The sequence below is a fragment of the Labrys okinawensis genome (genome assembly GCF_002982075.1).
GTDB classification, from domain to species: Bacteria; Pseudomonadota; Alphaproteobacteria; order Rhizobiales; family Labraceae; genus Labrys; species Labrys okinawensis_A.
On record NZ_PUEJ01000001.1, the window covers coordinates 392,095 to 449,042 of the forward strand.

Below are 56,948 nucleotides of genomic sequence, written 5' to 3' on the forward strand. Positions count from 1 at the left end.
CACCAGGGCGGCGACAACCTCGTTGCCCTGGCGCTGGCTGAGCCCCGTGTAGAGTTCCACCGTGCAGGCCTGCAGGAACAGCACGCCGACAAGGGCAAAGACGGTGCCGAGCCGGCGCAGCCAGGCCGGCAACCGATGCATCGATACTGGCCTCACGGAGCCCCCGCCGCGCACTATTGCTGTTTGATCAGCGTGTTGACCGAGCCAGTCGCGGCCGTCACGCTGTTGATGGCGACGGAGACATTGGCGGCCGCCCACATGAAGGAAATGGCGCGATCCAGCGTCAGATCCGTGTTCGGCTGTCCCGGTGCCCGTTCATTGCCAGCTGCGGCATTGCCGCTCCCCTCACTGGCTGGCGAGGCGAGACCTGCCTGCGGGCCGTTCTTGGCAAAGGCCGACTGGGCCTGCTGCACCACCCCTTCGAGCGAATGCAGCGCACCGCCGACGAGAGCGGTGGGATCATTGGGCAGCCCGGCCTTCCCGACGCTCTTTTCCATCTCCACGAGATAGTCGAAGAGCTGATGCTCGACATTCGCCTGGGGCTGGGGCGGCTGGAACTGGGTCGGTGCCGCCGAAACCGCGCCTATGGCAGCGTCTGCAAGCTGCATTGTTCATTCCTCATCGATCGCCGATTGGGTACCTGCCTCCCGGTTCCGGCTCAGCCTTCCTCGTTGCGGGCCTGCTGCATGCCTTCCAGGGCCCGGTCACCCTGTTGCTGGGCCATGCTCACCGCGAAATTGGCGAGGGTTTCTTCCATCTGCTTCTGCAGGGCCGCTTCCTGGCTTTCCTTGCTCGGATCGGGCTGACTGGTCGGGCTGATTCCGTTGCTCTCGATCTTCATTTGCTCTCTCCTGGATGCTTGGCGGTGGGCGGGGTCTCGACCTCGGCGCGCCGGCCTCGGAAAACACGAACCGGCACGACATTTTCAGCCGAACCGTCGACTTCACGCGCCCGTGCCGGGCCGGACGGCTCGGTCAACACGCCGAGCGCCTTGCGCACGGCGTCGATATAGGCGGGCGGGCCGGAAACCGAGACGACCCGCTCGTTCTGGGCGATCTTGATGGGGTAGCGTGTGTCGGCGACGCCGAGTTCGCGCAGCCGGCCGGGAATGCCGGGCAGGGTGGCCGCGTCGACCTTGAACATGTCGGTGCGCATTTCGGCTTCGGTGGCCACGGCCAGGCTGGCGCCATCATAATACCAGACCAGGCCATAGCGGTCGCAGACCCATTGCAGGAACTCGCGCGCCGTTCCCATCGGCATGCCGGCACTCAATCGGCCCTTCACCCCATCGCTGAGCTTGACCGGAACGTGGATGTTTCGGCCGAATTCGGTCAAGGCGTCGCGTACCGACTGGTCGATGGTGATGTATTTGTACGGGCCGGCGGGCCAGTCGGGCTCCGCTGCGCGCACGGGCAATGCCGCCATGCCCAGGCAAAATCCGATTGCGAAGCCGAGAATGGCGGGAGACCGTCGATGCGTCCCCATGGCCACCCTGCTGGTCTCAAATTCCATGCCCCTTACCTGTGCAACGACGCATTCGCTCTTCGAGCGTTGAGTCCCGGGCGGCGTGATTTGCCTGCCAAATCGTGCCGCACATTATCGTGATCGTCGCTGAAATGAAAGTCCAATTGGATTATAGAGCCATAAGCAAGTGCCAAATGCTTCAGATTCGCATTGGCATTGGAGGTATCTTGTTACGGTTTTCAAACGAGGCTGCGAACAGGGGGAGCACCGGGAATGGCGGTTGATGCAGGACGTCTTCATGCGTGTCGCTCGCTGCGGGGCAAGCGCGTGATCCTGCATTCCCTCCTGCGCAGAGCCGGGATGGCGGCCGGCATCGTCGGCATGGTCTCAGTGTCGATGACGGGTATCGCCGCGGCCCAGGCGGGCGGCTACGATCCACGAACCTGGACCTATGACGGCGAGCAGGACATCGTCATCGCGCCTTCGGACAATCCGCAGGGGGACGTCGTCGACGGGCCTGCCACGGGCCCGGCTCGCCTGCCCGCAACAAGGCGTGCGCCGCCGATCGCCCGCCAGATCGTGGCATTCGCCGAACCCCATCCCAAGGGATCGATCGTCGTCGATACCCGCGAGCGCCGGCTCTACTACGTGCTCGGCGAGGGCAGGGCGCTCAAATATGTCATCGGCGTCGGGCGCGAGGGCTTTGCCTGGTCGGGCCGGGATCGCATTCTCGACAAGAAGGAGTGGCCCGATTGGCGCCCGCCCGCTGAAATGCGGGAAAGAGAGGCCGCACAGGGGCATTATCTGCCGGTAAGGCTGGCTGGTGGCCCAAACAACCCCCTCGGCGCACGCGCGCTCTATATCGGGAACACGCTCTATCGCATCCACGGCACCAATGCGCCCTGGACCGTCGGCACGGCCAATTCTTCAGGCTGCATCCGCATGACGAACGAGGATGTGATCGATCTCTATCAGCGCGCTTCGATCGGAGCCGAGGTCGTCGTGCGATAGGGCTGCGCGTTCGGGTGTGGGGCGCCGCTTCGCTGTCATTCTCCGAGGCGGTCTGCCGTCACGATTCCGGCGTGAGTCAAGGCATCGCATGGCAATCTAGCGGAGGTATAAAAATACTGAAAAATTCCTGCAGAAATTGTCGGCGAAGGCCTGCCGCAACCGTTCCGGGTGGCCCGTCGGTGTCCGGCCGGAACGGTCCATGAGCCGCGGGGTATTCAATCAGAGGGCTGCCTTCTGCTGGGATGACTTGCCCTAACTCATTGTTTCGACACCAGGTTTGGCAGTTCTTCCGCGGATGTCGATCGGAAGAATCAGGTCTTTTTGCCTCCGGCCCAGAATGCGGCGACGACGCCAATGGCGATGAAGATCATCATGGCGAAGAACACCTGGGCGATCTGGAAATTCAGGGAATCCCTGGCCACGAAAAGGGCGGCGACGGGCGCCGCCACGAACAGCAACAGTCGGATAATCAGGCTCATCGGCACCCCCACCGCTCGCATCGAAGCTATGGGAGAGCAGATTGGCCCTGTCGCGGGCGTCCCGCATTGACCTGAATCAAGGCGAAACGGGCTTGCGCGGGAGGCGGGCGCTTCCGAGCTCAGATCATGCCGTCCCACCGGGCAGATAGATGCGATCCCCGGCAAAGATGATGTCGGGGATAGCGATGTGGCCCATGTTCAGCAGCACCGTTTCCCGCACATCGGCAGAATGGCTGCGTGCGATGCCGCCCATCGTGTCGCCATCGCGGGCGATGATCGGCTGGTAGCCCTGCCGTTCGAGTTCGGGATTGAGGCGTCCCTGGCCATCCTGCGCGCCGGTCGGATGCGCCTGCACGAAGCTGGCCTCGACCCAGCCTTGTTGCTCGCTCCCGTCCGCTCCACGGGCGCTGACGGGAACCCAGGTCTTGCCGGATTCGTCGGATTTGGAAACGCCCGTTTCCTTAATCAGGGAGCCGGGCTCGATCACCGTGACGACATTCGAATCGCCCGCCGGTTCTCGCCTCAGATTGAGGCCGTCATCAGCCGAGACGACGAACTGGGCCGGCGTCGCCTCGAGGTTGCCGGGTTCTTTGGGCCGGGGCTTGTTCGGGCTCGTCTTGGTGGTGGTCGGCGAGGGCGACGGGGTCGAGGAGCTCGTGGCCGAGGGGGAGGCCGTCGGTGTCGGCGCCGTCTTTGACGGCGTCGGGGTTGGCACTGTCGTCGTCGGCGTCGGTGTTGTCGGCGTTGGCGTGGGATTGTTGTTGCCCGGGGGCTGCATCCCGGGAGCATTGGCCTTGCTCTGCTGATCGAGCCAGTTCGCGACCACGATGCCGCTGAACAGGATCATGCCGCCGCCGAAGGTGACACCGAAGACGACACGATCGAAGCCCGACATTTTGGGCTCCCATTTCCCGCGTCCCAGTCCCGTCCGGGCGCCTCGCGCCCACAGATAGGCCGAGCCGAAGAGGAAGGCCGCATTGTCGACCGTATCGGCGCTACCCGGCACGAAGTCGAAGCCTTTCGACACGAAATCCGGCACGCCGGGCAGGCTCGAGAGGTTCGAGCCGTCCTTGGGAATGGAATCGCCCAGCGAGAGCCCGCTTCCGATCGCATAGGAAGGCAGGTTCCATTTGTCGGCCATCGGCATGGCCGGCCGGCCCGTACGGGCCTCGCGCACCGCCTTGGCGAAATAGAAGGCATTGCTTCCTTCGAACAGGGCTCCGCCGGCACCACCCAGAGTGACCGAGGTGGGGATGCCGGCCGCCTGGGTCGGCAGATAGCTCAGCGCATCGCCGATCTTCATGATGCGGCCCAGCGGCGTGTGGAGCGCCGTCCATTTGCCCGGCAGGGCTGCAGCAGCGCTCATGGTCAGACCGCGCCAGGCGAGACCGCCGGCTCGCATGTACACTTGGATATGCGGCGGCAGGGCCGGCCAGACGGCGGCGAAGGTGGCCGTGGCGGTCGTGGTCAGGGCGAGATCGTCGACGCCCATCGCGCGCATCTTCGCCAGCGCCCGCACCGGCGCCGAGGCGGGCGTGTAGCCGTTGAGGGCCGAGCGCTGGTCGGCCTTCAGCAGGGCGGTCTGGAATGGTTTGAGCACGTCGACCTGGGCCGGCGTGAGGGCCTGCAATTGATCGTCCTTCAGGCCAGCCAGCTGGCTCGGCCTGAGTTTCCTCACCTGCTCCGGTGTCAACTCACTCAGTTGCGAGGGGGTGAGCTCGGCCAGATCGAGATATTTGATGCGTTTGGGCGCGATGGCGCGCAGCTGGTCGGGCGTCAGATCCCGCAACTGGTCGGACGTGAGATCGATGATTCCGCCCGGCGAGAGGCGGGCCATGTCATCCGGAGACAGGTTGCGGACCTCGATGAGTTCATTGAGGAGCGTGCGCCCTTCCTCGCTCATCGCCTGCTTCTGGGCGTCGCCAACCGCCTCCATCTGTGCCAGCGTCAATTCGGGAATCTGCTGGCGCGTCAGGCTGGCTGCCATGTCAGCGACGGATGCATTGGGCAAAGCCCGCAGCTGTTCGCCGGAAAAGGCTCTGATCTGCGACTTGGTCAGTGCCGAAAGCTGATCGGGCTTCAGCCATCCGGCCTGGTTGGCGTCCAGACTGGCAATGTCGAGATATTTGACCCGGTTGGCCGGGATCGCGCCGATCTGGGGCTGCGTCAGTTGCCCCTGCAGGCCGGATCGCTTGAAGGCTTCCCATTGCTTCAAGGTCAGCCAGGAGACCTGGCTTGGCGTCATGGTCCCGATATTCAGGTCCGCAACGCGGTTCTCCGCGATCGAGCGCGTTTGCGCCCGCGACAGATGAGGCAGCAGCCCGGCCTGATTGAAGGCTTTCCATTGGCTGTTGGTCATCGCCGCGATCTGGGCCTGAGAGAGGCCGCCGATCTGTCTTTTCGTCAAACTGGCGCTATCGAGATATTGGACGCGATTGTCGGGTATCGCTCCGATCTGGCCTTGTGTCAGATGTTCCTGCAGGCCGGCCTGATGGAGCCCCTGCAATTGCTTGCCATTGAGGGCCGCAACCTGGGCCCTGGTTAGCGAGCGAACCTGGGATTTCGTCAGGGATCCGGCGTCGAGATTTCGCACCCGGTTTTCCGGAATAGCCTGCAATTGACTGCGTGTGAGCGAACCCTGCAGGCCGGCCTGTTTGAAGGCTTCCCATTGCTTGGGCGTGAACGCGGCGACCTGGTCCGGCTTCAGCCAGGGCACGTTCTTGGCGTTGAGTTGGGTGATGTCCAGCTGCTTGGGATCGGTGGCCTGCAGCTGCTTGCGCGTGGGAGGCGTGCCTTTCGGCGGGTGGGCCGACGGATTGGGACCCGTCTTCCTGCCCAGGGTGATGGGATCGATGGGCCCATCGCCGGGGCCATGCACGCTGCTCGGCGAGGCAGGGGCGGCCGTTTCCTTGCCGCCTGCGAACCAGAAGGCCTCTTGAGCGGCATGATTGGGCTGCTGGAGTGTGGCTCCTCCGGAAATATCGGTCAGCGGCAGGCCGGGCAGTTCGACCACCTCCTTGCCGCCCTCAGCGGGCCGGATGGCGCCGGCGAGCTCGACAGGCCCGTCATAGGCGCGCGTCCGCACGCCGAGCCTGTCGGCCACCTCGCCGGCGAGAGAACGCGTAAGGGGACCGCCTGTCTGATGGTCCAGGGAGCCGGCGCGGCAGGCGAGGATCGTGATGCCCTGGCCGTCGCGGTAGCCGGCATTGCGCAGGTCTGCGATCAGCTGGGTCGCGCCGGGCAGATTGGTCTCGTCGGCGATGACCAGGAAGGTGTCCTCACCGGCGGCCCCCCGATTGGACAGTTCGATCGAAAGATCCTTCGCCTCGACCGGCCGTCCGCCGACCGTCACCGTGCCATCAGGGAGGTAGTTCAGCGTGCGGCCGTTTTCCGAGCTGAACGCCCGCGAATTGACCGATGCAGGCACTGTCGTCGTGTGGGGTCCTCCGGCCGCCTCGTCGGCCGCGACGAGCGGCCTGGTGGCTCGCAATCCCCTGACGCCGAGGCCCGTGCCGGCCACGCCGACGCCGAGGCTGGTCAACGCGCTGGCAAATTCCAGGCCGCTCATCTGGTCGCCATAGGCAGCCAGGTCGTGGGCCGACACCGCCGTCAACGGCACGCCCGTGCCGATGGCCGCCCAGTCGAGGCCGCGCGCGGTTCGGTTGAGCCCACCCGAACTCCTCATATAGGCGTCCGCCGTCGTCGCGGCGGAGGTTCCTTGCCCGGTCATGCCGATACTGGCCCGGAACGCCTGCGTCACCGACAATTCCGTGGTTTTCGCCATGCCGATGGTGCGCAGCACGCTGGATCCCATCGGCAGGACGGTGGTGGCCACCGTGCCGATGTTCATCATCGATTCCATGTCGCCCAGTTCGCCGCCGTGGTTGAGATAGTCCACTTCCTTGATGACGGCGCGGGTGCCGAGATAGGCGCCCCCGGCATAGGCCACGCCCGCGGCAAGCGGCGAGAAGGGGTTGGGAATGACGGCAACGGCCGTGGCGAGGGCGGTGCCGATGCCCACGATCGGATCGACGATCCTGTCCAAGGTCGAGACATTGCGGGCCTGGACCACCTCGAGGTCGATCTTGCCGTCGGCGCCGGGCTTCATGTTGAGGCCGGTCGGCACGATCAGCTTGCCGCTTTCCTGGAACTGGCGGTTGTTGTCCTGGAAATCCTTGATGGACTCGAATTTCTGGCCGGTGGCATCGACATACCAGGTCTTGTCGCCATTCTGGACGGCGAAAAGCGAGACCTGCTGCGCACCGACCTTGTCGTCGACATAGAACAGGGGCACGACCTTGACCGAGGCGGTGTTGCCGCCGATGTCGCGGATCTCGTCGACCACCTTGTCGAGGGCCGTCCGGCCGTCTTCGCTGGAGGTGTCGAGGCCGAGGGTGCGAGCGACCAGCCCTTCCTGGGCCTGGCGACCCTCGAGCGGCTTGTATTGGTCGTTATAGCCGGAATGGTAGAGGTTCTGGAACGTGGCCTGGTAGACCGACATCGCCTGGTCGCGATGGTCGTCGAGATAGACGCTCTGGAGATGGGCGTAATAGGGCGCCGATCCCGCATCGTCCAACAGCTTGAGCGGCTGGGTCAGCAGGAAGGAATACCATTGCTCGGAGCGCTCGGCCGATTGGCGGGCATTCTCGACGCTGGCGCGCTGATCCTGCGCCGCGTCGAGCCGGATCTGGGCCGCAGCGACGTCGGGGTGCACCCACAGCCACTGGCCGTTGATCTCGATGCGAACCGGCTTGCCGGCTTTGACGATGGCGTCGATACCACCGCGCTGCACGTCGCCGGCCATGTCGGGGGCTACCCCTACCTTCTGGCCGTTGACCGTGACTTCCACGGGCTGGGTACCCTGCGGCAACAGGCCTGCCGGCGCTTCGACGCTGCCCGGACCATGCTGCTTGAGGGCTCCGTCGAGATCGGTCTTGAGCCCGGTGATCTGCTTGTCGAGACCGTCCCGCACCAGGCCGAGCTGGTCCTTCATCATGGCCTGGATCTGCTGGCCGGCGGAGACCTGCGCTGCCTTGGCCGCCGCGAGGCCACCCCGGCCGTCGGCATAGCACATAGCGGCATTGACGGGATTGTTGAGAAGCGCCTGCCACTGCTTGTTGAGCTCGCCGTTGCGCAGGTCCTCGCGGATGTTCTTGTCGCTGGTCGAGAAGGTGAGTTGAACCCGCTTGGTGTCGTGCTCGTATTTGGTCTCCAGGTAGAGCTGATGATCCTTGGGATCCTCGATGACGTTCTGTTCCTTGATCTTGCCCAGATAGTCGCCGCCAGCGGTGGAATATTCTTCGTCCCAATCGAACATGTCGGGATGGGCAGCCTGGTACTGGGCCAGAATCTTCTGCCTGAGATCGGTGGCCTGGACTTCCTGGGCCGATAGCGTGCTCGTGGCCGAATAGAAGTTGGAATAGGCCGTGGCTGCATCGACCTGCTTGCCAGCATTCTCGCTCAATGTCCTGGCATCGCTGAGATTTTTCTCAGCTGCCGTGCGCTCGGGCGTGCCGGGCTTGGTGGCGTTGACCTCCTGCTGCCGGACGCCGACCAGATAATCCGCCAGCGCCTTGTCTCCCTGGCTGGCGGAGAGCCCGGCCTGGTAGAACAAGGCGGTCACATTGTCGTGGGCCGCCTTGGACTGGGCGTCCTTCAGTTCGTAATTGGTATGGTCGTTGGTCGCTCTCACCGTCGCCTGCCCGGGCGGAGGCGGGGGAGGCGGCAATGTCGCCTGCTTGGTGATCGCCTGGTCGAGCAGGCCCTGGGCCTTCTCGTAGCTCTCTCGCGCCGTCGTCGCATTGGTGAGCTGGGTGTTGGCCTCGTCGAAGGCCTTCCGGGCGTCGGCGAGCGAGCCTTCCGGCGTCGGCGCGTTCCATTGCAGGCCGAAGGGAGCCAGCTTGTCGTCGAGCAGAGCCTTGGCGTCGGCCATCGCGCCCTTATAAGCGGGATCGAGCGCGTAGACGTTCAGTTGCGCCTGCGACTGGTTGACCTTGGCGCTGGCCTCTGCGCGCTGGCCGATAGCGACGTTTTCGGCGGCCATCGCCTTGGCGACCACCGGATCGACCCATTTGCCGTTCATCGGCACCCAAGCGCCACCCGACGGGGCCTTGCCGGGGGGCGGGGTGCCGTAGGGGTTTTCCGCCGTCGGATTGGTTCCCGGCTGGCCCTCGCCATATTTTCCGATGGCATCCTGGGTTTTCTGGTGCAGGTCGTCGACGGCCTTTTGCAGGCCCGGCAGCTCCTCGCCGGCGAAGATGCCGTCGAGCGTGGTCTTGACGATCTCCGCCTTCTTGGCTTCCTTCGGATCCGAACTCTTGGGATCGATGGAGACGAGAGTCTGGGCGAGCGCCGCCTCGGCGCTGTCGGGCTTGACCTTGACCTCGCGCCCGGTGCCGTCGTTGTGCAGCGTCATGCTGCCGTCCGGCTTGGTGGTCAGCGTATAGCCGTTGAAGGTTACGGAGACGGTGGTGTCCTTGCCCTGCTTCACGGTGCGCGTGGTGCGGCCGTTGCCCTCGACCACGCTCTTGGTCTCGGTGCCGTTGGCTTGCGTGCTGGTGGTGACCGCATTGCCCTTGTCGTCGGTCGTACGCACCGTGTGGGAGCCGTGCTGGTAGTCCTGGTAATAGCCGGTGACGGTCTTGCCGGTCCTCTGATCGACGATCTCGGTGGACTGCACGTCGCCATTGTCGCTGGTGGGCTGGCTCGTCTTGACCTCGAGGCCGGCGGCCGCTAGCTGGGCGGTCACCTGCTCCCTGGTCAGTCCGCGCTCGGCGGCGATCTGATCGATGCTCTTGCCGGCCGCGACATCCTTCTCGATGCCTTCCGCTCCCTTGCGGGTCGGATCCTGGCTGGCGGCGAGCGTGGTCGTCTGCCCCTTGGCATCGGTCACCACCGTGGTGGACTTGCCGTCCGCGCCGGTCGTCTTCACCGTCGTCACGCCATTGGAGAGTCGCGTCGTCTGGGTGATGGTTCCGGTTCCCAGATCGTCCTCGCGGCGGGTCGTCGTCGCCCCCGTCTTCGGGTCATAGGTCGTGGTGATCTTCTGGCCGGATTCGTCGCGCACCGGCGTGTCGGTTTCCTTGCCCTTGGCGTCCTTCACCTGGGTGTAATAGCTGCCGTGCTGGAAATCGTAATATTCGGTGACGGTCTGGCCGGTCCTGGGATCGCGGATCTGGGTCGTGCGAACGTCGCCATTGTCGCTCTTCGGGTCGGTCGTCTTGATGTCGAGACCGCCGGCCTTGAGCTCATTGAGCACCTGGTCGCGCGTCAGCCCGCGTTCGGTGGCAATCTGGTCGATGCTCTTGCCCGTCTGCACGTCCTTGACGATGGCGCCCGCATCGGCCCCCGGTTTCGGCGTATCGGCGGGAGCCGGGTTGTCGACCGGTATGACCGCGGGCGTGCCGCTCTGGGGCGTGAGGAACAGGGCCGGGGTTACCGTCGGCGTGCCGGACGTCTTGATCAGGGGCGTGTTGCTCGCCAGGGACAGCGGCGTGACGGCCGGGCTCGCTGCCGTCGCTGGCGGCTCGAGCTTCGTCAGTTCCGTGTTGGTCTGCTTGAGTTCCTTTTGCAGCTTGGAGGCCTCTTCGGCCTCCCCCATCTTCTGCGCGAGTCGGATCTGCTCGCGCAGCTTCTGCGCCTGGGCCCGAAGTTCTGCGATTCGATCGATGTCGTTCTTGGGGGTGATCTTCGGCGGAGGCGGTGGTGGCAGAAAGATGGGACGAACGACCATGCGTTGACTCTCCAAAACCAATCCGATTCCTGCGCACCTCCACCGGAACGCCGGAGCCGGGTCTCAAAGTGATGGCGACAGCCTCATCGTGAGGGCGTCCAGTAGACATCGTATTCGCTGAGGTGCTGCTCCACGGCGCGCATCGCTTCCTTGACGTCGACGCCGGACCGTTGAGCAATGAGGGCGATCAGGATCTCCGCCGCCGCGAGGGCCGGCGTCACGCTCCTGAAGAAGGAATGGGATTCGACCGTGACGATGACGCTGGCGCGTGCCAGGCGCGCCAGCGGCGACACCCGGCTGTCGGTGATCGCCACGATGGTCACGCCGCGCTTGGCGGCACGGCGTGCCACCTCGACCGTGGCGCGGGCATAGGGCGCCATGCCGACCACCAGCATGACGTCCCCGGGACCGGCATGGCGAAGGGCGTCGACCTCGCCCTTGGCGGCAGCGTCGAGCAGGGTGCCGCGATCGTCGAACAGAGAGAACAGACGGGAAAAGTGAGTGGCGACGACCTGTTCCGAACGCAGCCCCAGGCAATAGACGCGCCGCGCGCCGATCAGGATGTCGGCGACGGCGACATGCTGCATGGCGCTGGTATATTCGCCAAGGCGGGCGACCTGTGCGGCGAGCATGTCGGTGGTTGCGCTGACCGTCGAATAGCCTTGACCGTCCTCCGCAACGCTCGCTGTCTCTACCGCCTCGGCCGGCTTGGCAGCGGATTTGGCGCCCGGTTCGCGCAGGGCCTGCGCATAGAGGGCGCGCATGTCCTCATAGGCTTCCAGACCCAGCCAGCGCGCCAGGCGCATCATGGTGGAATGCGAGACGCCGGCCCGTTGCGCCTGCTCGCGCATCGATATCAGCGCGACTTCCTGGGGGTGGTCCAGCACGAACCGGGCCGCCAGCTTCAGTTGCGACGGCATGGTCTCGAACCGCTCCACCAGGAGCTGCGTCAACGGACCTTCTCTCATTGCGGCGACCCAAATCTGTTGATGACGAGAGTATGACATGGCCTTCGCCAATGCAACAATTGGAACTTATTAATAGCGCGCATTCCAAATGGACTTTCATTCCGAGATTCACTAGCATGCCAATGACGGCGATCCGAGCGATGCCCTTCGCGGTCTTGTGATCTCGCCGTTCGAAGCGCGATTCAAGGAGTGAACGATGTCCGTGTCTTCCCTAAATCCAAACGCATCCAGCAGCCCCAGCGGGGCTGTCGACGATGCGATCGCGAAAATGGAAAAGATGTTCTTGCTGAACCTGAAGCTTCAGGTGGCGACGACTGAAATCGGCGTGAAAAACAAGGCCGCCGACAACATCACCCGCGGCAGCAAGACCTGAGTGACGAGCGCCGCCGGCCGGGGCCGGCGGCGCTTGAACCGCATTGTCGGAGCCGCTTTCCGAAGGCGCAGATCGGAAGGAAGGCCCCGATTGGGGATTGGGGACTGGATCGATGCCCACCGGATTGATCGACAAGGCTCAAGGTGAGGCGCATGCCCTGCGTCGGCCCTCGCCACCGCCGGCCGCGGATGTGAACGAGACCCGGTTCGAGCCCGGATCGGCCGTGGATTTCCAGGTGACCGACGGCCTCCACAGGGGGGCCAGTCTCGCCCTGGACGAGGCCGACTATACGATTGGCTCGGGAACGGATGCCGACATCGTCCTGAGAGATGCGGGGATCGCGCCTGTTCATGCGCGCCTGCGCTGCCGCGGGCGCCGGGTGGAAATCGAGGCCGTCGGCGGGACGCTCACCCTTCCAAAGGCGGAAATTCTGCCCGAAGGCCATGGCCGCCGTTGCCGCCTGCCGCTCGAAGTTGGCATCGGCGAGGCGCGATTTCGCCTGGGTTCCCGCCGTCGATCGGCGGTGGCGACGCGTTTGGGCGGCGGGACGTGGCTCGGGCGGTTGCTGTTCGCCAGCGGCGCGATCATCTTCGCGGTGGTGGGAGCCTCGCTCGCCCTGAACGGCCTGCCGAGCGCCACGGCATTTTCCTCCCAGGCCCATCGGGCCGAAGAGCCGCAACCGCTTGCGGCCAATTCCGAGAAACCGGCCGCGCAGCCGGCGGCCGTGAGCCTGACCGGCACGACCGCCCTGGCGAGCCGGGCCCGCGACGAGCTGGCGGGCCGTTTGGCCGATGCCGGATTCTCCAACCTCACGATCACCGCCGAAAAAGACCGCCTTGTCGTTTCCGGCGCGCTGCCGGCGCAGCAGGGGGAGGCCTGGCGGGACGTCCAGGCCCGCTATGACCAGGCCTATGGCGACCGCATTCCGCTCGTCTCGCGGGTCGAGACGGGCAAGCCGGTGCAGTCGCCCCCGCTCACATTGCGGGCGATCTGGTTCGGGGATCGGCCCTATGTCATCGCCAGCGATGGTGCGCGCTACCATGAAGGGGCTTTCGTCACCGGCGGCTGGATCATCGAGAAGATCGGCGAGGACGGCCTGCGGCTGGCCAAGAACGGCTCCACGCTGACCTTGAAATACCGATGACCCGACGACTTGATGCCATTCGCCTCGATGCCCCCAATCTCGGTTCGTCCGGCCAGGAGACGAACGTCAAGGGGTTGCAGGGGCCTGCCGTCAACCGGCGGCGGCTGCATTCGATCGAGTCACGCTCCGAAGAAACCGGCAAGGCGGGCAGGAGCGAGCGTTCGGAAACGGCGGCGCGATCGGCAGGCAAAGCGGCGGGGCCATCGGCTAAGCGCTCCCTCGACGACGAACTCCAGGACTTCATCATGCCCAAGGGAGCCGGCTCGGCCATCCTGCGCCGCTCGGTGCCCATTCTGCGCTACTGCATTTCCGACCTGGTGCCCCAACTGGAGGGGGGAGACCAGCTGCGCAGCCTCGCCCAATCGCTGATGGAAGAGGAAATCGAACGTCATCGCGACCTGATGGCACGGCTGCAGAAGGAAACCGACAGCTGACCGACCGGCAGGACACCGTGAAACTGCTGCACCTGCTGGGCTATCTCTATGGCCGCCACGGCCAGGTCAAGCGCGGCACGGCCTATCTCCTGATCGCGGCCCAGCTCGAGCCGGCGAATGCGGAAGTCCTGCAGACCCTAGCTCATCTGCTCGTGCTGGGCGGCGAGGCAGGCAAGGCGCTCACCACGATCGAAAGGCTGGAGGAACTGGAAAGCGCGGCTCACCCCGCCCTCGCCCTGCTCAAGGGCAGGGCCCTGCTGGCGGCGGGGCGCCCGGTGGAAGCGCGGCGGTCCTTTCAGGATTTTCTTGCGCAACGAGAGCTGAATGACCATGCCTGACCGCATTCTGACGTTCCTTGCCAAGGCCGCCAAACGCGCCGATCTCGTCATCGCGATCATGATGCTGGTCGCGGTGATCATGATGCTCATCCCGCTGCCGACCGAACTGGTCGACGTGCTGATCACCATCAATATCGCGATCAGCGTGCTGGTGCTGCTCGCCGCGCTCTACGTCACCCATCCGCTGGATTTCTCGTCGCTGCCGTCCGTCATTCTGGTGGCGACGCTGTTTCGCCTCGCCATCACCATCACCACGACCCGCCTCATCCTGCTGCAGGCCGATGCCGGCCAGATCATCACCGCATTCGGCACCTTCGTGGTCGGCGGCAGCATCGCCGTGGGACTGGTGGTGTTCCTGATCATCACCATCGCGCAGTTCCTGGTCATCGCCAAGGGTGCGGAGCGGGTCGCGGAAGTCGCCGCGCGCTTCACCCTGGATGCCCTGCCCGGCAAGCAGATGAGCATCGACGCCGAGTTGCGCAACGGCGACATCGACAAGACGGAGGCGCGCCGGCTCCGCCAGCGCCTCGAACGCGAGAGCCAGCTCTTCGGCGCCATGGACGGCGCCATGAAATTCGTCAAGGGCGACGTCATCGCCGGCATCGTCATCATCCTGGTCAACCTGATCGGCGGTATTGCGGTCGGGACCCTGCAGCACGGCATGTCGATGGGCGTGGCGGCCTCCACCTATGCCCTGCTGACCGTGGGCGACGGTCTGGTCGCGCAGATCCCGGCCCTTCTGGTGGCGGTGGCCTCGGGCACCATGATCACGCGCGTCGCCGGAGCGGACGGGGAAGGCGATCTCGGCGGCCAGATCGCCGGGCAATTGCTGCGCGATTCGCGCACGCTTGGCCTGGCGGCGGTCATCCTGGCCGGTCTCAGCCTCGTGCCCGGCTTCCCCACCATCATCTTCCTGATCCTCGCCGCCATATTGGGCGCCGGTGCCTATGCCCTGCATCGTAACGCCAAGGGGACGAAGGACGAGGAGCGGGCCGCTTCCGCGATCGCCTCCGATGTCGCGCGGTCCGGCATGGCTTCCGGCTCCCTTGCGGCCGCGGAAGGGCAGGAGACCCTGCCTTCGACCCGGATTCTGGTCCGCTACGGCAAGGGCACGCTGCTTGAGAGGGCTGCGCTGGATGAATATGTGGGCGGCATTCGCCAGCGCCTCTATGACGATCTGGGCGTCGAACTGCCCCGCATCGGCGTCTATGAAGACCCGGCCTTGCCGGGGCAGCATATCCGCATCGACGTGGAGGAGGCGCCGGTCCTCGAGGCGGATCTGCCCGAAGGGCGCATCAAGGTCGAGGGGGAAGCCGCCAACCTCGCCTTGCTGGGCCTTGACTATGAGGAGCGTCCTGCCGGGCCGCGGGAGAATGCGGTGTGGGTCGATGCCGGTGCGGCGCCGGCGCTGGCCGGGGCCGGGCTGGCTTCCTTCGGCCCGGGCGAAGTCGTCGGCAGATGGGCCGAGGAGATGTTGAAGCGCTATGCCGGGCATTTCGTCGGCATCCAGGAAACCCGGGCCCTGCTGTCGGAAGCCGAGGACGATTACGGCGAACTGGTCAGGGAAGCGCGCGAAGCCGTGCCGTTGCAGAAAATTGCCGAAGTGTTGCGCCGCCTGGTGGCGGAAAACGTGCCGATCCGCAATCTGCGCATCATTCTGGAAGCCTTGGTGGAAGCGGGTGGCCACGAGCAGGACCCGGCCCTGCTTGCCGAGCATGTGCGCGTCGCCCTGAAAAGGCAGATCAGCTTCCGCGCCGCCGACCGCAACCGCGTCATCGCCGCCTATGTGATGCAGCCCTCGGCGGAGGAACTGCTGCGCGCCGGCCAGCAATTGGCGGCGACCGGCGGCTTTGCCGGCCTGCCGGAGGAGCAGGCCCAATCCATCGTCGCGCAGATCGGGCGGGCTCTTCGGGAAACCGCGCCGGATGCTGCGCCGGTCATCCTGGCGGCGGGAGACGTCCGGCGCCACATGCGCGCCTTCCTGGCTCAGCACGGCATCGAACTCGCGGTTCTGTCCTATCAGGAGCTTGCGCCCGAATTCAACGTGCAGCCGCTCGCGACCATCACAAGCCTGCAGGGCCAGGGCGCTGCCCGGCCCTCGCTCGCCACCACCCGCCCGGCCAAACAACATGAGGGGGCCGCCTGACACGGGGCAGGCACGGGCGCCATCGACAGACGACAGACGACAGGAGAGGAACGGAATGACAAGTCACGGCAGGGCCGGCCTTTGCATGATCTCACATGCATCAGGCTTCGCCCCGGAAATCGGTTGGTCTTACCTGTATCGGCAACTGGCCGTGCTTGCCGCTTTCGCGCTTCTCCTGCTGGGCCTGGTGCAAGGCGCCCATGCCCAGACCATGACCAGCCTGCCGAGCAAGCCCAGCGTCGACCTCGCCGTGGGGCAGGGACGCCTGTTTCGCTTCAAGCAGCCGGTCGAATCCGTGCTCGTCGCCGATACCACTATCGCGGACCTGCAGATCGTCTCGCCGCAACTGGTCTATGTTTTCGGGCTGAAGCCGGGCCTGACCAACCTGATCGCGGTGACGGCCGACCAGAAGGTCGAGGCGACCACGGAATTCCGGGTCAGCACCGATCCCAGGCCCGCCCAGCGGGCCCAGAAGGTGATGCAGCCGCGCGGGGCGACCAATCTCACCATTTTCGGGGACCGCATCGTCGCCAGCGGCAATGCCGGCAGCGTCGACGAGGCGCTCGATACCGACGATGTCGCGCGCACCTATTCGCAGCCGGACCGGCCGCCGATCAACGACACCACCATCTCCGGCTCGCAGCAGATCAACATACGCGTGCGCTTTGCCGAGGTCTCGCGCTCCGAACTGCTGTCCTTCGGCGTCGATTGGGGCGTCTTCGCCACCTCGGGGAACTTCTCCTTCGGCCTGTTGAAGACCGGCGGCGTGAGCGAGGGTGGCGGCAATCTCGGCCTTGGCCTGCGATCCAATGCCGTCAATGTCAGCGCCCTCATCGAGGCCCTGCAGCGCAACGGCATCGTCAAGATCCTGGCCGAGCCGAACCTGACCGCGGTCACGGGCCAGACGGCGAGCTTCCTCGCCGGCGGCGAAATTCCCGTGCCGATCCCGCAAAGCCGCGATACCGTGACAGTCGAATACAAGTCCTTCGGCGTCTCGCTCAACTTCACCCCGACGCTGCTCCCCAACAACCACATCGCCATCCACGTCAAGCCGGAGGTCAGTTCGATCTCCGATTCCGGCGGCGTCAGCCTCAACGGCTTCAACCTGCCGAGCTTCGTGGTGCGGCGGGCAGATACCACGGTGGAGGTGGCAAGCGGGCAGACCTTCGCGATTGCGGGGTTGTTCCAGCAGAGATTTGCCAAGAGCCTGCAGAAATTCCCCTTCCTGGGCGACGTGCCGGTGCTCGGCACGCTCTTCCAATCCGAGCGTTTCCAGCGCGAGGAAACCGAGCTGGTGATCCTGGTCACGCCCTATCTCGTCCAGCCGGTGCGAAGCCATGACCTTGCCACGCCGATCGACCGGCCGGCCCGAAACAAGAAGGCCCGCAAGCCGGCGAACACCGCCGGCATGGGCCTCATCGTGAAATAGGAAGGACGGCAGCATGCACGCGAATTTCCTGCGGGCCGGCCTTTGTCGGGGCATGGCTTTGGTCGGCCTGATCGCATTGGCCGGCTGCTCGGCGGGGCCCACGGCCGATTATTCGCCCGGCTACAGCTATGTGGCGACCAATGCGGGCCATGGTTCGGCCAAGGGTGCGACAGGCTCGGTGCTGGTGCCCGATGCCTGCCTCGGCCCGCCGGCCGATGTCCAGCGACCGGCCTGGGGCACGGTGGAAGCGGCCATGCCTGATCTCGGGGCCCACCTGCCGCCGGGCTGCGCCAATGCCTACAATTTGCAGCGCATGACCGAAAGGCAGAGTGACCTCGTCGAAGGCCGGCGCATGGGTCCGGCCGCCGGCGTCACGACCGCGCGTGCGGCGCGAAAATATCTGCTGGGGGAGAAAGAGGGGGATGCATCCTCATCGGAAAATCTCGGCGGTGCCGGCGGCAGTGCGACGCAGCAGTCCTCCGACTAGGATCGGATCCCGGTCCAGGGAAGCATCAGGCCATGGCTTAGCTGGCGCTGGCCGCGCTATTCATCAGGCCGAGCGCCTCGGCGCGCTCCTTGGGGCTGGCCTTGGCGCGGATCGAGCGGGTGCGGGCCAGCAGCGCGTCGACCTCGCCGCTGGAAAGACCGACGGGCGGGGCGGCGCGGACCTGATTGTCCTGGCCCAGCAGGCCGTAGCAGACCACGAGGTTGCGCTTGTGATGCAATTGCGCGTCCGGAGCGGCCGCGACCTGCTGGATGAACGGCATCGCCTTCGATGCGTCGCCGGCGAGGGACGCGGCGAGCGCTATGTTGGCCTTGATGTCGAGGTCCGAGGGCGACAGGGCAAGGGCGCGCGAAAAGGAGGCCTCGGCCGCGCCGGTCTGGCCGGCGACGGTCTGCGCCACGCCGAGCCGGTTATAGGCGCTGGACGTGTTGACGATCTGCGCGCCTTCGCCGAGGGCGCGGAGCCCGGCCTCGTTGTCGCCGGTCGCCATCATGGCCGAGCCCAGACCGACGAGGGCCTTGCCGTCCTTCGGCGATTTCGCCAGCGCGGTGCGGTAGGCGCTTATCGCATTGGGGTAGGAGCCGGCCCGAACATAGGCATCGCCGACCTCGACATTGGCCGTCGCGGAGGCGTCGGGCGCGGCGGCTGCCCGTTCATAGAGGGCGAGTGCGGTTCCTTTGTCGCCATGCGACTCGACATCGGCGGCCAGCCGCATCAGGCGCGAGGATTGGGTGTTCGAAGCACTGCCCAGACCGACAGCGGGCGTGTTGGCATTATGCGCCGTGGTGCAGGCCGAAAGCACCATCATCGCAAAGACGGGACAAAACGCCGTGCGCAGCCGCATGCCGATCCTCCTGAAAGCCGCGGGATCATATCGCAAGCCTCCTGGCGCGGAAACCATATACGCAGGTCATCCACGAGGAACCTTGGAGCCGCGCAAAGCCGCGCAGGAAATAGCGTGCTCGCGCATGGTATAGGGCGCTGACATGTCGCAGGAAAGCGAAGAGAAAAAGCTTCCCGCTTCGGAAAAGAAACTGCGCGATGCACGACGCAAGGGGCAGGTTTCCAACAGCCGGGACCTGGTTTCGGGCTTTTCGATCTTCGCGGCGCTGGCATTCCTCTATATCGCCGGCTCCGGCATCATGGATCGCATCAAGCAATTCGCCGAGCTTGTGGCGAGCGCCCAATCGGCGCCCTTCGCCCCGGCCGCCAGCGCCCTGATTCACCAGGCGATGCTCACGCTTCTCACCATCGTGGCGCCGCTGGCGGGGGTCGTGGTCGCCGTGACGATCCTGGTCAGTACCATCGCAACGCGTGGCCCGGTCTTTTCCTTCGAGCCGCTGAAGCCGCAATTCGAGCATGTCAATCCGGCCAAGGGCCTGAAGCGCATCGCCTCCATGCGCAATGTCGTCGAATTCGCCAAGAGCCTGATGAAGACGCTGCTGCTGGCGGCCGTGTTCGTCGCGATCATGGCGGCGTGGCTGCAGCCGCTCTTCGAGGTTCCCGGCTGCGGCCAGTCCTGCCTCGAGCCGACACTGCTCGCCATCCTCACGCCCCTGGGGGCAGCGGCCGCGCTTGCCTTCATCGTCGTCGGCCTCATCGACGTGCCGATCCAGCGCGGCCTCTTTCTGCGCGACATGCGAATGACGAAAACGGAATATAAACGCGAGCACAAGGATTTGGAGGGCGATCCTCAGATTCGTCAGGAACTTCAGCGCCAGCGCCGCGACGTAGCCGGTAGGTCCTACAGGCTCGGCCTCGCCAATGCGGTGTTGGTCGTCGCCGGCCGGGACCATCTGGTGGGCCTGCGCTATGTGCGCGGCGAAACACCCGTACCGGTCGTCGTCGGCAAGGGCGAAGGGGCGGCCGCGGCGGGCCTACGCGCGCAAGCCCGCGACCTTGATCTGACGATCGTCGAGGATGCGGCCCTGGCCGAGGCCCTGTTCGCGCGCACGGCCCCCGGCGCCTATGTCGAGCCGGACTATTTCCCGGCCATCGTCGCCCATCTGGTCAAGAACGGGCTGGTCTAGCAGTAGCAATCTCCATTTGAACGGAATTCGGAATGTCGCCCTTCGGTCGACGAACTCGGACAATGTCGACCGGGGGGCGACTCCGTGTTTCGAGCGCCTCGTTGGGAACGTGCATCTGTCGGACTACGGCGGCGCGCCGGTTGTGGCTTCGGCTTCGACGGGTTTCTTCAGAACCGGTCAGGCCACGGGAATGGCGATGCCGAGTGCCGCAAGCGCGACATCGATCTGCGCGACCGAAACCGGCCCGGCTTCGCCCTTGCGAACCTTGGAGGCGGTATTGTCGATATGGACGGTGACCTCGCCCGAACCGTAATCGTCGGGAGCCGTGAAATCCTCCTTGGCATTGAAGCGCGAGGGATCCGTATAGGCTGAGTCGGACGACGACGTCTGCGGCAGCTTGGAGGCATCGCCCTTAAGGCCGGCGAGCGTATGGTGCAGGTTGCTCACCAGCGTGTCGCGCGCCGCCTCGGGCATGGCGTTGATCCAGTCGATGAAGGCCTGCCGGCTGGCGGTATCGTTCATCTTGAAGCCCTTGAGCTCGCCATATTGGATGAGGAGGGGCACGGGGCTGTAGCCTTCGCGGCTCTGGTTCCTCAGGGCGGTGGCGGCCTCTTCCGACAGGCCGGCATGCTCGAGGAAGGCGGTCGCGTCGGCGGTTTCGAATTCGTGGTTGTCGCGGTTGCCTGCCACGACGAACTGGGCGATTACGGCGCCGATGACGACCGCGAGCCCGATCGGGCCGAAGGCGGTGCCGGTGCCGAGCGCCGCCATCACCGTGCCGCCGCCGGCGACGAGGGAGAGGCTGCCCATCGTCGGGTCGCCCGCCTTGAAATAATCGACGGCGTTCCAGACATCGAAGACCGCGCCGACGGCACCGAGCACCTTCACGGCCGGCTTGCTGCTGGATCCGAAGACCTCAACCGATTTGTTGCCGCCCGAGAGAAGGCCAAAGCCGTGCGAGATTTCGATCACGCGCTGGCTGACGCCGGCGGCGTCGATCACCATTTTGAGCCCGCCCTTCCAGGTGGGGTTGTTGGCAAAATTGACGCCGGAATTGGCCAGGCCCGCCAGGGTGGCGGCGGCGCCGATGATGCGCAGGATCTTGCCTGGCGTCGTGTCGTTCCTGAAGGCCTTGATGCCATCCCTGTCGGTGATGTCGTCCAGCCCCGCATTGAGCTGGCGCATCTTGCGCTCCACCTCGGCGGGGGCGTCCCCGGCTTTTGGCAGTGAATCCTCGACCAGCTTGATGGCCTTGTCGAGATCTCCCTGCTTGATGCCGAGCATCCTGGCCATGCTGCCGTCCTTGAAGGAGACGAGCGCATCGTCGACCTTCTTGAACGTTGCCGGATTGCCTGGGTCGAAATCGGCGAAGCTGGGGATCACGGTGCGCCGGATCAGCTGGGTTGCAGCTTCCTCGACGATCTTGCGGCCGCGGTCGGTCAGGCGCAGCGTGCCTGCGAGCTTATCGAACTTGGGCAGGCCGAGCAGGGCCGGCTCCTGCGTCAGCGTCATGTTGAGCGCCATCGCGGTCTTGTCGTCGGCGAGCAGCTTGGCGACCGTGTCGTTGGCATGCTTCTGATACGAGGCGAGTTCGGGCGGCAGATGGCCCAGCTGGTCGATCTGGACCAGGAGCTTCTTGCCGTCCTCGCGGACCTGGGCGGCGAGATCCTGCTCCTTCTGCTGCCATTGCGTGCCCTTGCCCGTCTTGTAGTCGGCGATGGCCTGGGTGAGCTGCTCGGGCGTCATCAGCGGACCCTTGCTGGCGATCAGATATTGCAGCTCCTTGGTGTGTTCCAGATAGGCGTCGACATCCTTGTTCACGGTGCCGGCCGCGAATTGCTGCACATTGGGCGTGATGGTCTCATCGACGGGATAGCCGAGGGCGAGGGGGTAATCCAGGCGCGAGCCGCTGGCGATGGCCTGGGGGATGGAATTGATGTTGTAGCTTCCGATCTCGGCGAAGCGTTCGACGACTGCCGAAGCGCCCGGAGCATCGCCGATCTTGTCGATGATCGCCATCAGGTTCGACAGGCCTTCCATGCCGATGAGATCGGTGCCGATCTCGCGCTGGCGCGTGGCATTGGCGGCCTCGATGGTGGGCAGGGCAGCCTGCATCAGCCTGACCGCCAGGTCGGGGTCGGCCTTGTCCACCAGGCCGCGCAGATTGTACATCACCGTCGCGGCATCGCCCTGGTCGCTGGTCGCCGTCTTGGGGTCATAGTTCTTCAACGGCTGCGTTGCCTGGTCGGCGGCTGCCTGGATGAGGGGCAGCACATCCTGTGAATTCGCGATGGCCTGCCTCACCTCGGGTGTTGCCTTGGCGTAAGCATCGGCCAGTTTCTTGAAGGCGTCGCCTGGGCTGCCCGCGGTATTGGCTTCATCGATGATCTTGCGGGCGGCTGCTTCCACCTGCGGCCCGGCATGGCCGGACGGGCGCAGGGCAATGCCCAGCTCCTTGCCGGCGGCCTCGATCGCCCTCAGCGCAGGACCGCCATCCGTCCAGTCGCGGTCGAAGAGGCGCTGCAGGGCGGCCGGCCGCTCTGCCTCGGGCAAGCCGGCCAGATAGGCCTTGGTATCGACCGTGAGTTGTTTCTGCTCGGCCGCGAAATCATAGGTGGGGTCGTCGGAATCCGCGCCCTTGTTGCCGCGTTCGTAGAGGCCTTTTGCAAAGGCCTCCTCCGGATCACTCTCGAGGCCGCGTTCGCGGATTGCCGCTTCGGCACTGGCCTTGGCCGGCCCGCCGTCCGACCAGTCATAGCCGGCGATCCGCAACGCGGCTGCCTGGCGCTGGGACGGCGGCAGGGCATCGAGATAGGCCCCGATATCGGCCTTGATCGCCGCGCGGCCGGCATCCAGCTCCTGCAGGGAGATGTCGTCCTGGTAAGCGAGTTTGTTGCCCTGGCCATAGAGATCGTCGAGGAAGGCCTTCTCTCCGCTCGGTGCGCCGTCGGCGCCGGCCGGGGACCTGGCGACCAGCTCGGGCGCGCTCTCCGGGACGATGATCACATCATTGGGGTGAATCGCCTCGCCATTGGCGTCGAAATGGCCCTTGTTGGCCGCGAGGAGGTCCGCGAACTTCACATTGCTCTCGGCGGCGATCTTCCACAGGCTGTCGCCCTTTTCGACGACGACCGTCTTCTCCGTCTTCGGGTCGAGCTGCTTGGGCCCGCCGGCATCGGCCCGTTCGCGCACGGCCTTGTCGATCTGCGATTCGAAGAATTTCTGCTGCTGCGGGGGCAGCGCGAAGCTCACATTCCGCATCGGGTCGAAGCGAAACCGTGCGTTCGGATCTATGCGATAAGACATGCTGCATCACCCCGCCAAGATCAGTCGTGCCATGGCAGCAGCGCGTCCGCCGCGAGCGGGCGCGCGGCCAGTTTGTGGATGGCAATATGGCCGGGGGTGGATGATGGTTTGATGACACGCCGGACCTATTTGGCGAGGAGCCGGCAGGTCCTGCGAGGCATGTGCATCCGACACGCCGTTGCGCGCAAAAGGTCCGAAGAGGTCGAGCGCCGCCTGTGGCAGGCACTTCACTGGGCGCGAATTCGATCCAGATTCTTCTTGTCGTATCTGTATGTCGCGGCAAGGGAGGCGCAGTTTCGCGGCGTACCCTTCTGGTCGGAGGAGCGAAGCGGTGCCCCCATCTCCAGGCATTTGTCCAGGCGTCGCTTGGTGTCCGCCGCCTTGAGTTCGGCGGATTTGACATCGTCTGCCTTCATGTCAGCGGCATTGGACCTGAAGGTGAAGCAGCTCTTCGAAGGGCTGGTATTGCCGGCGTAGTTGCAGTTTCCGAAGGTGAAATAGATGCGGCCGCCGACATCCACGACCTCGTAGCCCCCGACATTGCGCTGATAGGTCACCTTCTGGAATCGCCGCAGTTTGATGCAATCGGAAGGAAGCGGGCGCCCTGCCTTGATCTTGTCGAGGGAGACGAAAAGCGTGCAGGCAGGCTGTTCGGGATACCGCGTATATTTCTCGCCGAGCATCTGAGCTGATGCCGATGTTGCTGCCGCAAGCGACAGCGACAAGATCATGACGAGAGACGAACTATGCATGACTCGCTCCTACTCCTCCATGGTTGCACAAATGTGATCACCCCGGTGTGGAGTAAGTGAGGCCTGAGGCCGCCCGCGAGGCCTCGTACCCTGATTTTAACGGCCGAGAAGTCGCATTTCAGCCTTGGATCCGGTTCAGCACGGCGTCGCAATGGTCGACGAAGGCATCGGCATGCTCCTTGCCGAAGCAGAGGGGAGGCCGGATCTTCAGCGTGTTGCCATAGGCGCCGGCGGCGCCGATCAGGACACCGCGCTCGCGCAGGCCGTTGATCATGGCGCTCGCCGTTTCCGGCGCCGGCGTCTTGCTTTCGCGGTCCGTCACGAATTCCAGGCCGATGAACAACCCCGCGCCGCGTACTTCGCCGATGGCAAGATGTCGGTTGGCGATTTCCCGCAGGCCGTCGCGCAGATAGCGGCCGACATCGCGGGCATTCTCGATGAGGCCTTCGTCCCTGATAACATCGAGCACGGCGAGGCCCGCGGCAGCAGCCACGGGGTTACCGCCGAACGTGTTGAAATATTTGTCGCTGGCGTTGAAGGCGGTGAGCAGATCCGGCCTCAGTGCCATGCCGCCCATCGGGAAGCCGTTGCCCATCGGCTTGCCCATGGTGACGATGTCGGGAACGATGTCATGGCGCTGGAAGCCCCAGAGAGCGTCGCCGGTGCGCCCGAAACCCGGCTGGACCTCATCGGCGATGAAGAGGCCGCCCTGGGCGTGTACGACGGCGACGACCGGTGCCAGCAGGCCCGGCGGATCGGCATGGACGCCATCGCTCGAAAAGATGGTGTCGGCGACCATGCCGGCAAAGCGGATGCCCTTGTCCGCCATGTCCGCGATCGCCTCGCTCACGGCGGCTGCCATCGCCTTGCCGGGATGTTCGTCCGGCTTGCGATAGGAATCCGGTGCCGGCACGGTACGCACATGGGGCGCCAGCGGGCGGCCGGTGCGCGAGGACGGCGAGATGTCGGTCACGGCTGCCGTGTTGCCGTGATAGGCCATCTCGCTCACGATAAAGCCGCTGCCGCCGGTGGCCGCCCGGGCGACCCGCAGGGCAAGGTCGTTGGCCTCGCTGCCGGTGCAGGTGAGGACCACATTGCCGATCGGCTCCGGCAAGCTCGCCAGCAGGCGCTCGGCATAGCTGTCGACGACCGCGTTGAGATAGCGCGTGTGGATGTTCAGCGTGCCGACCTGGCGCCTGATCGCCTCCACCACGCGCGGATGGCAATGCCCGACGGAGGGGACGTTGTTGTAGACGTCGAGATAGCGCCTGCCGTCCGCTCCCTGGATCCACACGCCCTCGGCGCTCACCGCCTCGATTGGCTCGCGATAGAACAGCACGGCGCCGCGCCCGAAAGTCCCGAGGCGCCTTGCCACGGCACGGCGCGTCTGCTCGTCACCCGGCTCGGCCGCCTGCGGATCATAGGCGTTGAGGGCGAGGATTTCCTTCTCGATCTGCATGGCAGGGTCCAGGCGGGTTCCGGTGCGGCTGACGGGCATCTTCAAGGGGAGACGAGCACCTTTGCAACTACCATCAAATTGTGTGTGAGGTTCCACAATCTTCAAACACGCTCAGCACAGATTTTGCAGAATATCGGCATCTCCTTTCGGAATGCTGCGAGGATTGTACGAAAAGCGACATCGTTTTTATCCATTTGGTCAAGAAACGGAACAGTTCAAGGCGCGGCGGTACCATGTGGATGTGAGGAAGGTTCCGCATTTTTTGTGGACATTCCACATCGATCGCGACAAGATTGGAGGAGAGGGCCTCCAAGTCCCATTTCCAGCAGCGACGCCAACCGGTGGGGTAATCGATGGCAAGCGATGCGCCGTCCGCGGAGAAGGAAGACAGATATCCCCGTCCGGCTCAGCCAAGCCAGGAACGGGACCGACTGTCGAAGGAAGTGCGCCAGCAGCGCATCATCGCGCAGCTTTCCGCCGCGCCGACCTTGCGGGCCTCGGAACTCGCCGCCGCGCTCGGTGTCTCCGGCGAGACCATCCGGCGCGACCTGCTCGAACTGCATGAGCAGGGCCTGATCAACCGCACCTATGGCGGGGCTTCCCGTCCCTTCGCGCACGAACCCTCGCGCAGCGATCGACGCCATGTGATGATCGCCGAGCGCGAAGCCATCGCCGCTGCCGTGTCCGCCATGATCCTGCCCAAGGAAGTGCTGATGCTGGGCGGCGGCACCACCACCTATCACGTCGCCCGTTTCCTAGCCGCGCGCAACCGCGACATCACCGTCATCACCCATGACTTCGCCGCCGCGATGGCGCTCGGCACCAATCCGACCATCCGCGTGCTGTTCTGCGCCGGCCGCCTCCACGCCAGCGAGGGCTATCTCCTGGGCTCGCAGACCATCGCCAGCATCAATGGTTACGAGGCCAATCGCGCCATTGTCGGGGCGACGGGCCTGGGGGCTCGCGGCATCTACGATGCCGACGAGGAGGCGGGCGCCGTCTATGCCGCCATGGTCCAGCGCGCGGCCGAGGCGATCGTGGTGGCCGATCACGCCAAGTTCGATCAGCTCGCCGTTGCCATCTGCTCGCGCTGGGATGCGATCGACCGCCTCGTCACCGATCGGCAGCCGCAAGGCTCGCTTGCCGGTGGTCTCAAGGAGGCCGGCACCGAGATCATCGTGGCCGGTCCGCGCAACGAGAATGCCGGGGAGGGGACACGCTGACCCTCACCAAGGTGGCCGCAGAGCCACCGACAGGGCGGGGCCGCACCCGATGCGGACCGAACGACAACAAGACCGAACACCATCCATACAGACCGAACGGGGCCACCTCATGCATCATCCTGCCACTCGCGCCCGCTCTGCGGCATCACGGCCGATCCATATCGGCCGGCTAACCCTGGAAATCACGCAGGCCGAGGGGGAGCGGATCTGCAATTGCGAGCCGGTCAAGGGCGTGGGAGAAGCCTGCTACATGCTCTTGGTGCCCCTGAGCGGGACGCTGCACTACGCGCAGGCCGGCCGCACCGGCAGTGTGGGGGCGGGGGAATATGTGCTGCTCAGCCAGATGGAGTTCCACGAGTTTTCCGCCCCGGCGAACGCCTCGCTCATGGTGCTGCGCATTCCCACGTTGGAATTGCGGGGCCGGCTGACATCCGTCGACGATCACATCGGCCGCCGCTTCGGCGCCAATGTGCAGATGACCCGCCTCATGGTGGAGCTGCTGCGCAGTGTCGCGGAGGTCTTCGCCGATTGTCCGCCGCCCAATCCGGAAGCGCTCGCCACCGAGATCTTCAGTTTCGTGGCGCTCGCCATCGGTGCGGAGGATCGCGGTTCGACCGTCGATGTGCGCAATGCGCGCTATCACCTGCGGCGGCGCATCTTCGAGTTCATCGAGAAGAATCTGGGTGACCAGGAGCTGACGCCGCGCAAGATCGCCGCCAGCAGCAGGATCTCGCTGAGCTATCTCTACAGCCTGTTCAACGACGACGACACCACGGTCAGCCAGTTCATGCAGCTCAGGCGCCTGCAACGGGCCTATGAATTGCTTGTGGCCGATCCGGGAGGACGCCTGACGGTCTCGGAGATCGCCTATCAGGTCGGCTTCAAGAACGTCTCGCATTTCTCCCGCAGCTTCAGCCGCCAGTTCAACATGGCGCCGCGGGATGCGCGCCGCGCCGCCCAGGAGACACCGGAGCCGAAGGCGCCGCTGCCTGCCGTGGAGACGCAGGAACGCCTGCCGCGCCACCGTTTCACAGGCCACACCCTGCAGGCTTCGCCCTGATCGTGATTTCCGGGTGCGCGGACCAGACGTCTGCATACCCGGGGGCAAACTCAAATCTGCCGCAACCAGCTTTCCCAGCGCGGGTCGTACATCACCTGGCGCGCGCGCATGTATTTCCACACGCCATATTTCTGGTAGTCGAAGTCCCAGCTGTTGAGCTTGCGGTTGACCACCGCCCAGCTTGCCCATTTGACGTCGGCGAGGGCCCGGTTGAGCATGACCCGTGCCACCATATCCGGCCGCACGGCGCCGCAATATTGCTCGATCAGCTCCAGGGTCTTCTGCTCGTCATAGAACATTTCGGCGAACAGCACGCCGAGCTCATAGGCCCGTTCATTGTTGGAGGCGAACTCGTAGTCGATCAGTTTCATCGGCCGCGAGTTGGGCGCTCCGTCGGCGCTGATCAGGAAGTTGCCGGGCATGGGATCGTTGAAGCAGGGCACGAGATCGAGCCCGGAGGCCAGGAAGGCGGCCTTGGCCTGGCGGTAGCGATGCTCGATCCAGGGCATGGCCGGCGGGAAATGGGCGCCGAGTTCGCGGCCCTGCTCGATATGCTCCTCGATCATGTCGAAGATGGTCTTGGTCAGCGACAGGGCAGGGCTGGCATGCAGGCGGCGATAGATGCCGAGCACGTCGGCCTGGATGGCCGGGTCGGAGAAGTCGGCATTGGTGCAGGCCCGGTAGCCGTCGAGGAATTCGCTGATCTCCAGGCCATCCGCCGCATCGAAGAACACCACTTCCGGCGCCACGTCGATGGCATGCGCGTTGCGCGCGGCTTGGTTGGCGGCGACGCGGTCGATGAACATTTCCGAACCCGCCCCGGGCACCTTGATGAAATAGCGCCTGGCGTCGCCTTCGATTTCCGCGACCCAGTTCTGGTTCATCAGCCCGCCAACCAGGGCGGTATAGTGCACGCTGCGGCCCTGCCAGAACGGTACCCTGGCAATGGCCGCCTCCAGGCGGTGTTCGGCTTCGCTGGCGGCCTCGCCGAGGCGTTTCTTGACGGACATCAGACCCTCCGCAGCGCTTCGCCGAAACGGGGCGAATGCACCGCCATGCGGCAGCGCACCAGGCGCCAGCTGGCGAATTTATGGAATTCCAGGGTGTTGCGCGGCGAGCGGGCGGCCACGAGGGTGCCGATCAGACCCCAGCGCAGATCATCCGCCACGCCATAGAGCCAGGCGCGGTTATAGGCGGCCTCGTCGAAGCCGCCCTGGGTGCGGGCGAAGGCGTCGCGCGCCTCCGGCTCCTGGTCGAAGGCTTCGGCGAGGAAGCTGCCCATATCTTCGAGCGGGTCGGCGTTGCCGGCCCTGTCCCAATCGACCAGGCGAATCTCGCCGGTCTCGCTGATCATGATGTTCGAGACATTGCCGTCGCCATGGCTGGGCACCGGCGCCCTTCGGCCTGATGCCATCACCTGCCCGGCATAACGCAGTTCCGCCAGCAGCCAGTCCGCATCGGCAGGCAATTGGCCTTTGGCCGCGCGGGCATCGCGATGAAAGCGCTCGATCTCGTCGAACACGCTGCTGGTGCGGCTGAGCGCGGCGCTTTCCTGGAAGCGCCCTCGCGCTGCCAGGACGCGATCGACGATGTCCTGGTCGAGCAGGCGTTCCAGGGTGGCGGTACGCCAGCCGGCGTCGAGATCCTCCATCACGAGGACGCCCGTATTCTCCTCCGCCAGGAAGACACGCGGACCGATGCCGAGCTCGGAAGCCCGCCGCGCCGCCTGGAAGGCGCAGGCGATATCGATGTAGAAGGCGGCGTCGGGATGCATGAGCTTGACGAACAGGCTCTCGCCGCTCGCCTTGTCGCGCACCCGCCAGGGCGAACCGTCGACGCCCCGCCAGCTCGGTGAGGCAAGCACCGGTATGGCAGGCTCCGTCGTGATCGTGCGCGCCGCCCAGCCGGGCAGCTGTCGGACATGGGCCTCCGCCCGTGCCCGCTCCTCCTCGAACATGCTCATTCCGTCGTCGGCCCCCGAAGCCTCTGTGATATCGAAAGGAATCGCAAAGGCATGTCGAAACAAGGAACTAGGGCAGGAGCGTTTCGCTCGACGCATTTTGCCCTAGCGATGGTGGTTTTGGAGGCGATGGCGCAGGCCATTGCCCCGATCCTATCTTCGCCGCGAAAGGCCGTGGTGAGGATGCCTGATGCTCCATGATTTCTTGTCCGGCAGACCGTGCCCCTACCCGAGCTTGAGCAAAATCCGTTAGGTCGAGCGATATCACCGGCGCTCGAAATCGTGCCGGAACAGGGAGCCTTCCATGTCCATCAGCAGCCTTGTCGCCATGAGTGTCGGTGAGATCGTCGACGCCTACGCGGCAGGGGAGCTTTCCCCGGTCGAGGTCACGCGCACGGTGATCGAGCATTCCGAGGCGACCAATGCCGCCGTGAACGCGCTCTTCTGTCTCAGGCCGGAGGAGGCGCTCGCCACGGCCCGGGCCTCCGAGGCCCGCTATCGGGCCGGCACGCCGGCCGGTGTGCTCGACGGCATCCCGGTCACGGTCAAGGACAGCGTCGCCATGGTGGGCTGGCCCTATAGACACGGCATCGCCGCCAATCGGGACCTGCCGGCTTCCACCTACAACGCACCGCCGGCCCTCGCCCTCATGGAAACCGGCGCCCCGATCTTCGCCAAGACGACCATGCCCGATTGCGGGCTGATGGCCTCCGGCATCAGCTCGCTACACGGCATCACCCGCAATCCCTGGGGCCTGTCCTGGAATACCGGGGGCTCTTCGTCCGGCGCCGGCGCCTCGGTCGCGGCCGGCATGGGTTTCCTGGCCGTGGGAACTGACATCGCCGGCTCGGTGCGCCTGCCCGCCGCTCATTGCGGGCTCGCCTCCCTCAAGCCGAGCCACGGCCGCGTGCCGCACCTGCCGCCCGATACCATGCGCATGGCCGGCCCGATGGGTCGGCGGGTCGAGGACATCGCCCGCATGCTGAGCGTGCTCACGCGTTCCGACGAGCGCGACACCTGGAGCTTCCCGGGCGACGGCCTGCAATATCACCGGCATCTCGAACGTGACCTCAGGGGACTGCGCATCGGCGTTCTCACCGATATGGGGTTCGGGCCGAAGCCGGAACCCGCGGTGCATGCGGCCGTAGAGGCCGCAGGCCGGCTGCTGGAAGGCGCAGGAGCGATCGTCGAGCCGTTCGTCTCGCCGCTCGACCAGGATGCCTATGCGCCGATCGATCTCTACCTGCAGGTCCGCGGCTTCGTCGAATGCAGCGACCTGCCGCCGCATGACGGCAACGGCATCAACGCCTATGTGCGGGATTGGGCGCAGCAGGGAGCTTCGCATTCCGGGGAGGATCTCTTTCGCAGCCTCGGTGCCATCACGAGGATGAAGGCGGCGTTGCTTTCCGCCTTCGAGGGCTGGGATTATGTGATCGCCCCGACCCTGCCCGTGGTGAATTTCCCTGCCGAGGAGCCGGGTGTTTCGCGGGAGGTGCCGCTGGCGCACACCGTCTTCACGGCCCTGTTCAACCAGACCGGCCAGCCGGCCTCCACCGTCTGTACCGCCTTCGACGAGCGGCATCTGCCGATCGGCATCCAGGTCATCGGCCATCGCTGCGACGATCTCGGCGTCTTGCAGGTGACCAAGGCACTGGAGGACCTCAGGCCGATCACCATGGACTGGCCGCTCCAGCCCCGAGCATGAGGCGCCCATGACCTCCACACTGAACCGCCTGCTGGAAACCTTCGCACGGATCGGCGCCACGCCCGACGGGGGTGTCTGCCGCCTGACCGGAACGCCTGAAGACGGTGGGGCGCGGGCACGGCTTGCCGCCGAGATCGTCAGCCGCCAACTCGGCCTGCTTGTCGACCCCATCGGCAACATGTTCGGCGTTGCCGCCCTGGCGCCGTCGTCGCAGGAGGCGGTGATTGTCGGCTCCCATCTCGACAGCCAGCCGACCGGTGGGCGCTATGACGGCGTTTATGGCGTGCTGGCGGGCCTGCTGGCGGTCGAGGCTGTCGCCGCCCGTGCGGCGGCCGAGCCGGGCAAGGCCAAACGCAATCTGGTTGCCGCCAACTGGACCAATGAGGAAGGCGCCCGCTTCCAACCGAGCCTGACCGGCAGTTCCGTCTTTGCCGGCACACTGGCGCTCGACGCAGCCCTCGGCCTTGCCGATGGTGCCGGCGTCACGCTTGGGGAGGCGCTGGCCGCCATCGGCTATCGCGGCACAGCGGATCTCTCCCTGGCGCCGCGGCGCTATGTCGAGCTTCATGTCGAGCAGGGACCGCTCCTGGAAGAGAAAGGCGTCGAAATCGGCATCGTCATCGGTTGCTGGGCGGCCCGCAAACTGTCGCTGGTCTTTCATGGCGAGCCCTCCCATACAGGGCCGACGCGGATGGCGCGCCGCCGTGATGCCCTGCGGGCAGCCGCCAGGGCGATCGAACTGCATCATTGCCTGGTCGAACTCGGCGGCAGCGGCGCCCATGCTTCGGCGGCGCGCATCACCGTCGATCCCAATTCACCCAATGTAACGCCGTGCCGGGTTCAGGTCTGGTTCGAGTTTCGCCATGAGGATGCTGCTGTGGCCGTCGCTTTGGGCGATCGCTTCCTGGCCGAGGCCAGGGCCGCGGTGGCATCCCTGGGCGTTGATATCGAGATCGCGGTCGACGAGCGTCGCGGCACGGCAACGCTCGATCCGCATGGCGCGGCGCTGACCGCTGCGGTCGCACGGGAGCTGGGCTTCTCCGCGATGGAAATGAAGACGATCGCCGGCCATGATGCGCTCGCGCTCAACAAGCGCATGCCGGCATCGCTGATTTTCGTGCCGAGCCACAACGGCCTCAGCCACAACCCCGCCGAATTCACCGACGAAGCCGCGCTGGACAAGGGGCTGGCAGTGCTCACGGACGTGCTCTGGCGCATGGTGACGGAGGAGTAGGGGGGAATTGTCTCGCAGAATGGGGCGCGGATAGCCTTCTCCCCTTGTGGGAGAAGGTGCCCCGAAGGGGCGGATGAGGGGAGAAACGCGACCTTGCAAGTGTCGCGCCGACACCCCTCATCCGACCTCGCTCCGCTCGGCCACCTTCTCCCGCAAGGGGAGAAGGCTATCCGCGCTTTATTCTAAACCGTTCGACCCACTCAAGCCGCCGCCGACTTCTCACCCGCCTCGATGTCGAGCAGGTGGCAGGCAGCCAAGCTGCCCGGGCGGTATTCCCTTAATGCCGGCGTCTCCGTGCGGCAGCGCGCGAATGCCTTGGGGCAGCGGGAGGCGAAGCTGCAGCCGGGCGGGATATCGATGGGGCTCGGCGGTTCGCCTTCGAGCAGATAATCCTGAGGGTCGAACGGCTTTTCCTCCAAGGTCGGCGCGGCCGAAAGCAGGGCCTTGGTGTAGGGATGCTGCGGCTCGAAGAAGAGATCGTGGTTGTCGGCGATCTCGACCATCTCGCCCAGATACATCACCGCGATGCGGGTGCACACCTTCCGGACCATGGCGAGGTCGTGGGAGATGAACACATAGGTGAGATCGTTCTTCTCCTGCAGGCTCGAGAACAGCTCGATGAGCTTGGCCTGTTCGCGCTGGTCGAGGGCGGACAGGGTCTCGTCGAGGATGAGCAGCTTGGGCGAGAGCACCAAAGCGCGGGCGATCGAGATGCGCTGGCGCTCGCCGGTGGAGAGGGCGTTCGGCAATTCATCATAGAGCCGCGGCGACAGGCCGACCTCCTGCATGGCGGCGATGACGCGCTCGTGCAGGGCCTTGCCGGAATGGCTGCCGCGGATCAGCAGGCTTTCCTCGATCATCCGTCCCACCGTCGTGCGCGGCGGCAGGGCGTTGTAGGGATCCTGCAGCAGGAGCTGGAACTCGCCGCGCTTGGCGAGCAATTGCTGGGCGGAGAGCGTGCGCAGCGAGACGCCGCCGAGGATGATGTCGCCCTTGTCGGGCGCCTCCAGCCAGGCGAGCAGGCGGGTCAGGGTCGACTTGCCGCAGCCGGATTCGCCGACGATGCCGAAATTCTCACGCGGCAGGATGTCGAAGCTGACGCCGCGCACCGCCTGGATGTGGCGGTAGGTGTTGAAGGTGCCACGCTTGCGGGCGAGATAGGTACGATGGGCCTCGGCCACCCGCATCAGCGGCGCGTCACTGTCGTTCCGGCGCGAGACCGGCTGGTCACGCGTCGACCAGATGCGCGGCACGCTGGCAATGGCACGGCGGGTGTAGTCGTCACCGGGCGCCCGCATCAGCTCGGAGAAAGGCTGTTCCTCCACCAGGCGGCCTCGATGCAGCACGGCCGTGCGGCCGCCGAACTGGCCGAGCGTCGCCAGCGAAGACGACAGATAGATCGTCGCCATCTTGTGGCGCTGGCAGAGGTCGTGCAGCAGCGCCACAATCTGGGCCGCGATGGTGACGTCGAGCGGCTGGGTGATGTTATCCGCGATCAGCACGGCCGGTTCCGCGCAGATGGCGTCGACGATCATGGCGCGCTGCATCATGCCGCCGGAGAATTTGGAGGGATATTCGAAGTACCGCTCCCGGGGGGAGGGGATGCGGACTTCGCTGAGCAGTTGCACGACGCGCTCCTGGCATTCCTTCCTGCTCCAGGCCGGGCGCACGCTGCGCAATTTCTCGCAGATCTGCACGCCGACGGGCTGGGTCGGGTCGAGCGAGCTCTGTGGCTTGGATCCGATATAGGCGATGTCGCGGCCGACGATGAAGCTGTTGCCGGCGGAATCCGTCGTGACGTCCTTGCCCGCGAACAGCACCGAGCCGCGACGATAGGCGAGACTCTCCGGCAGCCAGTTGGCGAGGGCGCGGGTCAGCACCGTCTTGCCGGCGCCGCTCTCGCCATAGATGCCGAGGATCTCGGCGCTATGGAGCGTGAGCGTGATGTCTTCGAGCACCGGCGCCTCGTCGCGGGGCGAACCGACGGTGAGATGGCGAGTTTCCAGGATCGGCGAATTGTCCATCTCAGGCGCCTCCATAGATCTTGTTGCGCGCCTTTTCGAGGGCGGATCCCATCAGGTTGATCGAAGTCAGCGCCAGGGCCAGGAACACGCCGGGGCTGGTGGCGATCCACCAGGCATTGATGAGATATTTGCGGCTGTCGGAAATGATCGAGCCGAAGCTCGGCGTCGGCGGCTGGATGCCGAGGCCGAGGAAGCCGAGGATCGCCTCGAAGATCATCATGCGGGCGACGTCCAGCACGGCGACGAAGGCGATGGGCGGCAGGATGTTGGGGGCGGCATAGAGCAGCAGGATGCGCCAGTCGCCGGCCCCGAGCACGCGCAGGCCGCGCACATACTCCTTGCCGCGCTCGGTGACGGCGGCGCTGCGCGCGACGCGGGCATAGAGCGGCCAGCCGGAGAGGGCCAGCACGATGATGATGGTGTGCACTTCCGGCTTGGTCACGCCCAGGATGGTGATGGCCAGGATGATCATCGGGATCGAGAGCTGCGCATCGGTGATGCGCATGATGACGGTGTCCCACCAGCCGCCCTTGAAACCGGCGAGCAGGCCGAGCCCGCAGCCGATCAGGAAGACCAGCGCCACCGTGACCACGCCGATCAGCAGCGAATAGCGCAGGCCGATCAGGCAGCGCAGCAGCATGTCGCGGCCGAGCTGGTCGGTGCCGAGCGGATGCAGCCAGGTCCATTTCTCGCCGAGGAACAGAGGCGGAATGAACTTGTCCTTCACCACCATCTTGGTGGCGGAGATCGAGGAGAGTTCCGGATAGATCGCCGAGACGAGAAGCATCGCCAGGAAAACGAACAGGCCGACGCGAAAGCTCGGCATGGCCCAGGCGCTGGCCAGGATGCGGCGGCTGATCGACTGGGCCCGTTCGAGGGTGGGCGCGGCGTCGCTGGTCATGGTGCTCATGCTCAGATCTCCACGCGGGGGTCGATGAGATAGGCCACGAGATCGACCAGGATGTTGATGAAGACGAAGACGGCGCTGGTGGTGATGGCGATGCCCTGGATCACCGGAAAGTCGCGGCCGAGCACGGACACCACGGTGAGATTGCCCAGGCCCGGATAGTCGAAGATGTATTCGATCACCAGCACGCCGCCGATCAGGGTGGAAAGCTGAATGCCGAGCAGGTTGACCAGCGGCACGGAAGCGTTGCGCAAAGCGTGGGAATAGACGATGCGCCGGCGCGAGAGGCCGCGCACCCGGGCTTCGTCGATGAAGGGCGCCTGCATCACCTCCCCCAGCGAGGTGGTCAGCGTGCGGATGATGAAGGGCGAGATCTCGACCGCCAGCACGAAGGCCGGCAGGAGCACATAGCTGAAGCCCTTGTAGCCCAGTGCCGGCAGCCAATCGAGCTTCACCGACAGGAACAGGATCAGCACGATGGCGAGCCAGAAATTCGGGATGGAGACGAAGAGTGACTGCACCCCGAAGGCCAGCGCATTCGGCCAGCCATGCTGGTTGAGCCCGCCGGCAAGCCCGATCGGAAAGGAGATCAGCAGCGCGAAGACCAGGGCGACGCCCGCGAGCTGCAGGGTCAGCGGCAGGCGCTCGAGGATGAGGTCTGCCACCGGTGCCATCTCGGCCTTGGTCGGATCGACATATTGCCCGCCCGCCGCGACGCCGCCGCTGCGCGGCCTGATATAGGACTGGCCGAGATCGCCCTTGGCCAGGCCCATCATGTAGCGGCCATACTGCACGATGATCGGGTCGCGCAGGCCCATCTTGGTGGCGACTTCCTCGACGACATTGTCCGGCGCCATGCCGCCGACGATCAGGCGGACGGGGTCGCCCGGGACCACGCGCAGCAGCGTGAAGATGATCAGCGATGTCAGGGCCACGATGAGCAGGCCCTGGGCGATCCGCTTGATCAGGAATTCGACAATCAGCATCGGCAAACGGTCTCAAGCAATCGCGTGACGGATAGTGGCCCGCCGGGATCCCCATGACTCTCCCCTGGAGGGAGAGGACAAAAAAGAGGAGCCGGCCGGGGGGACCGGCTCCAGTCCCTTGCGGCTCAGGCCAGGTTTGCCTTGCTCATGTCCTGCATGCCGTTCGGGTAGATGTAGAGACCGTCGAGCTTCTTGGAGTAGGCGTGGATGAACACCGAGGTGAACAAAGCCAGCGCCGGCGCCTTGCGCGCGATGATCGGCAAGGTTTCCGTCTGCAGGATTTTCTTGCGCTCCTCGATCGAAGCGGCATTGCGCTCCTTGTCCAGCGCCGCGTCGATTTCCTTGTCGACGATGCCGGTGATGCGCTTGGAGGAGGAGTGGAAGTGAGTGCGGATCACCAGGTCCGGTTCGGGCGAACCCGTGCACCAGCCGCAGTCGATCATATGGCCTTCGCCACCGCCCGGCTTGTCGTAGAGCAGGTTGCCCCAGGCCGCGACTTCCAGGGTCTGCAGGTTCACCTTGAAGCCCTGTTCCTCCAGCATGCCGGTGATCAGCTCGGCATATTCCTTGGTCTTGGGATAGAAGCCCACCGAGGAATAATAGGTCAGTTCCGGCAGGCCCTCGCCCTTGGGGAAGCCCGCCTCGGCCAGCAGGGCCTGGGCCTTGTCCGGATCATATTCGGGATAGTCGGCGACTTCGGTATAGCCGAACTTCACCGGCGAGATATGGGCCTTGGAGAAGGTGCCGGAGACGCCGAGGACCTCCAGCACCTGCTTGCGATCGATCGAATGGCAGGCGGCGAGGCGGATGCGCGGATCGTCGAAGGGCTTCTTGGAGCAGCGGAAGAACAGATATTTGTTCTCGACCGATACCGCCTTGTGGATGGCGAAGCGGTCGTCCTTGGCGATGGTGTCGACCTGCTCCTGCTCCAGCCGCTCGATGATGTCGGCCTGGCCGTTGAGCAGGGACAGCGTGCGCGTCGTGGTGTCGCCGACGAAATGATATTCGACGCCCGGGATCTTGGGCGCGCCGAATATGAAGTCGGTGTTGGCGGCCAGGATGGTGGTGTCGCCCTTCTGGTCGACATATTTGAAGGGGCCGGTGCCGTTCATGCGGGCCGAGAGCTGCGCCTTGTTGGCGACGTCCTTGGCCGCCATGATCGGCAGGAAGGACGAGAGATAGTAGTAGAGCGCCGCCGGGTAGCCATAGTCCTTGGTGTTGATGTGGCAGGTGTGCTCGTCGACGATATCGACCTTGACCGGGCCTGGATACCATTGCGCCGGCCTGTCGGGCTGGGAGCCATATTCGTAGGTGGCCTTGACGTCGGCCGAGGTGAAGGGCGTGCCGTCGTGGAACTTCACGCCTTTGCGCAGCTTCACCTCCAGCGTGTAGGTGTCGATCGGCTTGAGAGACTCGGCCAGCTCGAACACCAGCTCTTCTGGATTGTCCGGCTTCATCGGCGCGCGCGTGAGATAGCCGAAGACGAAACCCTCGACGATGAGCTGGCCGAGATTGGTATGGGTGGTCGGATCCCAATTGCCGGTCAGCGCTTCGGCGCCGAGGAAGCGCAGCGGCCGGCCTTCGGCGGCGAAGGCCGAGTTGACCAGGAAGTCGGGGTTGACGCGGCCGAAGCCGAAGGCGCCGGCTCCAGCCAGCGCGCCCAGCATAAGGTCTCTGCGGTTGATCATCTCTCGTTCCTCTGAATGGGGGCGCAGAAGTTTTTCGGGCTCGCCTTCCGATCCGACGCAGTGCCGAGCCGTCCCGCCTTGTCGTTGGCGGGTGATGAAACTCTAGACCAGATGGCGCCGGAGCCTGATGCCTGCCGCTCCACGATTCCATTGCTGACCCTTCTCGCGCCATGCCCAATGAAAAGGCATGGAAACTGGGGTCTGTATCGACGCGGCTGCCGGCACAGGAATGGAGGAGTTCGGGCAATAGCCGCCACGTGCCGGGCCGGCCTATGATCGGGGCCGAATCGTGTCAGGGAACCTCGGCGATGCCGTCATTCGAATCCATCAATCTGAAGGGGATCGTCTCGGATCTAGACGGGGTGGCCTATCGTGGCAGCAGCCCGATTCCCGATGCCGTCGAGGCCTTCCGGCGCTGGCATGCGGACGGGATTCCCTATGCCTTCGTCACCAACAACGCCACCAAATCCGCGGCCGATTTTGCCACCAGGCTCACGCGGATGGGAATTGTCGCCGAACCGGAACAGGTCTTCTGCGCGGTCTCGGCCACGGCGAGCCTGATGCGCAGGCGCTGGCCTGCGGGAGCGCGGGTCTTCGCCATCGGCGAACGGCCCCTGTTCGAGGTGCTGGAGGCTGCCGGCTTCACCCCGGCGGGGGACGATGCCGAGGTCGTGGTGCTCGGCTTCGACTATCAACTGAACTACACGAAACTGAGCACGGCGGTGTGTGCCGCACTCGGCGGAGCGGCGGTGGTGGTGACCAATCCCGACCTGCTGGTGCCTATCGAGAACGGCTATGAGCCCTGCGTCGGCGTGCTGATGGCGGCCGTCCAGGCGGCGGTGCCATCCTGCCGGCCGATCGTGGTGGGTAAGCCCGAGCCGCTGATGATCGAGGAGGCTCTCGGCTTTCTCGGCACGCCTCGGGACGGGACGATCATGATCGGCGACCAGATCGCCACCGATATCCTGGCCGGCCAGCGGGCGGGCCTGCGCTCCGTGCTGGTGACGACGGGCGTGGCGGTGGCCGCCCGGACGGATGTGACGCCGGATCTCGAAGTGGCGAGCCTGCTGGAACTGATTGCGGATTGAACCTCGTCATCGGCAGACGACGCTATCGGCTTTGCTGGAAAACGGTTCAGGTGGCCAGGGCGCGCCATGTCGGGCACCCTGGCCCTATGAAACCGAAGACTATTGATTGATCTCGGGCTCGACAAGCCGCGCCAGATTGCGCAGCGAGTCCTGCCAGCCGAGATAGCAGGCCTCCGGCGGGATGAGGTCGGGGATGCCGGCCTGCTCGATGTTCAGTTCGGTGCCGCAGGATACTTTCTTCAGCGCCACCGTCACCACGATCTCCCCCGCGAGATTGGGATCGTCGAACTTGTCCGTGTAGCGCAGCCGCTCACCCGGCACGAGTTCGAGATATTCGCCGCCGAACGAATGGCTATGGCCGGTGGTGAAGTTGCGGAACGACATCTTGAACGTGCCGCCGACCGCCGGCTCGAACTGATGCACGGTGCAGGTGAAGCCGTTCGGCGGCAGCCATTTGGCGAGGGCGTCCGCTTCGAGGAAGGCCCGGTAGACCTTCTCGGGACTGGTCGCCAGGACGCGGTGCAGGCGGATGGTGCTGGGCATGGTCATGGTCCTCTTGGCTTGGAAGAACGCTCGTGGCTTGGAAAAAGCGCTCGGCTTGGAGAGAAGGAAGTCCTGGTGGAAAGCATCTTGCCATGCCCCAAGGACGAACGCTCTTCCGCCGGTCCGACAGAGCGGTGCAGATTTTTTCCGGGCACCGGCTTCTGCCCGCTGAAGCGTCCCGAATATCCGTTCCAAGATGGTCCGGCGGGTGCGGCGCGTCGGGTCCGTCCGGGAGACAAGGCCTGGGCCGGCCGCACCGGCTCAGCAGCAAGCCTCCAAGGCGAATTTCAACCGGAGGTTTGACGGTACCGGTACATTGCCTCTCAAAGCCGGTTTCCGCTATATTGTTCACTCAACCCGACAGTGATGGCCACAGATGGTTCCCGCGGCCACGATGGGCCGGGTGCGACACCATCGTGGATCGAGGCTGGGGAACGACATGGCGAGCTTCGTTCAGTTCCTGCAGCAGTCGGGCGTATACACTGCGCAAAACTTCATGATTGTTCCGTATGGTGGCTTCAACCTGGTCTGCCTGCGGGATGCCAAGGGCGTGCACCTGGCCTATGATCACGCCCGGCTGCAGATCGACGATATCAAGCTCGAGCAGGTCGAAGGCGTTGCTCAGGACTATATCGATGCGCGCTATGGGCCGCAGAAAAGCCAGGAGCGCGACGATCAGTTGCTGCGCCTGCGCACCGCGCTCTATGGCGCCATACGGCCGCAGGCGGGGGCACGCGCCCTCAAGATCCAGGCCAGAGGGACCGGCATTCCCACGCTCACGGGCACGCGCGGCAGCACGGTCATCAAGCTCGATGTCGCCATCATGCCGCGCAAGAGCTACTCGATCGCCTTCAAGTTCCTCAGGCATTTCGACCAGGCGGGCAAGGTTGTCAACGCAACGAAATTCAAGCCGGAGGACGCGTCCTGGTTCCTAACCCGGCTGAACTGGATCTTCGGGGCCCAGACCAACATCTTCTTCACGCCGGCCGGAGCCGACTGGATCATGGTGGAAAAGGCCCTGGGCCCGAAGATCATGCGGGACGTCTTCCGCCAGGACATCGTGCCGCTCAAGCAGCGCGGCGCCGATCTCACCTGCTTTCTGGTGGGCGACTACGATGCCACGGCGAGCGAAGCGGCCGGGCAGTTTCTGCCCGACGAGCAGGTCTGCGTGGTCGTCGACCAGGGCAATCCAGGGGTGTTCGACCTCGGCGAGGCGTTCATCGGTGTGATGGCGCATGAGGTCGGCCACTTCCTGCACCACAAACGCAATTTGGGGGGGAGCGGCCACCATGACCGCGGCGGCATCCTGCTTTCCAGCGGCCTGGAAAGCCTGTGGCTGGACAGGCAGCTCGTCAGCGATCTCAACGCCTGGACATAGCGCCCGGTTTCGGGCGTCCCCGCTTTTCTTCAGCGCTTCTTGCGAGGCCGCAATGCCGCGACCTCAGCGATAAGGCAGCAATCCGCCGGAAATCCGCACCGGGCCTTACGCCGGCAGGACGACCACCTTCGTTCCGACAGGCGTCTGGCCATAGAGGTGGAGCATGTCCTGGGTGAGAAGGCCGGTACAGCCGCTCGTAACGCCGGAGCCGATCGACTGTGGAATGATGGTGCTGTAGATCGTGTAGAGCGTGTATTTGCCGTTCTGATAGAGATAGAGCGTGCGGGCACCGAGCGGATTGTTCAGGCCGGGCGGCATACCACCCGCATATTTGGCGGCCTCCGGCTGGCGCGCGATCATCTCCCTGGGCGGCGTCCACACCGGCCACTCGGCTTTGCGCCCGACATAGGCTTCCCCATGCCACAGGAAGCCCTGACGGCCGACATTGGCGCCATAACGGGTGGCGATCCCGTCGCCCTCGATGCGGTAGACATAATATTTGCTCGGATCAACGATGATCGTGCCGGCCGCTTCCTTGCTGGGGTACTGCACTTTCCGGCGATAATATTTCGGGTCGATCTTGCTGACATCGACCGCTGGGATCGGGAATTTCTCCTCGGGCACCGCCGCATAGAGCCTCGCGGCCTCGGCGCGGCTCATACCGCCGGAGGTTGCGCAGCCGGCCAGCCCCAAGGCGCCGAGACCGACGGCGGCAGAGCCGACCAGAAACGAGCGGCGGCTGACGGGCCCCGATCCAAGCCCAAGCCGGGCGACCTCGTCCATCTCGCCGGCATCGGCAATTCCACCGTCCATGATCATGATTTGCGCGTTCCCATGTCCCGTTGCCCGACCGGAGAAGCCAGCGGCATCGGCCGCCGAGTGTCTCGCTGGGCTGAAATTGCCCTTAGACGGGCCGATTGGCAAGCTCCGGCCTCTGCCGAGCCCCCCACCATGCACCAAAATCGGCGGCCTCAGGCGGCGTCCCGGGACCGAGCGGGCATTCATGCCTGGCCTATGGTGACGGCAGCCCGCGGCTTTTCCAGTCGCTGCGCGGGACCGGACTGCCGACCTGGAAGGCGAAGGCGGTGACCTTGGTGGCCTGGGCATCGACTTCGCAACGATAACTCAGATCGTACCATTGCGAATTGGAGGAGAACGCCGCCTTGGCATCTTCGAGCACGCTGCCTTGCTCGAGTCGCTCGCGAGGCAGCATGTCCGGGATATAGGGAGGTGAGGCGTGCAGCAATTGCTCATGCAGCTCCGTGATGCAAAGCTGGCCGGCCCGCTCGCCGCGGGACATGTTGCCCATCGCAATCATTGCGTTGATGTCGTTGGACGTCTCCTGCGAAAACAATGTCTTGGCTTCGTGAAGCTTAGAACCTGGTTGAACTTGAGTCTGGAATTGAGATTGAGTTTGGGCAGGTGCAGCTGCCGTCTTTGTTGAGGCATCCGGCGGGCCCTGCTCGGTTGCAGCCGTCGTCACGGGCGGCGTTGTCGGGACAGGTGCCTGAGCCGGATCAGGTCGGGCCGGGGGGCGGGCAGAACCGGTTTCAGAACTGTTGCCATCCCAAGCTTTTCGGGGCCCACGGTCCTTGTCGCCAAAAAGAAATACCGGCTTCACGATAGGCTGCGTGCCCTGCTGTTCATCCGCCGCCTTGGGTGACAGTGGTTTCGCCGCACCGTCTGCCGGTGGCGGCGCGGGCTTGGTTGGTGGCGGAGCTTCGGCTTTCGGTTTCGGGGGCGGTTCGATCGATTGCACCAGGTCGACCGTTATCGCCTGCTCCTCCTTCAGGGGCGAGACCAGCGATCGCGGCAGGATGAGCGCGGCGACCAGCAAATTGAGGAGAAGCGCGGCCAGCAGGCTCCACCTCCACAATCGCTGATCCGGCTGGTCGTTTCTCATCCCGAAAGATGTGGAGTGAAATATCGGCGGTATCAAGCGCGCCGGCCGGCCGGATCGAAATATCCGTCCGGCGGGGAGGGCGGCGTGCGGATGCATGCCGGCGCTCGGGCATGGCGAGACAGGACTCAAGCCTTACGGATTTACCCACTTGTTTTTCGGGTTCTTCAGCCAATCCTGATAGTGCCGGATGATGTCGTCGCGCGTGATCTTGTAACCTTTTCTCGCGGCGGCTGCCTCGATATTGTCGATCATCATCTTGCCCATTGCCTGCATCACCTGGTCGGCGTCGGGATTGCCGGTGGTCCAGCTCGTCGGCCAGCCCGTATAAGGGTTCCAGGGAACCGGTACGCCGCCCAACTGAATGGGCGACAGATTGTCGGACGCGATCTTGAGCCCCATGGTGCTCACATAGGCAAAAGCTGCGTAGGGCGCGGCGTGATCGAACGCCTTGTCCCAGTCGATATTGGGTTGATCGAGCGCATCCAGGATCCCGGGCGGCTGCCATTGGAAGGTGACGACCACGGAGCGGTCGCGTTCGTCCTCGTCGAGTGATTCCAAGTGGGGCCAGGTATCGCGATAGAATGGATTGGCGGATACCTGCTGCTTGGCGCCGGAGCCGCCGGAGGTGAAGAATTTTGCCGATGAGCCGGCGAGCTTGCGCAAATATTTGTCGATGTTTGCCGCGCGTCGTTCGGAAAGACCGCTGTTGTCATATCTCTCCCCGCCAGTCCGGCTGGCGTGGCCTTCGACGCCGATCCTGAGCTCGGCATTTGCCTTGAGGAACAAGCGCATCACACCGTCTATCGCCTTCAGGTGCAGCGGCTTGGGCGCGTCGCTGCCGACATCGTAATTGTAGAGAAGAAAGAACGCGAAGTTCTTCATCGGCGCGGGCAGCCAGAGGGCGAGGCCGTCGCCGGTCTTGTTCGCATTGCCGGGTCCCTTGCCGCTAAGCTGGGCCAGGACCTCGTCGCGAATGCGAAGCCACTGGACCACGAGATTGTGGTCCGCCTTCGGGTCGAGCTTGCGCGAGATGCCGGTACGCGCGCGAAACCGGCGATCGGCCTCTCCGGCCACATAGTCGCGTTCGGGGGCGGAAAGTTGTTCGTAACGCGTCGACCAGACGCCGGGTATGTATTGGTCGGTCATGTTCGCTCCACAAGTCCGTTCCTGGGCGGAACGATCGGCCCGAGCGCATCGCCTGGCGAGCTGCGGGACCGATCGCTCTGTTGCGGGTTGGAGAAACCGAGAACGTCATGGAAAGGGATTTTGCGGCTGCTTAACCGCCTTCATGCATGAGATCGCGAGGCCCGCCCTGGCGGCTTATTTCAATTCACTCGCCGCCAGCACTTCCCTGCAGCCAAAAGCGGGCGGATCAGGGCTCCCTACCCAGGCGCACCGTTGCCGGATCACGCTATATTATGCCTCCGGTCCGATCCGTATATCCCCCAAAAGCGGGACCCCGGATAGGTATCGTCAAGGCCGGCATCTCCACCGAGAACGAGGGGCCCGTTTCGTGAAGCTCGTGCCGGCCGGCGAAGCTCTCATCCACGAAGTCTTGCTCGACGGCCGCAAATCCATACCGTGCTGGAGCAGCGCTCCGGCCATGCGCGCATCGATCAACCGGCTGATCTGCTCGACGAGTGCGCCACGTTCGCAATGAAGCCTAAAACGGCCGTGGGTGAACCGGTGACCGCGCCTGCTTCAATCCTGCACGAGCTGCCCGGCGGAGAGGAACTGCTCGCCTGGTTCGGCGGCGTGCCGCGCTTCCATGATGGCCATTTGCTGGAGATCGCCTTCTTCGGCAAGGGGCAGGGGCTCATGCGGATCCATGCCTGGATCCTCACGGACAAGGCCGATGACGACGGCCATCTGCTCGCCGAAAAACATGCCGTCGTCACTTTCGCCCTGGAAGGCGTGAGCACCATCGAGTGCAGCGATTTCGACATGGTCCCGGGCATCATCTTCGAACTGGATGTCACACGGGTCGAGCAGGGCCTGCGCTTCGAATGGAGCGCGAACTACGGCGTGGATGGCACGGTCACGGCTCGGCAGGCCCGCATCACGCTGGAGCCAGGCAAGCCCTGACCGGCGCCCATCGCGCGTCGGGCCGCGGCTGGTTCACCCCGCTACCTGGCGAGTCGAACATTCATAGATCCTGCTTCCCGTGCGGGCGTCGACGCCCTCCAGGCTCACTTCGTAGCCCCAGAGGCTGCGGATATGACGCAGCGTCGCGTCGCGGCTGTTGGGCTCCAGCACGATGCCGTCATTGACCTTGTGCTGCAGGCGCAGTTGCCGGTCGCCCAGCAGATCGACGTCCACGACCTGGATGTCCGAGCGGTTCGCGCCGATATCATAGCTGTGGGCGAGGGCGGCGCGGACATTCTCATAGCCGCGCTCATTGTGGATCGAGGCGACTTTGTAGAAGGATTCGTTGGCGGCGTCGGACAGGACGAACATCCGCCATTTGCGGATCAGCGTCGGGCTGAGATATTGGCGGATGAAGGACTCATCGCGGTAATTGGCCCAGGCGTCGAGCAAGACCTCGCGCCAATTGCCGTTGCCCGCAAATTCGGGAAACCAGTCGCGATCTTCCTGCGTCGGTTCGGTCGAGATGCGCTGGATGTCCTGCATCATGTCGAGGCCCAGCGCATAGGGATTGATCCCGGAAAAGCGGGGATCGTCATAACCCGGCTGGAATACCACGTTGGAGTGGTTGCGCAGGATCTCGAGCATCGCGCCTTCGCTGATCCGGCCCCGGTCGAACAGCGCGTTCATCAGGGTGTAATGCACGAAGGTCGCGCAGCCTTCGTTCATCACCTGGGTCTGGCGCTGCGGATAGAAATATTGCGCGATGACGCGGACGATCCTGAGGATCTCGCGCTGCCAGGGTTCGAGGATCAGGCTGTTCTTCTCCAGGAAATAGAGCAGGTTTTCCTCGGGAAGATTGAGAGCCTTCTTGCGTTCGGGAGAGCCGTCCCTGGCGTCCTCCGCTTTGTCCCCGCCCTTGGCGGGCGGCAGCGTGCGCCAGAGATCGTTGTAGGTGCGCTCTTCATATTCCAGCCGCTCGCGCACCCCCTCGCGCTGCTTTTCCGAGGAAAGCTTGGGCGGGCGGCGATATCTGAACACGCCCTGTTCCATCAGCGCGTGGGCGGCATCGAGAATGGCCTCCACCGCAGCCACGCCATGCCGTTCCTCGCAGCGGGTGATGAAGCCCTTGGCAAAATCGAGATAGCCCAGGATCGCGCCCGCATCCGTCCATTGCTGAAACAGGTAGTTGTTCTTGAAAAAGTGATTGTGGCCGAGCGCCGCATGGGCGGTTACCAGGGCCTGCAGGGCCATGGTGTTCTCTTCCATCAGATAGACGACGCAGGGGTTGGAATTGATGACGATTTCATAGGCGAGTCCACGGCCGCCCTTGCGATACATCAGTTCCTGATGGAGGAAATGCTTGCCGAACGACCAATGCCGGTACATCAGCGGCATGCCGACGGACGAGTAGGCGTCGAGCATCTGTTCGGAGGAAATGATCTCCATCTGCACCGGATAGGTATCGAGATGGAGCTCCTCCACCGCCAGCGCCTCGATGGCGTCATAGGCCCGCGACAATGTCTTGAAATTCCAATCCGAGCCGGAGAACAGCAAGTCGGTGTTGGGCGCGTGCTTGGGCGTCGGCTTGGGCATCGGCGCTCCTTTCACCCGCCCTGCGAGGCGGGCTGCCTGGTGAAGAGCTGGCGGAAGACCGGGTAGATGTCCGAAGCCTTGGCGATGCGGCTCATCTGGAAGTTCGCCCAGCGTTCGGTGACGGCCGCATAGGCCTGCCAGAGCGAGGTTCCGTTCTCGGTGCCGCCGAAGATATGGCTCTCGCGCTCGTCAATGATCTCGACATAGGCGAAATATTGGCACAGGCGCATGATCTCGCCGTCCAGCAGCGCGATGCAACGCCCGGAATCGGTGGCGATGTTGTCGCCGTCCGAAGCCTGGGCGGCATAGATGTTCCATTCATTGGAGGGATAGCGCTCCTTGATGATACGCTGCATCTCTTCGAGCGCTGTCGAGACCACGGTGCCGCCGCTCTGGGTCGAATAAAAGAAGGTCTCTTCGTCGACCTCCTGGGCCTCGTGGGTATGACGGATGAAGACGATGTCGGTGCGTTCGTAGCGCCGCTTCAGGAACAGGTGCAGCAGGACGAAGAAGCGCTTGGCCAGATCCTTTTCCCGTTCTCCCATCGAGCCGGACACGTCCATCAGGCAGAACATCACCGCATTGGCGTTCGGCAGCGGCTGCGCGTCGAAGCGATTGAAGCGGATGTCGACGGGATCGATATAGGAGATCACCCTGCGCCGGCGCTCCAGCCGGTCGAGTTCCGCACGCAGCTCGGCGATGCGCTGCCGGGCAGCGGCACCGGCTGCACCGGAATCGAGCTCCTGCAATTCCTGGAGGATAACGTCCAGCTCCTCCTGTTTCGGGCGCTTGAGAGCAATTCGGCGGCCATGGCTGTTGCGCATGGTACGCCCGACATTGATGTTGGTCGGCGAGCCGCTCACCGAGAAACCGGCCCGCCGCGGCTTGACGATCAGGATTTCCTTGAGGTTGAGCTTGACCATGTCGGGCAGTTCGAGATCCTCGAAGAAGAGGTCGAGCACCTCTTCGCGAGTCAGCACGAAGCGGAAATCATCCTCCGAGGCAGTCAGACCCGGAGCCGAACCCGATCCGGCACCCTGATTGGGCTTGGAAACCCTGTCGCCCGGCGCGAACTGCTTGTTGCCGGGCAGAACATGATGACGGCTGCCGCTGTCCCGCGCCTCGCGAAAGGTCGGCTCGCTCGTGCCGTGCACCGGCATCGAGACGGAATGCTTGGCATCCACATCCGCGATCTTGCCGGTCTTGATCTGATCGCGGATGCTCTGCTTCAGCTCGGCTCGCGCACGACGCAGGAAGCGCTGGCGATTGCCCAGGCTCTTGTCCTTGGGGTTGAGGCGGCGATCGATGAAGATTGGCATGGGGACACCACCCGGCCGGGATCAACCCGCCTTGTTTACACGCATATACCAATCCACCAGCCGACGCACCTGCCGCTTGGTGTAGCCGCGCTCCACCATACGCTGCACGAATTCCGTATGCCGTTTCTCGGTGACGCTGTCCTGCTTGGAGCCGAAGCTGATCACCGGCAGGAGATCCTCCACCTGCCCGAACATCCGCTTCTCGATGACTTCGCGCAGCTTTTCATAACTGGTCCAGGCCGGGTTGCGGCCATGGTTCTTGGCGCGGGCGCGAAGCGTGAATTTCACCACCTCGTTGCGGAAATCCTTGGGGTTGGCGATGCCCGCCGGCTTCTCGATCTGGGACAGCTCCTTGTCCAGCACCTCGCGGTTGAGAACCTGGCCGGTATCGGGATCCTTATAATCCTGATCCTCGACCCAGGCATCGGCATAGGCGATGTAGCGGTCGAACAGGTTCTGGCCATATTCCGAATAGGATTCCAGATAGGCCTTCTGAATCTCGTGTCCGATGAATTCGGCGTAGCGGCTCGCCAGCTCCGACTTGATGAAGTCGAGATAGGCCGTTTCCGTCTCCTTCGCGAACTGCTCGCGCTTGATCGCCTCCTCCAGGATGTACATCAGATGCACGGGATCGGCGGCCAGTTCCTGGGTGTCGTAGTTGAAGGTCTGCGACAGGATCTTGAAGGCAAAGCGCGTGCTGACGCCCGTCATGCCCTCGTCGACGCCGGCGGCGTCGCGATATTCCTGAACGGCCTTCGCCTTGGGATCCAGTTCCTTGAGATTTTCGCCGTCATAGATGCGCATCTTGGTGTAGAGCGGCGAATTGTCGAACTCGGCCAGCCGGGTCGATACCGAGAATCGGCTGAGAATGTCGAGCACTTCCGGCGCACAGGGGCTGCTTGCCAGTTCGCTTTCGCGCAGCAGCTTCTCGTAGATCTGCCTTTCCTCGGTGACACGCAGGCAATAGGGAACCTTGACCACGAGAATGCGGTCGAGAAAGGCTTCGTTGTTCTTGTTGCTCTTGAACTGCAGCCATTCCGACTCGTTGGAATGAGCCACGACGATGCCCTGATAGGGGAAGGCGCCGAAATTCTCGGTGCCGTTGTAGCTGCCCTCCTGGGTGGCGGTCAGCAGGGGGTGCAGAACCTTGATCGGCGCCTTGAACATCTCGACAAATTCGAGCAGCCCCTGGGTCGTGCGGTTGAGCCCGCCGCTGTAGGAATAGGCGTCGGGATCCGATTGGCTGAAATGTTCCAGCTGGCGGATATCGACCTTGCCGACCAGAGCCGAAACGTCCTGGTTGTTTTCATCGCCGGGCTCGGTCTTGGCGATGCCGATCTGGCGCAGCCGCGAAGGCACCAGCTTGACGACGCTGAATTTGGAAATGTCGCCGGACAATTCGTCGAGGCGCTTGGCCGCCCATGGGGAAATCAGGCCGTTCAGACGCCGCCGTGCGATGCCATATTTGTCTTCCAGGAGGTCGCCCATCCGGTCCGGATTGAAGAGGCCGAGCGGCGATTCGAAGATCGGGCTTATCTTACCGCCGACCTTGAGCGTGTAGATGGGGCGTTCTTCCATCAGCTTCTTCAGCCGTTCCGCAAGGGAAGACTTGCCGCCGCCAACGGGACCGAGGAGGTAGAGGATCTGCTTGCGTTCTTCCAGGCCCTGGGAGGCATAGCGAAAATAGCCGACGAGACGCTCGATCGTATCCTCCATGCCGTAAAAATCGGCGAAGGCCGGATATGTCTTGACCGTGCGGTTCGCGAAAATCCGCCCGAGGCGCTCGTCCTTGCTGGTATCGACCAGTCTCGGCTCGCCGATCGCGTCGATCATTCGCTCGGCCGCGGAGGCGTACATCGACGGGTCCTCGCGGCACGCCAGCAAATATTGCTGGAGGCTCATCTCCTCCTGGGCCGCGTTGGTATAATGTTCCGCAAACAGGTCGAAAACGTCGCTTCTCTCAGTCATGGCAGCCTCCCATGGTGGCTGATCGGGTCGACTGCGCCCTTGCTCACTCAACTGCAGGAAACCCGTAGAGTTCCGAGTGACTCACAAAGAACATCCGCTAAGATTGCGGCAGATTATGGTAGTCTGGTGCCGGTAAGTATTTTTATCCAGATGCGATCGAAAAATTAATGTTCGTCGCTCCGCCACCTCACGCTTGTGGCCATCGCCGCAAGTATGAATCGGCTGATCAACAAAGCTCAATCTAGCGCATCATCGTTGATTCGTCCGTGCATGTGCGCACCGTTCACAGCCAAAATACGCTGCCGGGGAACCCAGAAGGGTGGCGTGATGCAGAGGTGTGCTTTGCCGCCCCCGGCAAGCCGCGGCAAAGCGACGCGACCGGCGTCGGGGCAGCCGCCGCTGCTATCGATAGCGGGCAAAAACCTGGGTGGTCCCGTCCTTGCGCAGCAGCAGGACATCGTATGGCTCGGCATCGGCGCTGCCTTCGCCCATGCCGGGCGAACCGATGGGCATGTCGGGTACCGCCAGCCCGACCGCATCGGGGCGTTCGGAGAGCAGGCGCGCAATCTCGCGAGCCGGAACATGGCCTTCGATGACATAGCCGCCGATCAAGCCGGTATGGCAGGAGGCGAGATCCGGCTTGACGCCCGATTGGAGCTTGCGCCGCTGGAACTCCTCCGACGGAAGTTGCCGGACATCCGTCGCATAGCCCTGTTCCTGCAGATGGCGGGCCCAGGCGAGGCAGCAACTGCAGCCCCCGGTGGTGAGGATCTCGATGGCCGGCCCCGCCGCATGGGCAAGGCCGGGCAGGGAAACCAGCGCCGCAACCGAAAGGCTTCGAAGGATCTTCTTAACTGAATTTCTTTTCATTTTCAGGCTTTTGAATCGATAATTCGACGTAATTTCTGAAGTTTGGTCTCGCGCGGTTCGTGCATGTCCAGCATACTGGCGAACTTGCCATTGGCGTCCATCACATAGACGCCGGCGCTATGATCCATGGTGTACTCGCCGCCCTCCATCGGTACCTTGCGGGCGTAGGCGGCAAAGGCCTTCACCACGGCATCGGTATCCGCCCGGCTGCCGCGCAAGGCGAGGATGCGCGCATCGAACGAGGCCATGTATTGCGCCAGAAGCTCCTGGCTGTCCCGTTCGGGATCGACGGTGACGAAGAGGACGTTGAAAGCATCCGCGGCGGGGCCGAGCGTGCCCATCAGCTCGGTGAGATCGGAGAGGGTGGTCGGGCAGACGTCGGGGCAATGGGTGAAGCCGAAAAAGGCAAGATAGGGCTTGCCGGCCAGACGCGCATTGTCGATCGTCTCTCCCTTGTGCGAGGTGAGCCGGAACGGGCCGCCGACCCTGGCCATGTCGATGACGGGCCGGTCGGTCGCCGGCTTGGCAGCCTCGTCTTTCCAGCCTTGCGGCAGCACGGTATTCGCGGCGAGCAGGAGCGTGGCTCCGGCGACGGCGCTCCAAGCGGCGATGCGAATGATTTTCAGGACTGTCATCGTGCCCCTGCCAATTCCAACGTCAATTCCGTTCGGCTCCTTTGTCTCGGTGCGGTCCCGGTCTCCTGTTCGAAGGCGCGGAGCGTATCGGCAACCTCGGTCCTGAACCAGGACGAAGCCGGATCCTGATCGAGGCGGGCCGACCAGACCATCGAGACGGCCGGCAGCGTGAGATCGAGCGGAGCGGGGCCCGCCGCCAGGCCGAAGCGCGGCCCGTAAAGCTGCGCCATGCGCGTTGGTATCGTCGTGATCGTCGGGGAGGCGGCTACCGTCGCCAGCACGCTCAGAAACTCGGACGATGCCGATACCACGTTGAGCTTGGCATCGATGGCGTCGAGGGCGGCTTCAAGGCAACCTTGCAGGCTGTCGGTCAGCGTGACCAGCGCATGTGGCAGCGCCAGATAATCGGTCAGGCTGATCGGCATGCCGATATCGAGCTGGCCAGGATTGAAGACGCAGCTCAAGGCCTGCTCGAACAGGAATTGCGCCTTGTGGCGCTGAGCGACGGCTTGGAAGCAGCCGACGGCAAGGTCCAGGGTGCCGTCATCCAGCAGGCGATGGACCTCGTCGCTTCCGGTCTGCCGGCTAAGCAGCCTCACGCCGGGTGCGGCGCGGCGAAGGCGTGCCGTGAGCTCGGGTATCAGCAAGAGTTCGACCTCGCTGGAGAAGCCAAGGCGGAACGTGCGCTCTTCGGTTGCCGGCTCGAAGATCGAGGGGGCATGGAGAGCAGCCTGAATCTGTGCCAGCGCGACGCGGATGGGTTCGGCCAGGGCGAAAGCATAGGCGGTTGGCTGCATCACAGTTCCCACGCGGACGAAGAGCTCGTCCTGCAGCAGCACGCGCAAGGTCGACAGGCTGTGGCTCATCGCCGGCTGTCCAACCTTGAGACGGGTTGCCGCCCGCGTGACACTGCGCTCCTGCATCAGAGCATCGAAAGCCACCAGCAGGTTGAGGTCGAAGGAGCGAAGATCGAAATGGTTGATGCGCGACATGAGCCGTATCGATTTCTAATATGATCTCGATAGAGCTAAATCCTGCACCGGACAATGCCTTTCTTCGAGACGGCAGACGTCAAGCATAGGGAGCAGGATATGGAACGCGCCTTCGGATCCTATCGGGTCGGTGCAGCCACCATCACCAAGATTCCGGAGTTGGCACTCGATGGGGTCGACCCCACCCTTCTCTATCCCGATTACGATTCCGCCGCCGGAGCCGACGAAGCCCGAAGGCTGGGACCGGGATCGGTCGATCGGCACACGGGGCTGTTGCGCCAGAGCATCCACGCCTGGCTGGTGACGACGCCCGATCGGGTCATCCTCGTCGACACGGGCTCCGGCAACGACAAGGAACGGCCGGGCCTGGCGGTACTGCATCATCTCAACGAGCCGTTTCTCGAGCGCCTGGAGGCGGCGGGCGTCAGGGCGGACGACGTCGATCTGGTCCTGCTGACCCACATTCATGCCGATCATGTCGGATGGAATACGAGCTGGACGGGAGAGCATTGGGTCCCGACCTTTCCGAACGCCCGCCATGTCTTTTCCGCCCGTGAACGCGCCTATAACGCGGCGCTCGCCGCGGCGACGGGTTCGGACATGGATCTGCGGGCCGAAGCGGGCCTCGGTCCCATGGCGCGCCTGCCGCTACCCGGCGTCTACGAAGACAGCGTGGTTCCCATTGTCGAAGCTGGGCTCGCCCGCGAAATCACGGTGGATGGCTCGCAGGCGGAGGAGGGCTTCTTCTTCCTTCCCAGCCCCGGCCACAGTATCGATCACGCCTCGATCGGCTTTCGCTCCGAAGGCGAATACGCCCTGTTCTGGGGCGATGTGCTGCATCATCCCCTCCAGATTACCAGGCCAGACTGGAACTCGGCCTATTGCGAGTTTCCGCAGGCGGCCACGGCCTCGCGCCACTGGGCACTGAACCATGCCGCCGAGACCGGCGCCCTGGTACTGACCACGCATTTTGCAGAGACCTCCGCCGGCCGCGTCCGCCGCGACGGCAACGCCTTCAGCTGGCAATTCGTCTGATCGAGGAACCTGTCATGACTTCAACCGAAACCCCGTCGATACCGCACATCATTGTCCGGGCCCAGCTGATCGCGAGCGACACGCCCGGCGTCCAGCTGCAGCTCCTCAACAAGCGGCCGGACGGTATGAACACCTTCAGCCCCGAGCGAACCCTGGTGATGATGCACGGTGCGACGTTTTCATCGGCGAGCCTGTTCGACGTGCCCGTAGGCGAGGGATCGTTCATGGATGTATTGGCACGTGCGGGCTACGATGTCTGGGCCATCGATGCGCGCGGTTATGGTGGCTCCACCCGTCCGCCCGAGATGGAGCAGCCGCCCGAAGGCGGCGTTCCGCTGACGCCGGCCCTTACCGCGGCGCGGGATCTTGCCGCGGCGGTCGACTTCATCCGCCGCGAGCGTGGCATTGCGCGGCTCGGTGTGCTCGGCATGTCCTGGGGCGCGACAATTGCCGGCATCCTTGCCAGCCGGCCCGAAGCACCTGTCGAGAAATTGGTGCTGGTGACGCCCCTCTGGCTCTCGGAAAAGCCATTGCGCATTGATGCGGGAGGGCCGCTGGGAGCCTATCGCCTGGTGAGCCCGCGGGCTTTCGAGGCAGGATGGCAAGCGCCGGCGCCCGAAGAGGCGAGGGGGACCCTGATTCCCAAGGGCTGGTTCGAGGCCTGGGAGAAGGCGACCCTGGCGACCGATGCGGGTTCGCCCATGCCGGGCACGATCAGAGCCCCTTCCGGTGCCGTGCAGGACGTGCGCGAGCATTGGACCGCTGGCAGGCCGCTCTACGATCCGGCCGGCATAAGCTGTCCGGTGCTCGTGATCGGTGCGGAGTGGGATGTCGACGTCCGGTTCGATATGGCGCATGACCTGTTCGCCCGTCTCACCAGAGCGCCTTACAAGCGGTTCGTCGAGATCGGGCAGGCAACGCACATGGTGCTCATGGAAAGAAACAGGGCGCAGGCTTTCGATACGGTGATCGGCTTCCTTAATGAAGGTTTCATGCAGGGTGATTATTTGGCTCGATAGCAGGAGCGCGTTCGCACATGCCGAGCCTTGACGGCTCCGGGGGTGTGGGGCGAGCCCTCGGGATCGATGGCCCAAGGAAAGAAAGGCACGAGGATGCGCGCGATCGGCTGGCGCAGAAGCGTGATGGCTCTCGCCATCGCCGCCGCACTGGCCGGCCTCGCCCTGTTCTTCTTCCTCGCAAGGTTTCTCGATCCCGATGCCCTTTGGAAGGTCGTCAATGGACAATGTGTGCCGGAACAACAGCAGCAGGCCGAGCTCAAGCATTGCGCCGAGGTCGACCTCAGCAAGGGCGTCGATCGTGGCTTTGCCGTCCTCAAGGACAATGCTCCGACAAAGCCCTACAATTACCTGCTCATCCCGACGAAACGCATCACCGGGATCGAGGACGGAGCCCTGCTGGCGCCCGATGCGGAGAACTATTTCGAGCATGGCTGGGCCGCGCGCTCCTATCTCGGCGCGATCCTCAGGCGCGACCTCGATTGGAGCATGGTCGCACTGGCCGTGAATTCGGCGAAAGACAGATCCCAGAACCAGCTTCATATCCATGTCGGCTGTGTCAGGCCGGACGTTCGCAAAGCTCTGGAGGACAGCGAAGCGCAGCTTTCGGAAGGCTGGTCGCCCTTGGCGCTGCCGCCACCCGATCCATCCTATTTCGGTCTCAAGCTGGCGCGGGACGGTCTCTCCGGCTTCAACCCGTTCCATAAGCTCGCCGATGACATTCCCGGCGCCAGGACAGCGATGGGCCTTTACACCATCGTCGTGGTCGGTGCGGTCTTCAAGGACGGGAGCAAGGGCTTTTATATACTCAGCCGACGCCGGGAGGACGGCTCGCCGGCTCACGGCGAGGATCTGATCGATACGACCTGCCTGCTGGCCAAGCCGTCGCGATAGACCGGCTGGGAGCAGAGCCCGACCGCTGCTACGATGCAGCGCGATGAGGCCGAGAGGATTGAACGGGAACGGGCCGGTGCGGTGCGGTAAGGCTCGTCGGGCATTCCGAAGACGTGCTCGGCAAAGACCTCGGGCTGGCCGAACCTCAGCGTGCGGTCGTCTTTGATCGCCTTGCCGCGCGCCAGGATACGTTCGCCCGCCGGCAGGGCCAGGAGATCGATCTTGAATTCGGCCGTGATAATGCTCCGAGCGCAGGCATGCGGGCCTCGACCTGCGCAATGTCCGGTTCCGGCACAGGACTGCCCTTCGATTTCGAAGCGGCATTGGTCGTGGCGCGAAATGCCGCGGTACTACGGTATACGAGAGCCAAGTGTGGTTTCTTCGAACCGTACTTCTTCCAACTCTATGTTTCAACGCGCCTTTGCGATTGGCAGTTCCTCTCTAATCGCCAAATACTTCGCCGAATAAGCCGCCTATGCGTCTATAAAATCATCGGGGGAAGAACGGTTCCGGTCGATCGCAGGTCTCGCTTCCCAAAATGTCTTGGACTCTACGTCGAACGGACTGCCGAGGATAATAAGACGCATTGAAATCACTTGGTTTTCTTGAGATAATGCAGGCAGTGCGAAGAACGCCCGGCTGAGGATGTTCTCAAGCAGCGCACGGTGGTCCTCAAGGGCGTTTGAGCCAAGCTCATCGTAGCCTGAGAGGAGGCGCGTTATGGCAACATTCAAAGTCATGGGGCCCTTGGGGCTCTTGCAGCACCGACGCTGGGAGGACATCGCCTCGATGATCCTCGGCGTCGCAATCATCATATCCCCGCTATGGCTCGGCATCACCGAAACGCCGACCGTGATGCTGGTCACAGCCCTGATCGGCGCGGCCGTCGTAGCGCTCGCCAGCCTGGAGGTGGTATTCCTGCGACGCTGGGAGGAAATCCTGGCGCTCGCCTGCGGCGTGTGGCTGGCAATACAGCCCTTCGTGTTCGGCTATGATCCTCCGTTGCGCAACTGGCACATCGTGCTTGGCGCGCTCGTGGCGATCCTGGCGATCCTGGAACTCTGGCAGGACCGCAATCGCGACATGTCGGCCTAGGTGCGTGACCGCATGGATGTGGCCAGGCCTTTCGCCAGGCCTGGCCTGCTCACCAGGCAGCCCCCGGCCAGAAGCCGGTCATGGCCCGATCCTATCCAGCAAATCGAGGAGGGCGCTATACGGCGCGAACCGCCGGTCGGACACGCTTGGCGGCGGATCCAATTGCTGTAGTGT

48 protein-coding genes (1 of these 48 running past the window's edge) are annotated in these 56,948 nt (G+C 64.3%); 21 read left to right on the forward strand and 27 right to left on the reverse strand.

The features are described 5' to 3' along the window. The 4 genes in view from sctJ to C5L14_RS01875 are tightly spaced (at most 50 nt apart) and all read right to left on the reverse strand, a layout consistent with a single transcriptional unit that may run on beyond the window. A protein-coding gene (gene sctJ / locus C5L14_RS01860; RefSeq protein ID WP_105860324.1) for a type III secretion system inner membrane ring lipoprotein SctJ crosses the window boundary here: on the reverse strand, positions 1 to 141 show its start. Its footprint begins 675 nt before the window's first position; only the first 141 of its 816 coding nucleotides appear in the window; its start codon is at positions 139 to 141; the stop codon falls past the left edge of the window. Positions 142 to 173: 32 nt separating this feature from the next. Further along, on the reverse strand, positions 174 to 608 hold the full coding sequence (locus C5L14_RS01865; protein ID WP_105860325.1) for a hypothetical protein: 435 nt from the start codon (positions 606 to 608) through the stop codon (positions 174 to 176). A 50-nt stretch (positions 609 to 658) separates the two neighbouring features. Then, a complete protein-coding gene (locus C5L14_RS01870; RefSeq protein WP_105860326.1) occupies positions 659 to 841 on the reverse strand; it encodes a hypothetical protein in 183 nt (60 codons plus the stop codon). Further along, positions 838 to 1,512: a type III secretion protein gene (locus tag C5L14_RS01875; protein WP_245443172.1), complete on the reverse strand. Its 675-nt coding sequence runs from the start codon at positions 1,510 to 1,512 to the stop codon at positions 838 to 840. The genes C5L14_RS01870 and C5L14_RS01875 overlap by 4 nt, the downstream gene beginning before the upstream one ends. A gap of 279 nt (positions 1,513 to 1,791) precedes the next feature. On the opposite strand from C5L14_RS01875, the gene C5L14_RS01880 reads away from it, so the two are divergent. Next, positions 1,792 to 2,475 (forward strand): L,D-transpeptidase, encoded by a 684-nt coding sequence (locus tag C5L14_RS01880; protein ID WP_245443173.1) that lies wholly within the window; start codon positions 1,792 to 1,794, stop codon positions 2,473 to 2,475. 311 nt (positions 2,476 to 2,786) lie between these two features. On the opposite strand, the gene C5L14_RS30225 is transcribed toward C5L14_RS01880, so the two are convergent. From C5L14_RS30225 to C5L14_RS01890, 3 genes are all read right to left on the reverse strand, one after another. Next, entirely contained in the window at positions 2,787 to 2,954 is a 168-nt protein-coding gene (locus C5L14_RS30225) for a hypothetical protein (protein WP_181160972.1), read from the reverse strand. A gap of 124 nt (positions 2,955 to 3,078) precedes the next feature. Next, positions 3,079 to 10,686: a DUF4781 domain-containing protein gene (locus C5L14_RS01885; protein WP_105860327.1), complete on the reverse strand. Its 7,608-nt coding sequence runs from the start codon at positions 10,684 to 10,686 to the stop codon at positions 3,079 to 3,081. 83 nt (positions 10,687 to 10,769) lie between these two features. Beyond that, positions 10,770 to 11,639: a MurR/RpiR family transcriptional regulator gene (locus tag C5L14_RS01890; RefSeq protein WP_245443174.1), complete on the reverse strand. Its 870-nt coding sequence runs from the start codon at positions 11,637 to 11,639 to the stop codon at positions 10,770 to 10,772. A 211-nt stretch (positions 11,640 to 11,850) separates the two neighbouring features. Between C5L14_RS01890 and C5L14_RS30230 the strand changes: the two genes are divergently transcribed. The 7 genes from C5L14_RS30230 to C5L14_RS01920 all read left to right on the forward strand — a co-directional run bounded on the left by C5L14_RS30230 (position 11,851) and on the right by C5L14_RS01920 (position 18,005). Continuing rightward, a complete protein-coding gene (locus C5L14_RS30230; RefSeq protein ID WP_181160973.1) occupies positions 11,851 to 12,027 on the forward strand; it encodes a hypothetical protein in 177 nt (58 codons plus the stop codon). A 112-nt stretch (positions 12,028 to 12,139) separates the two neighbouring features. Further along, entirely contained in the window at positions 12,140 to 13,171 is a 1,032-nt protein-coding gene (locus tag C5L14_RS01895) for a SctD/MshK family protein (RefSeq protein ID WP_105860329.1), read from the forward strand. Beyond that, positions 13,168 to 13,605 carry a hypothetical protein gene (locus C5L14_RS01900; RefSeq protein WP_105860330.1) on the forward strand — a complete coding sequence of 146 codons (438 nt, stop codon included), beginning with the start codon at positions 13,168 to 13,170 and terminating at the stop codon, positions 13,603 to 13,605. The genes C5L14_RS01895 and C5L14_RS01900 overlap by 4 nt, the downstream gene beginning before the upstream one ends. A 17-nt stretch (positions 13,606 to 13,622) precedes the next feature. Further along, positions 13,623 to 13,943 (forward strand): hypothetical protein, encoded by a 321-nt coding sequence (locus C5L14_RS01905; protein ID WP_245443176.1) that lies wholly within the window; start codon positions 13,623 to 13,625, stop codon positions 13,941 to 13,943. Continuing rightward, the gene (sctV, locus tag C5L14_RS01910; protein ID WP_105860331.1) at positions 13,930 to 16,089 is read left to right on the forward strand and encodes a type III secretion system export apparatus subunit SctV; all 2,160 of its coding nucleotides are present in this window, start codon (positions 13,930 to 13,932) and stop codon (positions 16,087 to 16,089) included. The genes C5L14_RS01905 and sctV overlap by 14 nt, the downstream gene beginning before the upstream one ends. 151 nt (positions 16,090 to 16,240) lie before the next feature. Continuing rightward, on the forward strand, positions 16,241 to 17,518 hold the full coding sequence (locus C5L14_RS01915; RefSeq protein ID WP_245443178.1) for a type II and III secretion system protein family protein: 1,278 nt from the start codon (positions 16,241 to 16,243) through the stop codon (positions 17,516 to 17,518). Positions 17,519 to 17,531: 13 nt separating this feature from the next. Further along, positions 17,532 to 18,005: a hypothetical protein gene (locus tag C5L14_RS01920; protein WP_181160974.1), complete on the forward strand. Its 474-nt coding sequence runs from the start codon at positions 17,532 to 17,534 to the stop codon at positions 18,003 to 18,005. A gap of 37 nt (positions 18,006 to 18,042) precedes the next feature. On the opposite strand, the gene C5L14_RS01925 is transcribed toward C5L14_RS01920, so the two are convergent. Continuing rightward, positions 18,043 to 18,867, reverse strand: a complete 825-nt coding sequence (locus C5L14_RS01925) for a tetratricopeptide repeat protein (RefSeq protein WP_105860333.1) — start codon at positions 18,865 to 18,867, stop codon at positions 18,043 to 18,045. A 142-nt stretch (positions 18,868 to 19,009) separates the two neighbouring features. Between C5L14_RS01925 and C5L14_RS01930 the strand changes: the two genes are divergently transcribed. Further along, entirely contained in the window at positions 19,010 to 20,053 is a 1,044-nt protein-coding gene (locus C5L14_RS01930) for an EscU/YscU/HrcU family type III secretion system export apparatus switch protein (protein ID WP_105860334.1), read from the forward strand. A gap of 177 nt (positions 20,054 to 20,230) precedes the next feature. On the opposite strand, the gene C5L14_RS01935 is transcribed toward C5L14_RS01930, so the two are convergent. The 3 genes from C5L14_RS01935 to C5L14_RS01945 all read right to left on the reverse strand — a co-directional run bounded on the left by C5L14_RS01935 (position 20,231) and on the right by C5L14_RS01945 (position 25,570). Then, entirely contained in the window at positions 20,231 to 23,359 is a 3,129-nt protein-coding gene (locus C5L14_RS01935) for a LysM peptidoglycan-binding domain-containing protein (RefSeq protein ID WP_105860335.1), read from the reverse strand. A gap of 227 nt (positions 23,360 to 23,586) precedes the next feature. Beyond that, the gene (locus tag C5L14_RS01940) at positions 23,587 to 24,111 is read right to left on the reverse strand and encodes a hypothetical protein (protein WP_146126808.1); all 525 of its coding nucleotides are present in this window, start codon (positions 24,109 to 24,111) and stop codon (positions 23,587 to 23,589) included. 118 nt (positions 24,112 to 24,229) lie between these two features. Continuing rightward, positions 24,230 to 25,570 carry an aspartate aminotransferase family protein gene (locus C5L14_RS01945; protein WP_105860649.1) on the reverse strand — a complete coding sequence of 447 codons (1,341 nt, stop codon included), beginning with the start codon at positions 25,568 to 25,570 and terminating at the stop codon, positions 24,230 to 24,232. Positions 25,571 to 25,923: 353 nt separating this feature from the next. On the opposite strand from C5L14_RS01945, the gene C5L14_RS01950 reads away from it, so the two are divergent. Both C5L14_RS01950 and C5L14_RS01955 read left to right on the forward strand, forming a co-directional pair. After that, complete coding sequence (locus C5L14_RS01950; RefSeq protein WP_105860337.1) at positions 25,924 to 26,793, forward strand: DeoR/GlpR family DNA-binding transcription regulator; 870 nt, start codon at positions 25,924 to 25,926, stop codon at positions 26,791 to 26,793. 109 nt (positions 26,794 to 26,902) lie between these two features. Then, positions 26,903 to 27,853 carry a helix-turn-helix domain-containing protein gene (locus C5L14_RS01955; protein ID WP_105860338.1) on the forward strand — a complete coding sequence of 317 codons (951 nt, stop codon included), beginning with the start codon at positions 26,903 to 26,905 and terminating at the stop codon, positions 27,851 to 27,853. A gap of 50 nt (positions 27,854 to 27,903) precedes the next feature. Here the strand turns inward: C5L14_RS01955 and C5L14_RS01960 are convergent, their stop codons facing one another. Both C5L14_RS01960 and C5L14_RS01965 read right to left on the reverse strand, forming a co-directional pair. After that, complete coding sequence (locus C5L14_RS01960) at positions 27,904 to 28,863, reverse strand: choline kinase family protein (protein ID WP_105860339.1); 960 nt, start codon at positions 28,861 to 28,863, stop codon at positions 27,904 to 27,906. Beyond that, entirely contained in the window at positions 28,863 to 29,816 is a 954-nt protein-coding gene (locus tag C5L14_RS01965; RefSeq protein ID WP_245443179.1) for a phosphotransferase family protein, read from the reverse strand. Before C5L14_RS01965 ends, C5L14_RS01960 begins: the two co-directional genes overlap by 1 nt. 301 nt (positions 29,817 to 30,117) lie before the next feature. Between C5L14_RS01965 and C5L14_RS01970 the strand changes: the two genes are divergently transcribed. Next, on the forward strand, positions 30,118 to 31,518 hold the full coding sequence (locus tag C5L14_RS01970) for an amidase (protein WP_105860340.1): 1,401 nt from the start codon (positions 30,118 to 30,120) through the stop codon (positions 31,516 to 31,518). 7 nt (positions 31,519 to 31,525) lie between these two features. Continuing rightward, complete coding sequence (locus tag C5L14_RS01975) at positions 31,526 to 32,752, forward strand: allantoate amidohydrolase (RefSeq protein WP_105860341.1); 1,227 nt, start codon at positions 31,526 to 31,528, stop codon at positions 32,750 to 32,752. A 200-nt stretch (positions 32,753 to 32,952) separates the two neighbouring features. On the opposite strand, the gene C5L14_RS01980 is transcribed toward C5L14_RS01975, so the two are convergent. From C5L14_RS01980 to C5L14_RS01995, 4 genes are all read right to left on the reverse strand, one after another. Further along, positions 32,953 to 34,776: an ABC transporter ATP-binding protein gene (locus C5L14_RS01980; protein WP_105860651.1), complete on the reverse strand. Its 1,824-nt coding sequence runs from the start codon at positions 34,774 to 34,776 to the stop codon at positions 32,953 to 32,955. Position 34,777: 1 nt separating this feature from the next. Next, entirely contained in the window at positions 34,778 to 35,686 is a 909-nt protein-coding gene (locus tag C5L14_RS01985) for an ABC transporter permease (RefSeq protein WP_181160975.1), read from the reverse strand. Positions 35,687 to 35,688: 2 nt separating this feature from the next. Beyond that, positions 35,689 to 36,669 carry an ABC transporter permease gene (locus tag C5L14_RS01990; RefSeq protein ID WP_105860342.1) on the reverse strand — a complete coding sequence of 327 codons (981 nt, stop codon included), beginning with the start codon at positions 36,667 to 36,669 and terminating at the stop codon, positions 35,689 to 35,691. Positions 36,670 to 36,794: 125 nt separating this feature from the next. After that, positions 36,795 to 38,357 carry an ABC transporter substrate-binding protein gene (locus C5L14_RS01995; RefSeq protein WP_105860343.1) on the reverse strand — a complete coding sequence of 521 codons (1,563 nt, stop codon included), beginning with the start codon at positions 38,355 to 38,357 and terminating at the stop codon, positions 36,795 to 36,797. Positions 38,358 to 38,665: 308 nt separating this feature from the next. Here C5L14_RS01995 and C5L14_RS02000 point away from each other — a divergent pair, with 308 nt between their 5' ends. After that, positions 38,666 to 39,445, forward strand: coding sequence for an HAD-IIA family hydrolase (locus C5L14_RS02000; RefSeq protein ID WP_105860653.1), 780 nt, complete (start codon positions 38,666 to 38,668; stop codon positions 39,443 to 39,445). A gap of 99 nt (positions 39,446 to 39,544) precedes the next feature. Here the strand turns inward: C5L14_RS02000 and C5L14_RS02005 are convergent, their stop codons facing one another. Beyond that, positions 39,545 to 39,988, reverse strand: a complete 444-nt coding sequence (locus C5L14_RS02005; RefSeq protein ID WP_181160976.1) for an SRPBCC family protein — start codon at positions 39,986 to 39,988, stop codon at positions 39,545 to 39,547. A gap of 439 nt (positions 39,989 to 40,427) precedes the next feature. Here C5L14_RS02005 and C5L14_RS02010 point away from each other — a divergent pair, with 439 nt between their 5' ends. Beyond that, a complete protein-coding gene (locus tag C5L14_RS02010; protein WP_105860345.1) occupies positions 40,428 to 41,366 on the forward strand; it encodes a hypothetical protein in 939 nt (312 codons plus the stop codon). A 105-nt stretch (positions 41,367 to 41,471) separates the two neighbouring features. On the opposite strand, the gene C5L14_RS02015 is transcribed toward C5L14_RS02010, so the two are convergent. The 3 genes from C5L14_RS02015 to C5L14_RS02025 all read right to left on the reverse strand — a co-directional run bounded on the left by C5L14_RS02015 (position 41,472) and on the right by C5L14_RS02025 (position 44,415). After that, entirely contained in the window at positions 41,472 to 42,185 is a 714-nt protein-coding gene (locus tag C5L14_RS02015) for a L,D-transpeptidase family protein (RefSeq protein ID WP_105860346.1), read from the reverse strand. 193 nt (positions 42,186 to 42,378) lie between these two features. Further along, a complete protein-coding gene (locus C5L14_RS02020; RefSeq protein ID WP_181160977.1) occupies positions 42,379 to 43,269 on the reverse strand; it encodes a DUF930 domain-containing protein in 891 nt (296 codons plus the stop codon). A 132-nt stretch (positions 43,270 to 43,401) separates the two neighbouring features. Continuing rightward, positions 43,402 to 44,415, reverse strand: a complete 1,014-nt coding sequence (locus C5L14_RS02025) for an OmpA family protein (protein WP_105860348.1) — start codon at positions 44,413 to 44,415, stop codon at positions 43,402 to 43,404. A gap of 435 nt (positions 44,416 to 44,850) precedes the next feature. Here C5L14_RS02025 and C5L14_RS02030 point away from each other — a divergent pair, with 435 nt between their 5' ends. After that, a complete protein-coding gene (locus C5L14_RS02030; RefSeq protein WP_105860349.1) occupies positions 44,851 to 45,354 on the forward strand; it encodes a hypothetical protein in 504 nt (167 codons plus the stop codon). Between the two features lie 33 nt (positions 45,355 to 45,387). Here C5L14_RS02030 and C5L14_RS02035 read toward each other — a convergent pair whose 3' ends face one another. From C5L14_RS02035 to C5L14_RS02060, 6 genes are all read right to left on the reverse strand, one after another. After that, positions 45,388 to 46,950: a SpoVR family protein gene (locus C5L14_RS02035; protein WP_105860350.1), complete on the reverse strand. Its 1,563-nt coding sequence runs from the start codon at positions 46,948 to 46,950 to the stop codon at positions 45,388 to 45,390. 11 nt (positions 46,951 to 46,961) lie between these two features. Further along, on the reverse strand, positions 46,962 to 48,269 hold the full coding sequence (locus tag C5L14_RS02040; protein ID WP_105860351.1) for a YeaH/YhbH family protein: 1,308 nt from the start codon (positions 48,267 to 48,269) through the stop codon (positions 46,962 to 46,964). A gap of 21 nt (positions 48,270 to 48,290) precedes the next feature. Further along, complete coding sequence (locus tag C5L14_RS02045; protein WP_105860352.1) at positions 48,291 to 50,237, reverse strand: PrkA family serine protein kinase; 1,947 nt, start codon at positions 50,235 to 50,237, stop codon at positions 48,291 to 48,293. A 402-nt stretch (positions 50,238 to 50,639) separates the two neighbouring features. Then, on the reverse strand, positions 50,640 to 51,107 hold the full coding sequence (locus C5L14_RS02050) for a DUF411 domain-containing protein (RefSeq protein WP_105860353.1): 468 nt from the start codon (positions 51,105 to 51,107) through the stop codon (positions 50,640 to 50,642). Between the two features lie 2 nt (positions 51,108 to 51,109). After that, entirely contained in the window at positions 51,110 to 51,742 is a 633-nt protein-coding gene (locus C5L14_RS02055; protein WP_105860354.1) for an SCO family protein, read from the reverse strand. Further along, entirely contained in the window at positions 51,739 to 52,734 is a 996-nt protein-coding gene (locus C5L14_RS02060; protein ID WP_105860355.1) for a LysR family transcriptional regulator, read from the reverse strand. The genes C5L14_RS02055 and C5L14_RS02060 overlap by 4 nt, the downstream gene beginning before the upstream one ends. 99 nt (positions 52,735 to 52,833) lie before the next feature. Between C5L14_RS02060 and C5L14_RS02065 the strand changes: the two genes are divergently transcribed. The 5 genes from C5L14_RS02065 to C5L14_RS02085 all read left to right on the forward strand — a co-directional run bounded on the left by C5L14_RS02065 (position 52,834) and on the right by C5L14_RS02085 (position 56,774). Further along, positions 52,834 to 53,769, forward strand: a complete 936-nt coding sequence (locus C5L14_RS02065; RefSeq protein WP_105860654.1) for an MBL fold metallo-hydrolase — start codon at positions 52,834 to 52,836, stop codon at positions 53,767 to 53,769. A 14-nt stretch (positions 53,770 to 53,783) separates the two neighbouring features. After that, positions 53,784 to 54,788, forward strand: a complete 1,005-nt coding sequence (locus C5L14_RS02070; protein WP_105860356.1) for an alpha/beta hydrolase — start codon at positions 53,784 to 53,786, stop codon at positions 54,786 to 54,788. A 93-nt stretch (positions 54,789 to 54,881) separates the two neighbouring features. Further along, on the forward strand, positions 54,882 to 55,679 hold the full coding sequence (locus C5L14_RS02075; RefSeq protein WP_181160978.1) for a CDP-diacylglycerol diphosphatase: 798 nt from the start codon (positions 54,882 to 54,884) through the stop codon (positions 55,677 to 55,679). A 113-nt stretch (positions 55,680 to 55,792) separates the two neighbouring features. After that, the gene (locus tag C5L14_RS29880) at positions 55,793 to 56,269 is read left to right on the forward strand and encodes a hypothetical protein (RefSeq protein WP_146126809.1); all 477 of its coding nucleotides are present in this window, start codon (positions 55,793 to 55,795) and stop codon (positions 56,267 to 56,269) included. Positions 56,270 to 56,399: 130 nt separating this feature from the next. Then, positions 56,400 to 56,774 (forward strand): SPW repeat domain-containing protein, encoded by a 375-nt coding sequence (locus C5L14_RS02085; protein WP_181160979.1) that lies wholly within the window; start codon positions 56,400 to 56,402, stop codon positions 56,772 to 56,774. Positions 56,775 to 56,948: the final 174 nt, after the last annotated feature.

Bases quoted from the DNA above. Each gene is read 5' to 3' on its own strand.
- C5L14_RS01900 (WP_105860330.1), top strand. From the start codon at position 13,168: ATGACCCGACGACTTGATGCCATTCGCCTCGATGCCCCCAATCTCGGT.
- C5L14_RS01995 (WP_105860343.1), bottom strand. From the start codon at position 38,357: ATGATCAACCGCAGAGACCTTATGCTGGGCGCGCTGGCTGGAGCCGGC.
- C5L14_RS01885 (WP_105860327.1), bottom strand. From the start codon at position 10,686: ATGGTCGTTCGTCCCATCTTTCTGCCACCACCGCCTCCGCCGAAGATC.
- C5L14_RS01875 (WP_245443172.1), bottom strand. From the start codon at position 1,512: ATGGAATTTGAGACCAGCAGGGTGGCCATGGGGACGCATCGACGGTCT.
- C5L14_RS02050 (WP_105860353.1), bottom strand. From the start codon at position 51,107: ATGAAAAGAAATTCAGTTAAGAAGATCCTTCGAAGCCTTTCGGTTGCG.
- C5L14_RS01940 (WP_146126808.1), bottom strand. From the start codon at position 24,111: ATGCATAGTTCGTCTCTCGTCATGATCTTGTCGCTGTCGCTTGCGGCA.
- C5L14_RS02045 (WP_105860352.1), bottom strand. From the start codon at position 50,237: ATGACTGAGAGAAGCGACGTTTTCGACCTGTTTGCGGAACATTATACC.
- C5L14_RS02060 (WP_105860355.1), bottom strand. From the start codon at position 52,734: ATGTCGCGCATCAACCATTTCGATCTTCGCTCCTTCGACCTCAACCTG.
- C5L14_RS01980 (WP_105860651.1), bottom strand. From the start codon at position 34,776: ATGGACAATTCGCCGATCCTGGAAACTCGCCATCTCACCGTCGGTTCG.
- sctV (WP_105860331.1), top strand. From the start codon at position 13,930: ATGACCATGCCTGACCGCATTCTGACGTTCCTTGCCAAGGCCGCCAAA.
- C5L14_RS01970 (WP_105860340.1), top strand. From the start codon at position 30,118: ATGTCCATCAGCAGCCTTGTCGCCATGAGTGTCGGTGAGATCGTCGAC.
- C5L14_RS30230 (WP_181160973.1), top strand. From the start codon at position 11,851: ATGTCCGTGTCTTCCCTAAATCCAAACGCATCCAGCAGCCCCAGCGGG.
- C5L14_RS01945 (WP_105860649.1), bottom strand. From the start codon at position 25,570: ATGCAGATCGAGAAGGAAATCCTCGCCCTCAACGCCTATGATCCGCAG.
- C5L14_RS02015 (WP_105860346.1), bottom strand. From the start codon at position 42,185: ATGATCATGGACGGTGGAATTGCCGATGCCGGCGAGATGGACGAGGTC.
- C5L14_RS02065 (WP_105860654.1), top strand. From the start codon at position 52,834: ATGGAACGCGCCTTCGGATCCTATCGGGTCGGTGCAGCCACCATCACC.
- C5L14_RS02025 (WP_105860348.1), bottom strand. From the start codon at position 44,415: ATGACCGACCAATACATACCCGGCGTCTGGTCGACGCGTTACGAACAA.
- C5L14_RS02075 (WP_181160978.1), top strand. From the start codon at position 54,882: ATGCGCGCGATCGGCTGGCGCAGAAGCGTGATGGCTCTCGCCATCGCC.
- C5L14_RS01950 (WP_105860337.1), top strand. From the start codon at position 25,924: ATGGCAAGCGATGCGCCGTCCGCGGAGAAGGAAGACAGATATCCCCGT.
- C5L14_RS02085 (WP_181160979.1), top strand. From the start codon at position 56,400: ATGGCAACATTCAAAGTCATGGGGCCCTTGGGGCTCTTGCAGCACCGA.
- C5L14_RS02070 (WP_105860356.1), top strand. From the start codon at position 53,784: ATGACTTCAACCGAAACCCCGTCGATACCGCACATCATTGTCCGGGCC.
- C5L14_RS30225 (WP_181160972.1), bottom strand. From the start codon at position 2,954: ATGAGCCTGATTATCCGACTGTTGCTGTTCGTGGCGGCGCCCGTCGCC.
- C5L14_RS02055 (WP_105860354.1), bottom strand. From the start codon at position 51,742: ATGACAGTCCTGAAAATCATTCGCATCGCCGCTTGGAGCGCCGTCGCC.
- C5L14_RS01985 (WP_181160975.1), bottom strand. From the start codon at position 35,686: ATGAGCACCATGACCAGCGACGCCGCGCCCACCCTCGAACGGGCCCAG.
- C5L14_RS01975 (WP_105860341.1), top strand. From the start codon at position 31,526: ATGACCTCCACACTGAACCGCCTGCTGGAAACCTTCGCACGGATCGGC.
- C5L14_RS01960 (WP_105860339.1), bottom strand. From the start codon at position 28,863: ATGTCCGTCAAGAAACGCCTCGGCGAGGCCGCCAGCGAAGCCGAACAC.
- C5L14_RS01990 (WP_105860342.1), bottom strand. From the start codon at position 36,669: ATGCTGATTGTCGAATTCCTGATCAAGCGGATCGCCCAGGGCCTGCTC.
- C5L14_RS02005 (WP_181160976.1), bottom strand. From the start codon at position 39,988: ATGCCCAGCACCATCCGCCTGCACCGCGTCCTGGCGACCAGTCCCGAG.
- C5L14_RS02040 (WP_105860351.1), bottom strand. From the start codon at position 48,269: ATGCCAATCTTCATCGATCGCCGCCTCAACCCCAAGGACAAGAGCCTG.
- C5L14_RS01925 (WP_105860333.1), bottom strand. From the start codon at position 18,867: ATGCGGCTGCGCACGGCGTTTTGTCCCGTCTTTGCGATGATGGTGCTT.
- C5L14_RS01920 (WP_181160974.1), top strand. From the start codon at position 17,532: ATGCACGCGAATTTCCTGCGGGCCGGCCTTTGTCGGGGCATGGCTTTG.
- C5L14_RS01870 (WP_105860326.1), bottom strand. From the start codon at position 841: ATGAAGATCGAGAGCAACGGAATCAGCCCGACCAGTCAGCCCGATCCG.
- C5L14_RS01965 (WP_245443179.1), bottom strand. From the start codon at position 29,816: ATGAGCATGTTCGAGGAGGAGCGGGCACGGGCGGAGGCCCATGTCCGA.
- C5L14_RS01865 (WP_105860325.1), bottom strand. From the start codon at position 608: ATGCAGCTTGCAGACGCTGCCATAGGCGCGGTTTCGGCGGCACCGACC.
- C5L14_RS01955 (WP_105860338.1), top strand. From the start codon at position 26,903: ATGCATCATCCTGCCACTCGCGCCCGCTCTGCGGCATCACGGCCGATC.
- C5L14_RS02010 (WP_105860345.1), top strand. From the start codon at position 40,428: ATGGCGAGCTTCGTTCAGTTCCTGCAGCAGTCGGGCGTATACACTGCG.
- C5L14_RS02020 (WP_181160977.1), bottom strand. From the start codon at position 43,269: ATGAGAAACGACCAGCCGGATCAGCGATTGTGGAGGTGGAGCCTGCTG.
- C5L14_RS02000 (WP_105860653.1), top strand. From the start codon at position 38,666: ATGCCGTCATTCGAATCCATCAATCTGAAGGGGATCGTCTCGGATCTA.
- C5L14_RS02035 (WP_105860350.1), bottom strand. From the start codon at position 46,950: ATGCCCAAGCCGACGCCCAAGCACGCGCCCAACACCGACTTGCTGTTC.
- C5L14_RS01935 (WP_105860335.1), bottom strand. From the start codon at position 23,359: ATGTCTTATCGCATAGATCCGAACGCACGGTTTCGCTTCGACCCGATG.
- C5L14_RS01895 (WP_105860329.1), top strand. From the start codon at position 12,140: ATGCCCACCGGATTGATCGACAAGGCTCAAGGTGAGGCGCATGCCCTG.
- C5L14_RS01930 (WP_105860334.1), top strand. From the start codon at position 19,010: ATGTCGCAGGAAAGCGAAGAGAAAAAGCTTCCCGCTTCGGAAAAGAAA.